General features: G+C 71.1%; 54 protein-coding genes and 1 tRNA gene (2 of these 55 cut by a window edge). 35 read left to right on the top strand and 20 right to left on the bottom strand.

The annotated features are described in order from the left end of the window. Positions 1-106, bottom strand: the start of a protein-coding gene (locus DEJ23_RS01600; protein WP_111238506.1) for an acetamidase/formamidase family protein. Its footprint begins 1,019 nt before the window's first position; 106 of the gene's 1,125 nt are visible here — the first part of the coding sequence; its start codon is at positions 104-106; the stop codon falls past the left edge of the window. 156 nt (positions 107-262) lie between these two features. Here DEJ23_RS01600 and DEJ23_RS01595 point away from each other — a divergent pair, with 156 nt between their 5' ends. Continuing rightward, positions 263-1,510: a D-alanyl-D-alanine carboxypeptidase family protein gene (locus tag DEJ23_RS01595; protein WP_146240166.1), complete on the top strand. Its 1,248-nt coding sequence runs from the start codon at positions 263-265 to the stop codon at positions 1,508-1,510. 10 nt (positions 1,511-1,520) lie between these two features. Then, a complete protein-coding gene (locus tag DEJ23_RS01590) occupies positions 1,521-2,888 on the top strand; it encodes a serine hydrolase (RefSeq protein WP_111238504.1) in 1,368 nt (455 codons plus the stop codon). Between the two features lie 44 nt (positions 2,889-2,932). Here DEJ23_RS01590 and DEJ23_RS01585 read toward each other — a convergent pair whose 3' ends face one another. Then, entirely contained in the window at positions 2,933-3,727 is a 795-nt protein-coding gene (locus tag DEJ23_RS01585) for an SGNH/GDSL hydrolase family protein (protein WP_111238503.1), read from the bottom strand. 23 nt (positions 3,728-3,750) lie between these two features. Here DEJ23_RS01585 and DEJ23_RS01580 point away from each other — a divergent pair, with 23 nt between their 5' ends. The 7 genes from DEJ23_RS01580 (at position 3,751) to DEJ23_RS01550 (ending at position 11,679) form a co-directional block, all read left to right on the top strand. Further along, positions 3,751-4,908 carry an acyl-CoA dehydrogenase family protein gene (locus DEJ23_RS01580; RefSeq protein ID WP_111238502.1) on the top strand — a complete coding sequence of 386 codons (1,158 nt, stop codon included), beginning with the start codon at positions 3,751-3,753 and terminating at the stop codon, positions 4,906-4,908. Between the two features lie 40 nt (positions 4,909-4,948). Then, complete coding sequence (dinB, locus tag DEJ23_RS01575; protein ID WP_111238501.1) at positions 4,949-6,199, top strand: DNA polymerase IV; 1,251 nt, start codon at positions 4,949-4,951, stop codon at positions 6,197-6,199. Between the two features lie 17 nt (positions 6,200-6,216). Then, positions 6,217-8,163 (top strand): DEAD/DEAH box helicase, encoded by a 1,947-nt coding sequence (locus DEJ23_RS01570; RefSeq protein WP_111238500.1) that lies wholly within the window; start codon positions 6,217-6,219, stop codon positions 8,161-8,163. Positions 8,164-8,191: 28 nt separating this feature from the next. Then, the gene (locus tag DEJ23_RS01565; RefSeq protein ID WP_146240165.1) at positions 8,192-8,401 is read left to right on the top strand and encodes a hypothetical protein; all 210 of its coding nucleotides are present in this window, start codon (positions 8,192-8,194) and stop codon (positions 8,399-8,401) included. 76 nt (positions 8,402-8,477) lie between these two features. Beyond that, a complete protein-coding gene (locus DEJ23_RS01560) occupies positions 8,478-9,806 on the top strand; it encodes an NAD(P)/FAD-dependent oxidoreductase (RefSeq protein WP_111238498.1) in 1,329 nt (442 codons plus the stop codon). A 119-nt stretch (positions 9,807-9,925) separates the two neighbouring features. After that, entirely contained in the window at positions 9,926-11,065 is a 1,140-nt protein-coding gene (locus DEJ23_RS01555; RefSeq protein WP_111238497.1) for a zinc-dependent alcohol dehydrogenase, read from the top strand. 11 nt (positions 11,066-11,076) lie between these two features. Next, on the top strand, positions 11,077-11,679 hold the full coding sequence (locus DEJ23_RS01550; RefSeq protein ID WP_258375206.1) for a hypothetical protein: 603 nt from the start codon (positions 11,077-11,079) through the stop codon (positions 11,677-11,679). Positions 11,680-11,823: 144 nt separating this feature from the next. Here DEJ23_RS01550 and DEJ23_RS01545 read toward each other — a convergent pair. Then, a tRNA-Leu gene (locus DEJ23_RS01545) sits at positions 11,824-11,909 on the bottom strand. 189 nt (positions 11,910-12,098) lie between these two features. Between DEJ23_RS01545 and DEJ23_RS01540 the strand changes: the two genes are divergently transcribed. The 3 genes from DEJ23_RS01540 to mshC are packed head-to-tail and all read left to right on the top strand — an operon-like array spanning position 12,099 to position 15,545. Beyond that, positions 12,099-13,415, top strand: coding sequence for a M20/M25/M40 family metallo-hydrolase (locus DEJ23_RS01540; RefSeq protein ID WP_111238496.1), 1,317 nt, complete (start codon positions 12,099-12,101; stop codon positions 13,413-13,415). 58 nt (positions 13,416-13,473) lie between these two features. After that, positions 13,474-14,304, top strand: coding sequence for an undecaprenyl-diphosphate phosphatase (locus DEJ23_RS01535; protein WP_111238495.1), 831 nt, complete (start codon positions 13,474-13,476; stop codon positions 14,302-14,304). After that, positions 14,301-15,545, top strand: coding sequence for a cysteine--1-D-myo-inosityl 2-amino-2-deoxy-alpha-D-glucopyranoside ligase (gene mshC, locus DEJ23_RS01530; protein ID WP_111238494.1), 1,245 nt, complete (start codon positions 14,301-14,303; stop codon positions 15,543-15,545). The genes DEJ23_RS01535 and mshC overlap by 4 nt, the downstream gene beginning before the upstream one ends. A 218-nt stretch (positions 15,546-15,763) precedes the next feature. Here mshC and DEJ23_RS01525 read toward each other — a convergent pair whose 3' ends face one another. Further along, positions 15,764-16,699 (bottom strand): proteasome assembly chaperone family protein, encoded by a 936-nt coding sequence (locus DEJ23_RS01525; protein ID WP_111238493.1) that lies wholly within the window; start codon positions 16,697-16,699, stop codon positions 15,764-15,766. Between the two features lie 148 nt (positions 16,700-16,847). Between DEJ23_RS01525 and DEJ23_RS01520 the strand changes: the two genes are divergently transcribed. The 9 genes from DEJ23_RS01520 (at position 16,848) to DEJ23_RS01480 (ending at position 27,187) form a co-directional block, all read left to right on the top strand. Next, entirely contained in the window at positions 16,848-17,558 is a 711-nt protein-coding gene (locus tag DEJ23_RS01520) for an HAD family phosphatase (protein ID WP_258375205.1), read from the top strand. Continuing rightward, positions 17,555-18,640 carry a tRNA (adenine-N1)-methyltransferase gene (locus DEJ23_RS01515; protein WP_258375204.1) on the top strand — a complete coding sequence of 362 codons (1,086 nt, stop codon included), beginning with the start codon at positions 17,555-17,557 and terminating at the stop codon, positions 18,638-18,640. Before DEJ23_RS01520 ends, DEJ23_RS01515 begins: the two co-directional genes overlap by 4 nt. A gap of 40 nt (positions 18,641-18,680) precedes the next feature. Beyond that, positions 18,681-19,604 (top strand): FKBP-type peptidyl-prolyl cis-trans isomerase, encoded by a 924-nt coding sequence (locus DEJ23_RS01510; RefSeq protein WP_111238492.1) that lies wholly within the window; start codon positions 18,681-18,683, stop codon positions 19,602-19,604. Between the two features lie 71 nt (positions 19,605-19,675). Continuing rightward, complete coding sequence (locus DEJ23_RS01505) at positions 19,676-20,716, top strand: YafY family protein (protein ID WP_111238491.1); 1,041 nt, start codon at positions 19,676-19,678, stop codon at positions 20,714-20,716. Then, entirely contained in the window at positions 20,709-21,680 is a 972-nt protein-coding gene (locus DEJ23_RS01500) for a YafY family protein (protein WP_111238725.1), read from the top strand. The genes DEJ23_RS01505 and DEJ23_RS01500 overlap by 8 nt, the downstream gene beginning before the upstream one ends. Positions 21,681-21,845: 165 nt before the next feature. Then, a complete protein-coding gene (gene tatC, locus DEJ23_RS01495; protein ID WP_111238724.1) occupies positions 21,846-22,598 on the top strand; it encodes a twin-arginine translocase subunit TatC in 753 nt (250 codons plus the stop codon). After that, positions 22,598-25,039, top strand: a complete 2,442-nt coding sequence (locus DEJ23_RS01490; protein ID WP_111238490.1) for an RNA helicase — start codon at positions 22,598-22,600, stop codon at positions 25,037-25,039. The genes tatC and DEJ23_RS01490 overlap by 1 nt, the downstream gene beginning before the upstream one ends. Before the next feature lie 140 nt (positions 25,040-25,179). Then, positions 25,180-26,733, top strand: coding sequence for an apolipoprotein N-acyltransferase (gene lnt, locus DEJ23_RS01485; RefSeq protein ID WP_258375203.1), 1,554 nt, complete (start codon positions 25,180-25,182; stop codon positions 26,731-26,733). 103 nt (positions 26,734-26,836) lie between these two features. Then, a complete protein-coding gene (locus tag DEJ23_RS01480) occupies positions 26,837-27,187 on the top strand; it encodes an RNA polymerase-binding protein RbpA (RefSeq protein WP_111238489.1) in 351 nt (116 codons plus the stop codon). Positions 27,188-27,252: 65 nt separating this feature from the next. Here DEJ23_RS01480 and DEJ23_RS01475 read toward each other — a convergent pair whose 3' ends face one another. Next, positions 27,253-28,407 (bottom strand): SPFH domain-containing protein, encoded by a 1,155-nt coding sequence (locus DEJ23_RS01475; RefSeq protein WP_111238488.1) that lies wholly within the window; start codon positions 28,405-28,407, stop codon positions 27,253-27,255. Beyond that, positions 28,404-28,874: an NfeD family protein gene (locus DEJ23_RS01470; RefSeq protein WP_258375202.1), complete on the bottom strand. Its 471-nt coding sequence runs from the start codon at positions 28,872-28,874 to the stop codon at positions 28,404-28,406. The genes DEJ23_RS01475 and DEJ23_RS01470 overlap by 4 nt, the downstream gene beginning before the upstream one ends. 166 nt (positions 28,875-29,040) lie before the next feature. Between DEJ23_RS01470 and DEJ23_RS01465 the strand changes: the two genes are divergently transcribed. The 4 genes from DEJ23_RS01465 to DEJ23_RS15575 all read left to right on the top strand — a co-directional run bounded on the left by DEJ23_RS01465 (position 29,041) and on the right by DEJ23_RS15575 (position 31,045). Further along, positions 29,041-29,802, top strand: coding sequence for an SDR family oxidoreductase (locus tag DEJ23_RS01465; protein ID WP_111238487.1), 762 nt, complete (start codon positions 29,041-29,043; stop codon positions 29,800-29,802). Between the two features lie 24 nt (positions 29,803-29,826). Then, positions 29,827-30,282, top strand: coding sequence for an NUDIX hydrolase (locus DEJ23_RS01460; RefSeq protein WP_111238486.1), 456 nt, complete (start codon positions 29,827-29,829; stop codon positions 30,280-30,282). Between the two features lie 180 nt (positions 30,283-30,462). Next, positions 30,463-30,762 carry a DUF4190 domain-containing protein gene (locus DEJ23_RS01455; RefSeq protein ID WP_111238485.1) on the top strand — a complete coding sequence of 100 codons (300 nt, stop codon included), beginning with the start codon at positions 30,463-30,465 and terminating at the stop codon, positions 30,760-30,762. Positions 30,763-30,880: 118 nt separating this feature from the next. Further along, on the top strand, positions 30,881-31,045 hold the full coding sequence (locus DEJ23_RS15575; RefSeq protein WP_181429061.1) for a hypothetical protein: 165 nt from the start codon (positions 30,881-30,883) through the stop codon (positions 31,043-31,045). A gap of 345 nt (positions 31,046-31,390) precedes the next feature. Here DEJ23_RS15575 and dhaM read toward each other — a convergent pair whose 3' ends face one another. The 3 genes from dhaM to dhaK are packed head-to-tail and all read right to left on the bottom strand — an operon-like array spanning position 31,391 to position 33,778. Then, complete coding sequence (dhaM, locus tag DEJ23_RS01450; protein ID WP_111238484.1) at positions 31,391-32,122, bottom strand: dihydroxyacetone kinase phosphoryl donor subunit DhaM; 732 nt, start codon at positions 32,120-32,122, stop codon at positions 31,391-31,393. Next, complete coding sequence (gene dhaL, locus DEJ23_RS01445) at positions 32,119-32,745, bottom strand: dihydroxyacetone kinase subunit DhaL (protein ID WP_111238483.1); 627 nt, start codon at positions 32,743-32,745, stop codon at positions 32,119-32,121. Before dhaL ends, dhaM begins: the two co-directional genes overlap by 4 nt. A 31-nt stretch (positions 32,746-32,776) precedes the next feature. After that, a complete protein-coding gene (gene dhaK, locus DEJ23_RS01440; protein ID WP_111238721.1) occupies positions 32,777-33,778 on the bottom strand; it encodes a dihydroxyacetone kinase subunit DhaK in 1,002 nt (333 codons plus the stop codon). A 313-nt stretch (positions 33,779-34,091) separates the two neighbouring features. Here dhaK and DEJ23_RS01435 point away from each other — a divergent pair, with 313 nt between their 5' ends. Continuing rightward, on the top strand, positions 34,092-34,817 hold the full coding sequence (locus DEJ23_RS01435; RefSeq protein WP_111238482.1) for an MIP/aquaporin family protein: 726 nt from the start codon (positions 34,092-34,094) through the stop codon (positions 34,815-34,817). 45 nt (positions 34,818-34,862) lie between these two features. Beyond that, entirely contained in the window at positions 34,863-36,374 is a 1,512-nt protein-coding gene (glpK, locus tag DEJ23_RS01430) for a glycerol kinase GlpK (protein ID WP_111238481.1), read from the top strand. Positions 36,375-36,606: 232 nt separating this feature from the next. Here glpK and trpD read toward each other — a convergent pair whose 3' ends face one another. Then, positions 36,607-37,662: an anthranilate phosphoribosyltransferase gene (gene trpD / locus DEJ23_RS01425; protein WP_111238480.1), complete on the bottom strand. Its 1,056-nt coding sequence runs from the start codon at positions 37,660-37,662 to the stop codon at positions 36,607-36,609. 70 nt (positions 37,663-37,732) lie between these two features. On the opposite strand from trpD, the gene DEJ23_RS01420 reads away from it, so the two are divergent. From DEJ23_RS01420 to DEJ23_RS01400, 5 genes are all read left to right on the top strand, one after another. After that, positions 37,733-38,371 carry a heme-copper oxidase subunit III gene (locus tag DEJ23_RS01420; RefSeq protein WP_058727853.1) on the top strand — a complete coding sequence of 213 codons (639 nt, stop codon included), beginning with the start codon at positions 37,733-37,735 and terminating at the stop codon, positions 38,369-38,371. Positions 38,372-38,392: 21 nt separating this feature from the next. Next, the gene (locus DEJ23_RS01415; protein WP_111238479.1) at positions 38,393-39,199 is read left to right on the top strand and encodes a c-type cytochrome; all 807 of its coding nucleotides are present in this window, start codon (positions 38,393-38,395) and stop codon (positions 39,197-39,199) included. Positions 39,200-39,232: 33 nt separating this feature from the next. Then, on the top strand, positions 39,233-40,300 hold the full coding sequence (locus tag DEJ23_RS01410) for a ubiquinol-cytochrome c reductase iron-sulfur subunit (RefSeq protein ID WP_111238478.1): 1,068 nt from the start codon (positions 39,233-39,235) through the stop codon (positions 40,298-40,300). After that, positions 40,300-41,994 (top strand): ubiquinol-cytochrome c reductase cytochrome b subunit, encoded by a 1,695-nt coding sequence (locus DEJ23_RS01405; RefSeq protein ID WP_111238477.1) that lies wholly within the window; start codon positions 40,300-40,302, stop codon positions 41,992-41,994. The genes DEJ23_RS01410 and DEJ23_RS01405 overlap by 1 nt, the downstream gene beginning before the upstream one ends. A 184-nt stretch (positions 41,995-42,178) precedes the next feature. Beyond that, the gene (locus DEJ23_RS01400) at positions 42,179-43,138 is read left to right on the top strand and encodes a phosphodiesterase (protein ID WP_111238476.1); all 960 of its coding nucleotides are present in this window, start codon (positions 42,179-42,181) and stop codon (positions 43,136-43,138) included. 341 nt (positions 43,139-43,479) lie between these two features. Here DEJ23_RS01400 and DEJ23_RS01395 read toward each other — a convergent pair whose 3' ends face one another. The 4 genes from DEJ23_RS01395 to DEJ23_RS01380 form a co-directional block, all read right to left on the bottom strand. Continuing rightward, on the bottom strand, positions 43,480-45,033 hold the full coding sequence (locus DEJ23_RS01395; protein ID WP_111238475.1) for a stealth conserved region 3 domain-containing protein: 1,554 nt from the start codon (positions 45,031-45,033) through the stop codon (positions 43,480-43,482). 146 nt (positions 45,034-45,179) lie between these two features. Then, complete coding sequence (locus DEJ23_RS01390) at positions 45,180-45,632, bottom strand: DUF6804 family protein (RefSeq protein WP_258375201.1); 453 nt, start codon at positions 45,630-45,632, stop codon at positions 45,180-45,182. Further along, the gene (locus DEJ23_RS01385; protein WP_111238474.1) at positions 45,632-46,216 is read right to left on the bottom strand and encodes a GDSL-type esterase/lipase family protein; all 585 of its coding nucleotides are present in this window, start codon (positions 46,214-46,216) and stop codon (positions 45,632-45,634) included. Before DEJ23_RS01385 ends, DEJ23_RS01390 begins: the two co-directional genes overlap by 1 nt. Next, entirely contained in the window at positions 46,213-47,745 is a 1,533-nt protein-coding gene (locus DEJ23_RS01380) for an SDR family oxidoreductase (protein ID WP_111238473.1), read from the bottom strand. Before DEJ23_RS01380 ends, DEJ23_RS01385 begins: the two co-directional genes overlap by 4 nt. A gap of 42 nt (positions 47,746-47,787) precedes the next feature. On the opposite strand from DEJ23_RS01380, the gene deoC reads away from it, so the two are divergent. From deoC to DEJ23_RS01365, 3 genes are all read left to right on the top strand, one after another. After that, a complete protein-coding gene (deoC, locus tag DEJ23_RS01375; RefSeq protein WP_375342252.1) occupies positions 47,788-48,549 on the top strand; it encodes a deoxyribose-phosphate aldolase in 762 nt (253 codons plus the stop codon). 107 nt (positions 48,550-48,656) lie between these two features. Continuing rightward, complete coding sequence (locus tag DEJ23_RS01370; protein ID WP_111238472.1) at positions 48,657-49,616, top strand: ROK family protein; 960 nt, start codon at positions 48,657-48,659, stop codon at positions 49,614-49,616. A 78-nt stretch (positions 49,617-49,694) separates the two neighbouring features. After that, positions 49,695-50,234, top strand: coding sequence for a type IV toxin-antitoxin system AbiEi family antitoxin (locus DEJ23_RS01365; protein ID WP_181429060.1), 540 nt, complete (start codon positions 49,695-49,697; stop codon positions 50,232-50,234). A gap of 27 nt (positions 50,235-50,261) precedes the next feature. Here DEJ23_RS01365 and DEJ23_RS01360 read toward each other — a convergent pair whose 3' ends face one another. From DEJ23_RS01360 to ruvB, 6 genes are all read right to left on the bottom strand, one after another. Next, complete coding sequence (locus DEJ23_RS01360) at positions 50,262-52,601, bottom strand: bifunctional (p)ppGpp synthetase/guanosine-3',5'-bis(diphosphate) 3'-pyrophosphohydrolase (RefSeq protein WP_258375200.1); 2,340 nt, start codon at positions 52,599-52,601, stop codon at positions 50,262-50,264. A 57-nt stretch (positions 52,602-52,658) separates the two neighbouring features. After that, positions 52,659-53,024: a rhodanese-like domain-containing protein gene (locus DEJ23_RS01355; RefSeq protein ID WP_111238470.1), complete on the bottom strand. Its 366-nt coding sequence runs from the start codon at positions 53,022-53,024 to the stop codon at positions 52,659-52,661. Next, complete coding sequence (gene secF / locus DEJ23_RS01350; protein WP_111238469.1) at positions 53,024-54,028, bottom strand: protein translocase subunit SecF; 1,005 nt, start codon at positions 54,026-54,028, stop codon at positions 53,024-53,026. Before secF ends, DEJ23_RS01355 begins: the two co-directional genes overlap by 1 nt. After that, a complete protein-coding gene (gene secD / locus DEJ23_RS01345) occupies positions 54,028-55,779 on the bottom strand; it encodes a protein translocase subunit SecD (RefSeq protein ID WP_111238468.1) in 1,752 nt (583 codons plus the stop codon). Before secD ends, secF begins: the two co-directional genes overlap by 1 nt. Before the next feature lie 92 nt (positions 55,780-55,871). Then, positions 55,872-56,285, bottom strand: a complete 414-nt coding sequence (gene yajC / locus DEJ23_RS01340) for a preprotein translocase subunit YajC (RefSeq protein WP_111238467.1) — start codon at positions 56,283-56,285, stop codon at positions 55,872-55,874. A 172-nt stretch (positions 56,286-56,457) separates the two neighbouring features. Further along, a protein-coding gene (gene ruvB / locus DEJ23_RS01335) for a Holliday junction branch migration DNA helicase RuvB (RefSeq protein ID WP_111238466.1) crosses the window boundary here: on the bottom strand, positions 56,458-56,761 show its final stretch. It continues 725 nt past the right edge of the window; the window shows 304 of its 1,029 coding nt (coding positions 726-1,029); the start codon falls outside the window, past its right edge — the gene reads right to left on this strand; its stop codon occupies positions 56,458-56,460.

Raw genomic sequence — 56,761 nt, 5'->3', positions numbered from 1 at the left:
CGGCGGGCAGGTACCGCGACGAACGGACGGGGCCGGTGCCCGGCTGGAGCACGGTCGTCGGGACGGTCGGGGGCGCTGCGGTGTCCGGGACGGTTCCGTGGTGCATGTCCAGCACGCTAGGGGGCGGTGGCCGCCCGCCACGGCCCGGAGCGCGATGTTTTACGTGTTCGTCACACGGCAGCGGCGCCGAGCAGCAGGGTCCCGCGCCGGGCCGCACCGCCTCCCGGTGGTCCGTCGGCACCGGCCGGTACGCTCGGGTGCCGTGCCACGTGTCGTCCGCAGCCCCCGCTCCGCAGTCCGGAGGCCGGTCACGATCGGCGTCGTCGGTGTGCTCGTGCTCGCCGTCGGGTACCTCGTCGCCGCCGCCGTCGTCCCGTTCGCCCCGGCGAGCGCCACCACGACCACGTACGCGGCGCCGACCTCGACCGTGCCGGAGCTGCGCTTCCCCGACTACGGCGCGACGGCCGTGCAGGCCACCGGCTTCCCGGAGAGCCTGCGCACGAGCGGGGACGACCAGGCGCGCTCGATCGCCAGCATCACCAAGGTCGTGACGGCCCTCGTCGTGCTCGACGCGAAGCCGCTCGACCGCGGCGAGTCCGGTCCGAGGATCCGGTTCGACGCCGAGATGCGAGCGCTCTACGCGCAGTACCTGGCGCAGAACGGCGAAGTCGCGCCGATGCCCGAGGGTCTTCGATTGTCCGAGCACCAGACCATGCAGGTCATGCTCATGGAGTCCGCGAACAACTACGCGGGCGCCCTGGCGCTCTGGGCCTTCGGGTCGATGCAGGGCTACGAGCGGGCGGCGTCCGCCTGGCTGGACGAGCACGGGCTCGACGACACGACGATCCACGAACCGACCGGGCTCGACCCCGACAACCGGTCGACCGCGACCGACCTCGTGCGGCTCGGGCAGCTCGCGCTCGCCGATCCGGTCGTGCAGGAGATCGTCGGCACCGAGCGGGTCACCGTCCCCGGCGCCGGCGCCATCGAGAACTCGAACAAGCTCCTCGGGCTCGACGGGATCGAGGGCATCAAGACCGGCACCCTGGACGAGGCCGGCGCCTGCCTGCTCTTCGCCGCCACGTACGAGCGGGGCGGCCGGCAGGTCACCGTCGTCGGGGTGATGCTCGGCGGGGTCGACCACCCGTCCCTCGACGTCGACGTCCGGCGGTTGCTGCGGTCGGTGGCCGACAACTTCCAGGTGATCACCCTGGCCCACGCCGGTCAGACGTTCGGCACCTTCTCGACCCCGTGGCGCGACGAGGCGGATGCCGTCGCCGCGGAGGCGTCCGAGGTCCTGGTCTGGGGCGAGACCGAGGTCACGGCGAAGACCCGACTCGATCGGATCACCTTCGGTGACCGCGGCGAGCGCGTCGGCTCCGTCCGCTTCTCGGTCGAGGACCACGATCCGGTGACGGTCCCGCTGGTCCTCGGACACTCCATCGAGGACCCGGGCGTCTGGTGGCGGTGGACGAACCCGTTCCAGGGCGTCGAGGTGGACGCCGCGTAGGCTCGCCAGGGTGACGACGACGTTCCCGCGCAGCACTCCGTCCGCCCTCGGCATCGACGCGCGGGGGATCACCGCGTTCCTCGACGCCCTCGAGTCGACGCCGAACGTCGAGCCGCACAGCATCGTGCTGCTCCGCCACGGCCGGACCGCCGCGGAGGGGTGGTGGGCGCCCTACGCCCGCGACCGGGTGCACCTGCTCTACTCGCTCAGCAAGAGCTTCACCGCGGCCGCCGTCGGCATCGCGGTCCGTGCGGGCCTCGTCGACCTGGACGCGACGGCCCTGTCGTACTTCCCGGAGCTCGACGGCGACGTCACCGACGAGCGCAGCCGTCGCATCCGGGTGCGACACCTCCTCGCGATGGCCTCCGGGCACCGCGAGGAGACCCTCGAGCGCGCACGGGCGGCCGACCCGACGGACACCGTGCGCGGGTTCCTGCTCACCCCGCCGGACGAGGAGCCCGGCACCGTCTTCGCCTACAACCAGCCGTGCACGTACACGCTCGCCGCGATCGTCCGCCGGGTCAGCGGTGGTTCGCTCGTCGACTGGCTCCGCCCGCGGTTGCTCGACCCCCTCGGCATCGACGACCTGGGGTGGACGCGCGACGACACCGGGGCCGAGCTCGGTTTCAGCGGGTGCCACGCCCCGACCTCGGCGGTCGCCGCACTCGGGCAGCTGTACCTGCAGCGGGGCGTCTGGGACGGCGAACGGATCCTCGACGAGGACTGGGTGGACGCCGCGACGAGCACGCAGGTCGAGAACCCGCAGGAGGCGAACCCGGACTGGAGCCAGGGCTACGGCTTCCAGTTCTGGATGGCGCGCCACGGTTTCCGTGGCGACGGGGCCTACGGGCAGTTCTGCGTCGTCCTGCCCGAGCAGGACGTCGTGCTCGCCCTGACGGGGCAGAGCGTCGACATGCAGGCGGTCCTCGACGCCGTGTGGCAGCACCTGCTCCCCGCGCTCGACGCCGAGGGTCGGGAGTCCGCGGACGCCGTCCTGGAGGCGCGGCTCGCCGCACTCGGGCTGCCCCCGGTGGCGGGTGGTCGCCTCATCGACGAGGCCGGCGGGTCCTACTCGTCCGACGGTGTCCTCGAGGGCCTCCGGCTGGAGCGTGACGACGACGGATGGCGCGTGACGGTGGACGTCGACGGCGGACTCCTGTCGGTGCCGGTCGGCGAGGGGGAGTGGGCGGCAGAGGGGCCACTCGCCGCGAGCGGCGCGACGGACCCCGAGGGTTCGGTGCACCTCGTGGTCCGCTTCGTCGAGACACCGCACGCCGCGCGGCTCGAGCTCGACCCGGCGACGGGCACCGCGACCGCCGCGTGGGTCACGCAGCCCCTGCACGACGGCCCGCTGACGCTCCGCCGCCCCGCGGACTGAGCCGGCCGGACCAGGCCGTCGCAGCGGCGGCCGGGCGGTCGGGGCTACGGGGTGTCGGAGCGGCGCTCGACGACCGGCTGCAGGTCCGGGCGCTTCGCGCTGACACCGTCGCCGGAGGACGTGTGGCGGATGCGCCGCACGACCCACGGCACCAGGTACTCGCGCGCCCAGCCGAGGTCCTCGACCCGGGCCTCGCGCCACGGACGGGCCTCGAGCGGTTCGGGCGTGAAGGGTTCGAGCCCGTGGTCGACGCCGAGGGTGTCGAGCACGGCGGCGGCGACGGTGGCGTGCCCGGTCGGGGAGTGGTGGAGGCGGTCCGGTGCCCACATCCGAGGGTCGCGGAGCACGCGGAGCGCCCACATGTCGGCCACGAGGGCGCCGTGCTTCAGCGCGATCGCGTGCAGGTTCTCGTTGTAGATCGCCGTCTTGCCGCGCACCATGCCGAGCACGGGGGTCATGCCGACGTCGGGGCCGGTGAAGAGGACCACGGTGGCCCCGTCGGCCCGGAGCCGCTCGACCATGCGGTCGAACCGCTCGGCGAGCTCGTCGGGATCGGATCCCGGGCGGATGATGTCGTTGCCGCCCGCGGACACCGTGACCAGGTCCGGGCCCAGCGCCAGGGCCGGGTCGACCTGCTCGTCGACGATCTGCCCGAGCAGCCGACCGCGGACCGCGAGGTTCGCGTAGGCGAAGTCGTCGGTCCGGTGCGCGAGGACCTCAGCGACCCGGTCGGCCCACCCGCGGTTGCCGCCGGGGACGGTCGGGTCGGGGTCCCCGATCCCCTCGGTGAACGAGTCGCCGATCGCGACGTACCTGGACCACGGATGACGATCTGACACCCGTCCGACCGTAGTCTCGTGCCATGACGATGGCCAACACGTCGGGGTGGACGCTGCCGGACGACCTGCTCGCACGGATCGCCGAGCGGGCGCCGCGCTACGACGCCGAGAACGCGTTCTGCGCCGAGGACCTCGACGAGCTGCGCGCGGCGGGGTGGCTACGGATGGGTGTGCCCGTCGAGCAGGGCGGCGCCGGGCTCGGGCTCGCCGCCACCAGCGTCCTGCAGCGCCGACTCGCGCAGGCCGCACCGGCGACGGCGCTCGGACTCGGTATGCACCAGGTGTGGGTGCAGGCGGCGCGCGTCGTCGGTGCCCGGGGCGGGTCGTTCCTCCAGTCCGTCACCGACCACGCGGCGGACGACCGCCTGCTCGCCTTCGGCGTGAGCGAGCCGGGCAACGACGCCGTGCTGTTCGACTCGTCGACCACGGCGGAGCCGGACGGCGACGGTGGCTACCGCTTCACCGGCACGAAGGTGTCGACCTCGCTCGCGCCGGCGTGGGACGTGCTGAGCGTGTTCGGGAAGGACACCAGCGGGCCGGAGCCGCGACTCGTGCACGGCTTCGTGCTGCGCTCCGACGGCGACGTCGACCACCTCGACGACTGGGACACCCTCGGGATGCGCGCGACGCAGAGCCGGACGACGCTGCTGCGCGGCGTGCACGTGCCCGCGGAGCGCATCGTGCGCGTCCTGCCGGTCGGTCCGACCCAGGACCCGCTCGTCTTCGGCGTCTTCGCGGCGTTCGAGCTGCTCGTGGCGTCCGTGTACGTCGGCATCGCCTCGCGGGCGGTCGACCTGGCCGTCGCGGCCGTGACGGGGCGGCACGGGCGTGACGGCACCCCGCGATCGCAGGACCCCGACGTGCGCCGCGCCGTCGCGGACGCCCGCGGAGCGGTCGACGCGGTGGCGCTCCAGGTGTCGTCGCTCGCCCGTTCCGTGGACGAGCAGGACGACCTCGGCGCCCGCTGGTTCCCGCTGCTCGTCGGTACGAAGGCGCGCACGGCCGACACCGCGCAGCACGTGGTGGACGAGGCGCTCCGGCTCGTCGGCGGCTCGGCTTACCGGGCGTCGTCCGAACTCGCGCGACTCGCCCGCGACGTCCGCGCAGGGCAGTACCACCCGTCGACGCGGGACTCGGCGGCGCGGACGATCGCCGCGGCGGAGCTCGGCCCGCTCGCCTGACCCGTCCGGCGGTGTCGGTGGGGTGTGGCACCATCGGCGCGTGAGCAAGCAGGACGGACGCAACCGGCTCGTCTCCGACCGGCCGGTCGACGACGTGACGGCGACCGTGCTGCACGTCGACATGGACGCCTTCTTCGCCTCCGTCGAGCTGCTCGACCGTCCCGACCTGCGCGGGCTCCCCGTCATCGTCGGTCACGACTCGGACCGTTCCGTCGTCACCGCCGCCACGTACGAGGCCCGGCAGTACGGCGTCAACTCCGCGATGCCGATGGCCGTCGCCAAGCGGCGCTGTCCGAACGCGATCATCGTCGAGCCACACTTCGAGAAGTACGCGGCGAAGTCCGCGGCGGTGATGCGTGTCTTCGGACAGTTCACCCCGCGCGTCGAGAAGCTCGGCATCGACGAGGCGTTCCTCGACGTCGGCGGTGCGCTCCGCCTCTACGGGACCCCGTGGGAGATCGGCACCGCCATCCGGGCCGCCGTGCACCGCGAGACCGGTCTGCGCTGCTCGGTCGGTGCCGCATCCACGAAGTTCGTCGCGAAGCTCGCATCGAGCCGGGCGAAGCCGGACGGCCTGCTCGTGGTGCCGGCCGAGCACACCGTGGCCTTCCTGCACCCCCAGCCGGTCTCCGCGCTCTGGGGCGTCGGCGGCACGACGCAGGAGAAGCTCGAACGACGCGGCATCCGCACCGTCGGCGACCTCGCGAACACGCCGTTGCCGTCCCTGGTCGCCGCGCTGGGCCCGGCCGGCGGACAGCGGTTGCACGACCTGTCGTGGGGGCGCGACCCCCGGGTGGTCGACACCGCGGTGAGCGAGAAGTCGATCGGGCACGAGGTCACCTTCGGCCGTGACCTGACCGAGCGCGACGACGTCGCCCGCGAGCTCCTCCGACTGGCCGACAAGGTCGCCGTCCGGCTCCGGCGCGCCGACGTGCAGGCCCGCACCGTGGCGCTCAAGGTCCGGTACACCGACTTCACCACCCTCACCCGGTCCCGTACGCTCGCCGAACCGACCGACGTCGCCAAGCGGCTGCACCACGAGGCGGTCGAGCTCTACGACGTGCTGCACCGACCCGGCAACCGCATCCGCCTCATCGGCGTGCGCGGGGAGAACCTCGTCCCCGCCGCGGCGAGCAACGCCCTGTGGGACGACGACGCGCCGTGGCGCGAGACCGAGACGACCGTCGACGCGGTCGCCGCACGCTTCGGAGCCGGGGTGCTGCGACCGGCCTCGCTCGTCCGCGGCGCGCCCGAGCAGCGTCCGCCGCACGCCCGGCAGGACCCGGCGTGACGGTACAATCGGGCGGAGTGAGCGCAGCGGAGTACGACGACCAGCAGCAGCCCGCGACGCTGTGGGGCGACACCCCCGAGAGCGTCCCGGCGTCCTTCGGTCAGCAGTCCGGCGCCGGTTCCGGACCGGTCGCCGACGGCACCGCACGACCCCACGAGGAAGCCGTCGCCCAGGCGGAGAACGCGGGCAACGCTGCAGCCGAGCACCTCTCCCCGGCGTTCCCCGAGCGGGCCGCGTGGGGCACCGCGTCGAAGCTGCGTGCCTGGCAGGTCGAGGCGCTGACGAAGTACTTCGAGACCGAGCCGCGCGACTTCCTCGCGGCCGCGACCCCCGGCGCGGGCAAGACGACGTTCGCGCTCCGGCTCGCGACCGAGCTCCTCGCACGAGGCACCGTCGACCGGATCGTCGTGGTCGCGCCGACCGAGCACCTCAAGCGACAGTGGGCGGACTCGGCGGACCGCGTGGGCATCCGGATCGACCCGATGTTCAAGAACGGCGACGGCATGTTCGGCCGGCACTACCAGGGCGTCGCCATCACGTACGCCCAGGTCGGCATGAACCCCGAGGTGCACCAGCGGATCACCGCGGGCGGCAAGACCCTCGTCATCCTCGACGAGGTCCACCACGGCGGCGACGCGCTCACCTGGGGCGACGGCATCCGCGAGGCGTTCACGAAGGCCACCCGCCGGCTCTCCCTGTCCGGTACCCCCTTCCGCTCCGACACGGCGCCGATCCCGTTCGTGCAGTACGCGCCGGACGAGCAGGGCATCCGCACCTCGATCTCCGACTACAACTACGGCTACGGCCGAGCGCTCAAGGACGGTGTCGTCCGCCCGGTGCTCTTCATGGCGTACGCCGGGCAAATGCGCTGGAAGACCCGGATGGGCGACGAGATGTCGGCGTCCCTCGGGGAGCAGGTCACGAAGGACATCACCGCGCAGGCGTGGCGGACCGCGCTCTCCCCGGAGGGCGAGTGGATGCCCGCGGTGCTCTCGGCGGCGGACAAGCGCCTGACCGAGGTCCGCCGCGGGGTGCCGGACGCCGGCGGCCTGGTGATCGCCACCGACACGACGACCGCCCGCGCCTACGCCAGGATCCTCCAGCAGATCACGGGCGAGCGGCCGACGGTGGTGCTCTCCGACGAAGCGGCGGCGTCCAGCCGCATCCAGGCGTTCTCCGACGACACCTCGCGTTGGATGGTCGCCGTCCGCATGGTGTCCGAGGGCGTCGACGTGCCGCGGCTCTGCGTCGGCGTGTACGCCACGAGCGCGAGCACGCCGCTGTTCTTCGCCCAGGTGATCGGTCGCTTCGTGCGCGCCCGGCGCCGCGGCGAGACGGCCAGCGTGTTCCTGCCGAGCGTGCCGAACCTGATGGCCCTGGCGGCGACGCTCGAGCTCGAGCGGGACCACGCCCTCGACCGGCCGAAGGACGCCGACGACGGGATGTACAACCCCGAGGACGCCATGGTCGCCGAGGCCAACAAGGAGGACCGGGCGTCCGAGAGCCTGCTCGAGGTGCAGCCGTTCGAGGCACTCGACTCGCAGGCGTCGTTCGACCGCGTGCTCTACGACGGCGGCGAGTTCGGCACCGGGGGCGAGGTCGGCTCGCTCGAGGAACTCGACTTCATCGGCATCCCGGGCCTCCTCGAACCGGACCAGGTGCGGGACCTGCTGCGAGCCCGCCAGGCGTCCCAGGCCAAGCGGTCCAGGGGGCGCACCGCCAAGGACGGGATGCCGAGGGCCCAGCAGGACGAGGCCCGTCCGATGTACCAGACGCTCAAGGAGCAGCGGACGGAGCTCGCCCGGCTCGTGTCGATCTGGTCGCGCCACTCGAACGAGCCCCACGGTGCGATCCACGCCGAGCTCCGACGGATCAGCGGCGGCCCAGCCGTGGCGCAGGCCAGCGTCGAGCAGATCCAGAAGCGCATCGACGTGCTGCGGTCACGCATCGGTGGCCGCCGGTGACCGTGCCCACGGCCGACCGGACGTGTCCGTGATCGAGCCCGTCGACGACCGCACGTGGCTCGTCAAGCGCGCACCCGAGTCCTCGCCCGAGGCGATCATCGACCGCTTCGGCGGGGGCTACCGGCTGCGCCGGTTCTCGCTCACCGAGTCGCGGCGCACCCCGCACGGCGTCTACACCGGCCTCGAACTCGCCGAGACCGCCTGGTGGCGCCTGCAGGACCGTCCGCGCTGTCGGTGAGGGATCCGGCCGCGGTCGGCGGACCGCGCGGCGCGGCTTGGTGACGTCACAGGGGTTCTTCCGGTAGACCGGGTGCATGGCAGACTCCATCCCTCACGTCCTCGTCCTCGGCGGCGGCTCCGCTGGCTACACGACCGTCAAGCAGCTGCAGAAGCACGCCGCCACCGTGCCGATGCGGATCACGCTGGTGGACCAGAACACGTACTACACGTACCTGCCGTTCCTGCCCGAGGTCGCCGGCGGGCACATCGCCCCGAAGGACGTGACCTTCGAGCTGCGCCGTGCGCTCAAGAAGACGCGCGTCATCCAGGGCAAGGTGACCGGCATCTCGTCGAAGGACAAGACCGTGTCCATCGCCACGGCCGGCGGTGACGACCGCACGCTCGGCTACGACCAGCTCGTCGTCGCACTCGGTTCGGTGACCCGCACGTTCCCGACCCCGGGCCTCGAGGAGCACGGCGTCGGCTTCAAGACCGTCGAGGAAGCCGCGTACGTCCGCGCGAAGCTGCTCGACAACATCGCGAAGGCCGCCGCGACGCGCGACGAGGACGAGCGTCGCCGGCTGCTCACCAGCATCTTCATCGGCGGGGGCTACACCGGCGTCGAGGCGATCGGCGAACTCTTCGACGTCTCGCAGGCCGCCATCGCGACCTACCCGTCGCTGGCCGGCGAGCAGCCCCGCTGGGTCCTCATCGACGCGCTCGACCGCGTCGCGCCCGAGGTCGGTCCGGAGCTGTCGAAGTGGACCCTCGAGTCGCTCCGTGCCCGCGGGATCGACGTGCGCCTGAAGACCACGATGCCGAGCTGCGAGGGCGGTGTCGTCAAGCTGTCCGACGGCGACGAGTTCGCCGCCGGACTGATCGTCTGGACCGCGGGCGTCAAGCCGAACCCGCTGCTCGACGCGACCGACCTGCCGCGCGGCCCGAAGGGCCACCTCGCCGCGAACGCGAAGCTGCAGGTCGAGGCCGAGGACACCCACGAGGTCGTCCCGGGTGTCTGGGGCCTCGGCGACGTCGCCCAGGTCCCCGACCTGACCGCCGAGAAGCAGCCGGCGTACTACCCGCCGAACGCGCAGAACGCCGTCCGTCAGGCCGTCGTCGCCGCCGACAACGTGGTCGCCACGATCACGGGCAAGCCGCTCGAGGAGTACCGCCACCCGTCGATCGGCACGGTCGCCTCGTACGGCGTCGGCAAGGGCGCGGGCAACATCAAGGGCGTCAAGATGACGAACCTGCTCGCCTGGCTCGCCCACCGCTCGTACCACGTGTACGCGATGCCGACCCTGAACCGGAAGGTCCGGATCGTCATCGGCTGGATCACCGGTGCGGTGTCCGGCCGCGACGCGACGTCCCTCATCAAGGAGACCGATCCGCGACGCAACTTCGTGGAGGCGTCCAAGTCCTAGACAGGACCACCCGCAGGATGGGAGGCGCGGTGCCGGCCGGCACCGCGCCTCCCGTCCTTTGTGTGACGGCACCCACCGCCAGGGGACGATCGTGTCGCGCACGAGCGAGAGGAGCGCCCATGCGCGCCATGACCTACCGCGGGCCGTACCGGGTCCGCGTCGAGGAGAAGCCGGACCCGCGGATCGAACACCCGAACGACGCGGTCGTCCGGGTGGAACGGGCGGCGATCTGCGGATCCGACCTGCACCTGTACCACGGCATGATGCCGGACACCCGCGTCGGCCACACCTTCGGGCACGAGTTCATCGGCGTCGTCGAGCAGGTCGGCCCGTCGGTGCGGAGCCTGGCGGTGGGGGACCGGGTGATGGTGCCCTTCCACATCTCCTGCGGCAGCTGCTGGTTCTGCGCCAGGGGGTTGTTCACGAACTGCCACAACGTGAACCCGAACGCGACCGCGGTCGGCGGCATCTTCGGCTACTCGCACACCACCGGCGGGTACGACGGTGGCCAGGCCGAGCGCGTCCGCGTGCCCTTCGCCGACGTCGGCCCGCAGGTGATCCCGGAGTGGCTCGACCCAGACGACGCCCTGATGATGACCGACGCGCTCGGTACGGGGTACTTCGGGGCGCAGCTCGCCTCGATCCGTGAGGGCGACACCGTGGTGGTGCTCGGCGCCGGGCCGGTGGGCCTGTACGCGGCGAAGTCGGCCTGGTTCATGGGCGCCGGGCGGGTGATCGTCGTCGACCAGCTCGAGTACCGGCTCGAGAAGGCGCGGACGTTCGCGCACGCCGAGACGATCAACTTCGCCGAGGTCGACGACGTCGTCCTCGAGATGAAGAAGCAGACCGACTTCCTCGGCGCGGACAGCGTGATCGACGCGGTCGGGGCCGAGGCCGACGGCAACTTCACGCAGCAGCTGACGAGCGCGAAGCTCAAGCTGCAGGGCGGGTCGCCGACGGCGCTGAACTGGGCGATCGACGGGGTCCGCAAGGGCGGCACCGTGTCGGCGATGGGAGCGTACGGGCCGATCCCGAACGCGGTGAAGTTCGGCGACGCGATGAACAAGGGCGTCACGATCCACATGAACCAGGCGCCGGTGAAGCGTCAGTGGCCGCGGCTGCTGGAGCACATCCAGGCGGGCCACCTGAAGCCGAGCGAGATCATCACCCACCGGATCCCGTTGGAGCACATCGACGAGGCGTACCACCTGTTCTCGGCGAAGCTCGACGACTGCATCAAGACCGTGATCGTGCCGTGAAGGAGACACCCGTGTCGAACAACACCCCAGCCGCACCGGACAACACGCCCTACATCGCCGACCCGCCCCGCCGGGTGCCGTCCTCCGCGGAGCTCCGGGAGCGCATCCCCGGGTGGGGGAGCGACCTCGACGTCGCCGACCGTCCGTCCGTCCCGAAGCTCTCCCGCGAGGTCGGGCTCGCCTCGGGAGCGCACTGGGACCTCCCTGAGCAGCAGCCCGGTGCCGAGGGTCGCGAGCGCTCCATCGAGCACGCCCACGTCACGCCGGTGTTCGGGACGGCGCAGCCGCTGTCCGGGCTGGCCGGTGTCGTGAAGCGGTACGCCTACCGCCGGTTCAGCGAGGGCCGGCTGGCGCACTGGATGCTCCTCGTCGTCGGTGACCGCCTCGACGTCGCGACGCACCGGGTGTCCGATGCGTTCCGCGGCCGCCCGGACCGGGTGGTGCACGAGACCGGCGTCCGCGCCGAACTCCGGAACCGCCCGATCGCATCGCGTACGGGTTCCTCGCGGCGGGACTGGCGGCACGGCCTGCTCGACCCGCTGGTGGCGAACTGGGGCTGGCTCGCGGCGCTCGGCGCCGTCGTCGTGGTGGTGCGCCGCCTGCGCAGGTCCTGACGCGACCGCCACCCGGCCCGACCGGCCAGGTCACGCAACGGGAGGCACGGTGCACACCGCCCCGCGCCTCCCGTCGCGCAGCGCGAGAGCGGAGACGGAACGACAGATGCCCCCTGGCTCGAAGGCCAGGGGGCATCTCTGCTGTGTCCGAGGGGGGACTTGAACCCCCACGCCCTAATACGGGCACTAGCACCTCAAGCTAGCGCGTCTACCAATTCCGCCACCCGGACAGGGTGTGTGTTGACTTGTCCGGCTCTCGCTCCGGGGTGTTTCCCCGGCGTTCCTGCCGAGAGAAGACACTAGCACGGCTCTGAACGCACGATGAACACGGCTGCGCATCCCGGGCGAGTCCCGCGGAACGACGGGGATCGGCGGGAACGGTCGAGGGTGGGGAGCGTGCGCCCGGTAGCGTTGGCGGCATGAGCGACGCCCAGGCGACCGAGCCGGACCTCGAGGCCACCGCCGCCATCGCGCGGGACCTCATCCGCATCGACACGACGAACTGGGGCGAGGGGAAGTCGGCCGGTGAGACCGAGGCCGCGCACTACGTCGACGCGAAGCTGCGCGGCCTGGGCCTCGAGCCGGAGCTCTTCGAGTCCGAACCGGACCGGGTGAGCGTCGTCGCACGGGTACCCGGGCGGAACCCGGACAAGCCAGCGTTGGTCGTGCACGGGCACCTCGACGTCGTCCCCGCCGACCCGGCGAACTGGACGGTGGACCCGTTCGGCGGCGTCGTCCGCGACGGGATGCTCTGGGGCCGCGGTGCCGTGGACATGAAGAACATGGACGCGATGATGCTGACCGCCCTCGCCGACGTCGTCGACCGGCAGGGCGCCCCGGAACGGGACCTCGTCGTCGCCTTCTTCGCGGACGAGGAGGCAGGGGGTGTGCTCGGCGCGCACCACGTCGTCGACACCCGCCCGGAGGTCTTCGCCGGTGCGACCGAGGCGATCAGCGAGGTCGGTGGCTACTCGGTGACCCTCGGCGGGCAGCGGGCCTACCTGCTCCAGACGGGCGAGAAGGCCCTCATGTGGATCAGGCTCGTGGCCCGGGGCACGGCGGCGCACGGCTCGCACGTGATGCGCGACAACGCGGTGACGAAGGTGGCCGCGGCCGTGGCGCGGATCGGCGCAGAGGAGTGGCCGGTGCGGCTCTCCGGCACGACCGAGGCGATGGTCCGCGAGATCGCCCGACTGCTGGGCGTCGACCCGGTGGCGACCGGACCGGACGAGGTCGCCCTCGCCACCGGCTCCGCCTCACGCTTCATCCACGCTGCGCTGCACACGACGACGAACCCGACGGTCCTCCGGGCCGGGTACAAGCACAACGTGATCCCGGACACCGCCGAGGCGCTCGTCGACCTCCGCTGCCTGCCGGGCGACGAGGACGCCGTGCTCGAGCGGGTCCGGGAGCTCGCCGGCGACGACGTCGAGGTCGTCATGACCCACCGGGACGTCGGCCTCGAGCAGGACTTCGGCGGGCCGCTCGTCGACGCCGTCCGCGAGACCCTCGAGCGCCACGACCCGGGGGCACCGGTCCTGCCGTACCTGCTCTCCGGCGGCACCGACAACAAGGCCATGTCGCGGCTCGGGATCGCCGGGTACGGCTTCGTGCCGCTCCGGCTGCCGGCGGACGTGGACTTCCCCGCGATGTTCCACGGCGTCGACGAACGGGTGCCGCTCGACGCGCTGGCGTTCGGACGGCGCGTCCTCGGGGACCTGCTCGCCACGTACTGATACATTGCCGGGTCGCCCGACGGAGGCGACCCGCGACCGGCACGAAAGGCCCCGTTCGATGCACATCCTCGAGGCGATCTTCCTCGGCTTCGTGCAGGGACTCACCGAGTTCCTGCCCGTGTCCTCCAGCGCGCACCTGCGCATCGTCGGGCTGTTCCTGCCCGACGCGAAGGACCCGGGAGCCGCGTTCACCGCCGTCACGCAGCTCGGTACCGAGACCGCCGTGCTCATCTACTTCTGGAAGGACATCACGCGGATCATCGGACGGTGGTTCCGCTCCGTGTTCCGGCGTGACGTCCCGAAGGGCGACCCGGACGTCCGGCTCGGGTGGCTGGTGATCCTCGGCACGATCCCGATCGGGGTAGCGGGGCTGCTGCTCAAGGAATCGATCGAGACCACCTTCCGCTCCCTGTGGATCGTCGCGATCGTCCTCATCGTCTTCGGCGTCGTCCTCGGCGTGCTCGACGTCGTGGGCCGGAAGGTGCGGCCAATCGAGCAGATGACCTTCCGGAGCGGCCTGCTCATCGGCGTGGCCCAGACGCTCGCGCTGGTGCCCGGCGTCTCGCGTTCCGGCGCGACGGTGTCGATGGGCCTGGCCCTCGGCTACACGCGTCCGGCTGCTGCTCGCTTCGCGTTCCTGCTCGCCGTGCCGGCGGTGTTCCTGTCCGGCTTCTACGAGGCCGCGACGAGCCTCGGCGACACCGGGGCGCCCTTCGGTCTGCTCGACACGATCATCGCCACCGTGGTCGCGTTCGTCGTCGGCTTCGTCGTCATCGCCGGGTTCATGAACTACATCTCGAAGCGCAGCTTCATGCCCTTCGTGGTCTACCGGATCGCACTCGGTATCGTGCTCATCGTGTTGCTGTCGCTCGGTGTGGTCCAGCCGTGAGGGCCTGGGAGGCCCCGTCCGTCCCGTCCGTCCCGGGCGACGCGCCCCGTCCCGTGGTGCACGACACCGCCGCCGGGAAGCCGGTGGACCCGACGCGCGGTGAGGAGCGCGCCGCGCTGTACGTCTGCGGCATCACCCCGTACGACGCCACGCACCTCGGCCACGCGGCGACGTACCTGGCGTTCGACACGCTCGGCCGCGCCTGGCGGGACGCCGGCCTCGAGGTCGAGTACGCGCAGAACACCACCGACGTCGACGACCCGCTGCTCGAGCGTGCCGACCGCGACGGTATGGACTGGCGGGAACTCGCCGCGTCGCAGATCGACCTGTTCCGCCGCGACATGGAGGCGCTCCGCGTCCTGCCGCCGGACGACTTCGTGGCGGTGACGGACGAGGTCGAGCGGATCGCCGAGGCGGTCGCGTACCTGCAGGAGACCGGGTACGCCTACGACGTGCCGACCGACGACTCCGAGGGCGACGACGTCTACTTCGACGTGAACCGACCCACCGAGGCGTGGGCGCTCGGCGACGAGAGCCGGCTCGACCGCGAGACGATGACCGCCCTGTCGGCCGAACGCGGGGGCGACCCCGACCGGGCAGGCAAGCGCGACCCGCTCGATCCGCTGCTCTGGCGCGCCGCACGGGCGGGGGAACCGAGCTGGGACACGGCCGTGGGCCCCGGACGTCCGGGTTGGCACATCGAGTGCAGCGTCATCGCCGGCGACCGCCTCGGTCTGCCGATCAGCGTGCAGGGCGGCGGCAGCGACCTCGTCTTCCCGCACCACGAGATGAGCGCCGGGCACGCCGCGGCGCTCGCACACCAGCCGCTCGCGAACGCGTTCGTGCACACCGGGATGATCGCCTACCAGGGGTCGAAGATCTCGAAGTCGCTCGGCAACCTCGTCACCGTGCGGGGGCTGCTCGACGACGGCGCCGACCCGCGGGCGGTCCGGCTCGCGCTGCTGTCGCACAAGTACTCGGACGACTGGGAGTGGTTCGACGGCGAGCTGTCCAGCGCGACGACCCGCCTGGCGACCTGGGACGCCTGGGCCACGGGTGCTCGTGGCGGGCAGGCGGGGGACGCGGCTGATGCGATCACCCGCATCCGTGCCCGCGTCGCCGACGACCTCGACACGCCGGGCGCGGTGGCCGCCGTCGACACGGCGATCGCCGCGGGCACGCGGGCCACACCGGAGCTCGTCGACCTGGTCGACGCGCTGCTCGGCATCCGCCTGGCCTGACCCTCGGCGGTGCTCGCCGCCGGCGCCCGGCCGCGGTCGTTCCCCGTCGCACGACACGCCGCCCGCGGTCCTTCCGGTCGCAGGACCCGCCGGCGGGGCGGGACCTGAGCGGCGGGTCGTGCGACCGGAACGGGGACACCGCTCGGCCGGACCGCGCATCGGACGGGAGGCGCGGTGCCAGCCGGCACCGCGCCTCCCGTCCGATGCGGTGGTGACGTCTACTGCTGCGGGGGCTGCGGGGGCCGCCACGGGCCCTCGCCGCCGGCGGTGCCGCCGTCCTTGCCGTCCTTGCGCTCACGCCGACGGAGGTACTGCTCGAACTCCTGGGCGATGGCGTCACCGGAGGCCTCGGGCGAGTCGACGGTGTCGCGCGCCTGCTCGAGCTGTCCGATGTAGCTCGCCATGTCCTCGTCGTCCGCGGCGAGGGCGTCGATGCCCTCCTCCCACTCGGTGGCCTCGTCGAGCAGACTGCCGCGGGGGACCGTGACGTCGGCGAGCTCCTCGATCTTGTCGAGCAGCGAGAGGGTGGCCTTCGGCGAGGGCGAGTTGTGCACGTAGTGCGGGACCGACGCCCAGAGCGACAGCGTGGTGAGGCCGGCGGTGTCCATCGCGTCGGACAGCACGCCGAGGATGCCGGTGGGCCCCTCGTACGACGAGCGGTCGACGTCGAACGCGGCGCGGACACCGGCGTCCTCGCTCGACACGAACACCGAGATCGGACGGGTGTGCGGGACGTCGGCGAGCATCGCGCCGACGAAGACCACCGCGTCGATCGAGTGGACGTCCGCCAGGTCGATGACCTCGGCGCAGAACCCGCGCCAGGTCCGCGACGGCTCGGGCCCGACGAGCACGAACACGTCGCGGTCGGACTCGGAGCCGGTCGCTCCGACCACCGGACGGCCGCCCGCGCCCGGGCCGTAGAGCACGATGCGAGGCCACTGGATGCCGCGCGAGCCGTCCTCAGCGGTGCCGACGTTCGGCCGGTTGAACTGGTAGTCGACGTACCGCTCGCCGTCGATCTCGCGCAGCTCGTCGAGCTCCAGCGCGTCGACGATGCGGCGGGCGAGGCCGCTGGCCGCCTCACCGGCGTCGTTCCAGCCCTCGAACGCGACGACGAGCAGTCGGCCGTCGCTGAAGGGGGAGTGCTGTGGCACGGAGGGGCCTCCTGGTGGTGGAGCGGGGCGCGCGCGACGGAGCGCGCGCGGCCGGACACGGTCGATCACCCAGGATAGGCCTCGGCGTGGCGTCGGCACCCCTCCGTCCGCCCGGAGCGGAACGCGCGCCCCGGTAGACTCGTCGCCCGTGACCGCCCAGCACCCCGAACGCGTCCTCCCCGCAGCCGTGCTGTGGGACATGGACGGCACGATCATCGACACCGAGCCGATCTGGCAGCAGTCCCAGGTCGAGCTGACCAGCCGCCACGGCGCCGAGTGGACGCACGAGGACGGTCTCGCCCTGGTCGGCAGCGGTCTCGAGCGGTCGGGGGAGATCCTCCGCGACAAGGGCGTCGACATGGAGGTCGAGGAGATCGTCCAGTGGATGACCGACTACGTGATGGAGCGCCTGCAGGCCGGTGAGCTGCCGTGGCGTCCGGGCGCCCGCGAGCTCGTCGAGGAGCTCCACGACCGCGGTGTGCCGACGGCCCTGGTGACGATGTCCCGCCGCAAGATGGCGCTCGTCACGGCCGACGCCCTCGGCGCCCGCGGCTTCCGCGTGGTCGTCGCCGGCGACGACGTCGACCGTCCGAAGCCGTACCCGGACGCGTACCTGGCGGCCGCCGCGCAGCTCGGGGTCGACCCGACGGCGTGCGTCGCCATCGAGGACTCGGCCACCGGTGTCGCCTCCGCCGTCGCATCGGGTGCGGTCACCGTCGCGGTCGAGCACATCGTGCCGCTGTCCGAGATCGCCGGCGGCGACGTGCACCTGACGACGCTCGCCGACGTGGACGTCGACCGACTCGTCGAACTGACCACCCCGGCCCTCGCGGCCCGTACCGAGACGGCGAGCCGATGACCGAGCAGCCCCAGCAGCCCGACCAGACCCAGCAGCCCGACGAGGTCGCGCTGCCGCACACCGCGGGCGGCGCGCCGCACACCCCGCCGCGCGGTCCGTTCCGCGCCGGGGACCGCGTCCAGCTCACCGGGCCGAAGGGCAAGCTCACGACGCTGTCGCTCGAGACCGCCGGCGAGTACCACACCCACCGCGGCGTGCTCCGGCACGACGACGTCATCGGGCAGCCGGACGGCTCCGTCATCCGGGCGAGCACCGGCGACGAGTACCTGGCGCTGCGACCGCTCCTCAACGACTACGTGATGTCGATGCCGCGCGGTGCGGCGATCGTCTACCCGAAGGACGCGGCCCAGATCGTCGCGTTCGCCGACGTCTTCCCCGGTGCGCGCGTGGTCGAGGCCGGCGTGGGCTCCGGCGCCCTCTCGCTCTTCCTGCTCCGGGCGATCGGCCCGACCGGCCAGCTGCAGTCGTTCGAGCGCCGCGAGGAGTTCGCCGCGATCGCCCGCGGCAACGTCGGCACGTTCCTCGGCGCCGTCCCCGACAACTGGTCGGTGACCGTCGGCGACCTCGTCGAGGAGCTCCCCGGCGCCGCCGAGCCGCAGAGCGTCGACCGCGTGGTCCTCGACATGCTCGCGCCGTGGGAGTGCGTCGACGCGGCCGCCGACGCGCTCGTGCCCGGCGGGCTCATCGTCTGCTACGTCGCGACGGTCACACAGCTGTCCCGCACCGCCGAGGCGCTCCGCGACACCGGTCGCTTCACCGACCCGCAGTCGAGCGAGACGCTCGTCCGGACCTGGCACGTCGAGGGCCTCGCCGTGCGCCCTGACCACCGCATGGTCGGGCACACCGGCTTCCTGGTCACGGCCCGGCGCCTGGCCGACGGGGTCGTGCTGCCGAACCTCAAGCGCCGCGCGGGCAAGGTCGAGTTCTCGGACGAGGACATCGAGGCCTGGACGCCCGGCGCCGTGGGGGAGCGTTCGGCCAGCGACAAGAAGCTCCGCAAGGTCGCACGCCAGGCGGCCGCGCAGGCCCGCAAGGTCGCCGCGGCCGAGGCGGCACCCGACCAGGCCGACGGCGACCGCTAGGCTACGCATGCCCGTCCAGCACCGAACGGAAAGAGGGTCCGTGCGCACCATCCCCGCACTCCTGGTCACCATCGGCCTCGCCGCCTCCCTCACGGGCTGCGCCGCGAGCGGAGCCGGTTCCGCACCGTCGGCGTGCCCCGCGCCCGGTGCCGCGTCGGCGGCGGTGACGGCGACGGGTGCGTTCGGCGAGGAGCCGAAGGTGTCGGTGCCGTCCGGACTGACCACGTCGGGCACCCAGGTCTCGGTCCTGCGCTCCGGCGACGGCCGACAGATCGAGGAGGGTACGCCTACCCTCGTCGAGTACACCCTGGTGGACGGCGCGACCGGCAAGGTCGCCCAGACCAGCGGCTACTCGGGCCAGACCGCACCGATCACCGCCGGTGCCGCGAACTACGGCGCGCTCGGCAGCGCGCTCGAGTGCGCGCACGTCGGAGACCGGCTCGCGGTCGCGCTGCCGAAGAGCGAGCTGAGCGGTGCGGCCACCGTTCCTGGGTCGTCCAGCAAGGCCGAGGACGCCGTCATCGCGGTCATGGACGTCAAGCAGGCGTTCGACGCCCGCGCGACCGGCACCCCGCAGCTCGCCGGCGACGGCATGCCCGCCGTGGTCCTGGCCCCCTCCGGCGCCCCGGGCATCACGATCCCGTCGTGGAGCGCGCCGGAGGACGACGCCCTGCACCTGCTCCGCAAGGGCTCGGGCGCGGAGCTCACCGCGGAGGACTCCGCGGTCATCAAGTACACGGCCGTGTCGTGGGCGGGCAGCAACGGCGAATCGTCGGTCATCGGCTCGAGCTGGACCGACGGCTCGGGCGCCCAGGCGATCCCGCTGGCGAAGGGCCAGGTCATCGACGGCGTCCGGAACGCCGTCGTCGGGCACCGTGTGGGCGACCAGGTCCTCGCGATCGTGCACCAGCAGGACGGCACCACCGCGTACGTGATCGACGTGCTCGGCAAGATGCCCGCCTGACCCGACCGACCGTCCACCGACCGCGGCGCGGGTGCACTCCGGCGCACCCGCGCTGCCGTAGGATCGGGCTCGTGCCAGCCACCAGAGCTCCCCGCGTACCCGCCGAGGAGCGGCTCTTCAGCCTCGTGCTCGCGCTGCTCTCGACGGAGTCGGGCCTGACCAAGGCGGAGATCCTGGCCAACGTCCAGGGCTACCGGCAGCGGTACGCACCCGGCGGCGACAACGCCTCGTTGGAGCGGCAGTTCGAGCGCGACAAGGACGACGTCCGCGAGCTCGGCATCCCCCTCGAGACGATCGAGACGCCCGGGTCCGCCGGCAACAACCAGACGCTCCGGTACCGGATCCCGAAGGGCGAGTACGACCTGCCCCTCGACGTCCGGTTCACCCCGGACGAGTCGGCGTTGCTCTCGCTCGCGGCGATGGCGTGGCGCGAGGGGGCACTGTCCACGGACTCGCGGCGAGCCCTGCTCAAGGTGCGCTCGGCCGGTTCCGAGGACGCCGAGGCGACCCCGGGGCAGAACCCCACCGGGATGGCCGCGTACGCCCCGCGCCTCCGAGCACGCGACGCCGCCTTCGAGCCCCTGCGCTCGGCGCTCGACCGCGCGGCGGCGGTGCGCTTCGACTACATCACGCCGGGGGAGCACGAGCCCCGTCGGCGGGAGCTCGCACCGCTCGCGCTCGTCCAGCACGGCGGGCGCTGGATGCTCACCGCGGACGAGTTCTCCACCGGCGGCACGAAGAACTACCTGCTCTCCCGCATCGTCGGACCGGTGTCCGTGTACGAGGTCGGCCAGCACCCCGCGCCGGCCGGCGCCGCCGAGCGCGCGCTGGCCGAGCTCGACCGCGTCTGGTCCGAGCGCACCGCCCGCATCGCCGTGGAGCCGGGATCCGACGCCGAGCGCCGCCTGCAGCGTCGACGCGGCACCGAGGTCGACGCCGACGGCGTGCTCGTCGTGCACCACGTCGATCCGCACATCCTGGCCGAGGACCTCGCGGCCTTCGGTCCCGAGGTCCGGGTGCTCGAGCCCGCGGCGCTGCGCGACCGGGTCGTCGCCCGCCTGCGTGCGCTCGTCGCCGACCACACCGACACCGCCGGAGCTGCCCGTGGCTGACCAGCAACCGCTCCAGGCACAGGACAAGCTCGCGTTCCTGCTCGTCCTCGTGCCGTACCTCATCGACCACGAGCGCGTCTCGGTGGCCGAGGCGGCGCGGCACTTCGGCGTGTCCGAGCAGCGCATCCGCCGGGCGGTCGAGCTCATCGCGGTGTCGGGTGTGCCGGGCGAGACGATGCAGTACCAGCACGGCGACCTGTTCGACATCGCCTGGGACGACTTCGAGCAGAACGACATGATCGTCCTCACGAACCTCGTCGCGATCGACGACTCGCCACGGCTCTCCGCACGGGAGGCCTCGGCCCTCATCGCCGGTCTGCAGTACCTCTCGGCGCTGCCCGAGGCCGCCGACCGCGACGCGATCCGCGCCCTGATGGCGAAGCTCTCCCGCGGTGCCGGGGGAGCGGCGTCGAACGTCGCCGTCGGACAGGACCTGCACGACGCCGCGCTGACCACCATCCGCAGGGCGGTCGCCGACGGCCGCGGCCTCGCGTTCGAGTACGCCGGACCGCGCACGCGGGGCGGCACCCGCCGGGTGGACCCGCTGCGCGTCGAGTCGATCGACACCGACTGGTACCTGCGTGCGTGGGACCTCGACCGTCAGGCGCTCCGGACGTTCCGGCTCGACCGGATGTCGAACGTCCGCGTCGACGACCGTCCCGCCGAGAAGTCCATCGACGACGTCGTCATCCCGGACACGCTGTTCCAGCAGTCGGGCGGGGACGTCATCGTGACGGTCGAGCTCGACTGCTCGTCGCTGCCGCTCGTGGCCGACTACCTGGCCGACACCGCCGACGCCGAGGACGCCGACGGCCGGGTGCGCATCCGCCTCGCCGCGTCGAACGGCTTCGACGGCGTCGTGCGCCTCGTGGCCGGGCTGCCCGGTCGCGCGGTCGTGCTCGACCCGCCGGAGGCGCGCGCCGCCGTGCGGGCCTTCGCCGAGGCGGCCCTCGCCGGCGAGTAGCGGGGCGGGCCCGCACCGCGCCTCCCGGCCAGCACACGCGCTGTGGGTCCGCGGCCTCGGGGCCGACTGTCGGTCCGGGTCCCGTAGGATCGGTCCATGGCTTCGACGACCGCGAGCGGACGGGCGAAGCGGCCCGGGCGTCCGAAGAAGGACACCGAAGGCCGCATGTCGCTCGGGCAGCACCTCATCGAGCTGCGCAACCGCCTCTTCAAGGCGGTCCTCGCGGTCGTGGTCTGCGCGGTCGGCGGCTGGTTCCTCACCCCGTTCGTGCTCGACGCCCTGCGTCAGCCCGTCACGCAGCTGGCCGAGGTCGGTGGGCACACCGCCGAGCTCAACTTCCCGATGATCACCGGGGCCTTCGACCTCAAGCTGCAGATCGCGATCACCATCGGCATCGTCATCTCGAGCCCGGTCTGGCTCTACCAGGTCTGGGCGTTCATCGTTCCCGCGCTCGTGCGGCGTGAGAAGCAGTACGTGTTCGGCTTCCTCGGCACCGCGATCCCGCTGTTCTTCGCCGGGTGCTGGTTCGGTTGGTACATCCTGCCCCACGTCGTCGGGATCCTCGGCAGCTTCGTCTCGACCCAGGACACCTCGATCGTCGACGCGAAGGCGTACTACGACTTCGTCATCAAGCTCATCGTCGCCGTCGGCATCGCGTTCGTGCTGCCGGTGTTCCTCGTGCTGCTCAACTTCGTCGGCGTGCTGTCGGCGAGCTCGATCATCAGGTCGTGGCGCGTGGCGATCCTCTGCATCATGGTCTTCTGCGCCATCGTGACCCCGTCGGCGGACGTCATCTCGATGTTCCTGCTCGCGATCCCGATGGTGGTGCTCTACCTGGCGGCCTGCGCGGTCACGTGGCTGCACGACCGCCGCGTCGCCAAGCGCCAGGCGAAGCTCGACGAGGAGTACGGACTCTGATGGCGACCGTCCCCAGTGCCGCGGAGCGGTTCCAGGCCGCGAAGGTCCGCAACCGCTCGCGCAACCTCGAGCTGTTCCGCTCCGACCTGCGGTTCGACCTCGACCCCTTCCAGATCGCCGCGTGCGACGCGCTCGACCAGGGCCGCAGCGTCCTGGTGGCGGCACCGACCGGCGCCGGCAAGACGATCGTCGCGGAGTTCGCCATCTGGCTCGCCATGCGCCAGCCCACCGCGAAGGTCTTCTACACGACGCCGATGAAGGCGTTGAGCAACCAGAAGTACAACGAGCTGGTGGCCGACTACGGCGAGTCCGAGGTGGGGCTGCTCACCGGCGACACGAACGTCAACCCGCGAGCCCGCGTCGTCGTGATGACCACCGAGGTCCTGCGCAACATGATCTACGCGGACTCGGATCTGCTCGACGACCTGGCGTGGGTCGTGCTGGACGAGGTGCACTACCTGGCCGACCGCTTCCGTGGGGCCGTGTGGGAAGAGGTCATCCTGCACCTGCCGACCGAGGTCCGGCTCGTCTCGCTCAGCGCGACGGTGTCGAACGCCGAGGAGTTCGGCGACTGGCTCCAGACCGTCCGTGGCGACACGGACGTGATCGTGTCCGAGGACCGCCCGGTCCCCCTCGAGCAGCACGTGCTCGTCGGGTCGAAGATGGTCGACCTGTTCGACTCGAGCGGCGCCGCGGCGACGAACCGCGTCAACCCGGAGCTGCTCCGGCTCGTCGGTGGCGCCTCGCGGAGTGAACGGCACGGCGGCGGACACCGCGGGCGCCGCGGCCGCGGTGGCTACCCGGAGCGGCGCGGCCCGCGCACCGAGAAGATGTACCGCGAGCAGATCGCCAAGGTGCTCGACGAGCGGATGCTCCTGCCGGCGATCTTCTTCGTGTTCAGCCGGAACGGGTGCGACCAGGGTGTCCGCCAGGTCCTGCGCTCGGGCATCTCGCTGACGACGGCCGACGAGCGCAACGAGATCCGCGAGACCGCGGAGTACCACTGCCGCACCCTGCTCGACGAGGACCTCGCCGTCCTCGGCTACTGGGAGTGGCTCGAAGGACTCGAGCGCGGCGTCGCCGCCCACCACGCCGGACTCCTGCCGGCCTTCAAGGAGGTCGTCGAGGACCTCTTCCAGCGCAAGCTCCTCAAGGTCGTCTTCGCGACCGAGACGCTGGCGCTGGGCGTGAACATGCCGGCGCGGACGGTCGTGCTCGAGAAGCTCGAGAAGTTCAACGGCGAGGCGCGGGTGCCGATCACGCCGGGGGAGTACACGCAGCTCACCGGCCGCGCCGGCCGTCGCGGCATCGACGTCGAGGGCCACTCCGTCATCCAGTGGTCCGACGGGCTCGACCCGCAGGCGGTCGCGTCGCTGGCGAGCCGTCGCACGTACCCGCTCAACTCCTCGTTCAAGCCGACCTACAACATGGCCGTGAACCTCATCGAGCAGTTCGGCCGGCAGCGCACGCGCGAGGTTTTGGAGACGTCGTTCGCGCAGTTCCAGGCGGACCGCTCGGTCGTCGACCTGGCCCGCAAGGTGCGGTCGCAGCAGGAGTCGCTCGACGGCTACCAGCGCGCGATGGAGTGCCACCTCGGCGACTTCACCGAGTACGCGGCCCTCCGTCGTCGGCTCTCGGACCTGGAGCGGACGAACGTGCCCGGCGGCCGCGAGGCGTCCCACGGAGCGCGTCAGGAGCGACAGGCCGCGATCACCGAGGTCCGTCGGCAGATGCAGCGGCACCCCTGCCACGCCTGCCCCGACCGCGAGGCGCACGCGCGCTGGGCGGAGCGCTGGTACAAGCTCAAGCGGGCCAACGACAAGCTCGTGCAGCAGATCCGGTCCCGCACGGGCGCCGTCGCGACGACGTTCGACCGTGTCACGGACGTGCTGCTGCAACTCGGCTACCTCGTCGCGACGGGTGACGACGAGGCGACGGTGGCCGCTGGCGGTCGCCGCCTGCAGCGCATCTACGGGGAGCGCGACCTGCTCGTCGCCGAGTGCCTCGAGGCCGGGGTCTGGAAGGACCTCACGCCCGCGCAGCTCGCCGCGATGGCCGCCACGATCGTCTACCAGCCCCGACGCGAGGACGCGCCCGGCACCGAGCACGCCCTGCCGCGGGGCGCGTTCCGCCCGGCGCTCGACGAGACGCTGACGATCTGGGCCCGGCTCGACGACATCGAGCGGGACGCCCGCCTCGCCGGCTCGCAGCCGCCGACCCCGGCGATGTCCGTCGGCATGTTCCGGTGGGCGTCCGGGACGGCGCTCGACGACGTGCTCCGCACGCTCGACATGCCCGCCGGCGACTTCGTGCGGTGGTCGAAGCAGGTGATCGACCTGCTCGACCAGATCCGGAACGCCGGTGACGACGAGCTCGCCCAGACCGCCCGTCGGGCGACGGACGCGGTACGCCGCGGCATCGTCGCCTACGCGACGGTCTGACGGGAGGCACGGTGTCGGTCCCCGGTGCAGCGGTGCGTTCGTCGCGCGGTCGCGACGTCGCGTCCGCGCAGCGTCCTGCGACCGGTCGTGACGGGCGATCGGACCGCGGCGGTCGACGCCTGACGTCTGCACAGGGGCCGGTGACGGGCGCGTCCGAGTTCGCCGCGTTGCCGCTCCGCACCGCCCTCCCGCTCGCCGTCGTCGGCGGGTTGCTCTTCGCCCTGTCGTTCCCGTCGCCGGGCTGGTGGTTCCTCGCCTACCCGGCGATGGCGTGCATGCTGCTCGCCGCGATGGGGCAGCGTGCACGCCGTGCCGCATGGCTCGGGTACGTCGCCGGGGCAGCGTTCTGGCTGCCCGCGATCTCGTGGGCCGGTCGTTACCTGGGGCCGGTCCCGTGGCTGGCGCTCGCGCTCTTCGAAGCCGTGTACTTCGCCCTCGGCAGCGTGGCGATCGCCCTGGCCTACCGCTGGGTCGCGCGCGTGCTGCCCACGACCGCGTGTCGGGTGTGGGGCCTCCCGGCCGTGGTCGCCGGGCTGTGGACCGGGCGCGAGTGGTTCTCGGGGAGCTGGCCGTACGAGGGGTTCGCGTGGGGACGGGTCGGTCTGTCGCAGTCGCAGGGGCCGTTCACGCACCTGGCGGCGTACGTCGGCGTCCTCGGCGTCAGCTTCGTCGTGGTCTACTGCGTCGCGGTGGTGGTGTCCCTCGCCCTCGTGGTCCCGCGGGCACCCGGCGCCGTCCTCCAGATGCCGGTGCGCGTCGCGACCGCGGGGATCCTCGTCGCCGCGGTGCTCGCGGTCCCCGCCTGGCCGACGCGGATCGACGGCACGATCCGTGTCGAGGCCGTGCAGGGCAACGGTCCCGCCGGGTACTTCGACGGCGCGCAGCCGGGCGAGGTGCTGAACGCCCAGGTCGCCGCCACCGACGTCGAGGCCCGCGGCGTCGACCTCGTGGTCTGGCCGGAGGGTTCCGCCGAGTACGACCCGCGTCGGCAGCCGGTGATCGCGGACGCGCTCGACTCGGTCGTCGACTCCGTCGGGGCGCCGCTCATCGGCGGGGCGATCACGCAGACGTCGTCCGGCGTCCTGCACAACACCTCGTTCGTCTGGACGGCCGACGGGTGGCAGTCGTCGTACGACAAGAAGCGGCCGGTGCCGTTCGGCGAGTACGTCCCCGACCGCTGGTTCTTCTCGAAGCTCGCGCCGTCCCTGATCGGGCTGCTCCAGCGCGACTACACGCCCGGGACCAAGCCGAACGTGCTCGACGTCGCCGGGGTCCGGGCCGGCATCGCCGTGTGCTTCGACATCGTGGACGACGGGCTCACGGCGGACATGGCCCGGGGCGGCGCCCAGGTGATCCTGGCGCAGACGAACAACGCCGACTTCTCCGGGACCGACGAGAACCTGCAGCAGCTCGAGATCGCCCGGTTGCGCGCGGTCGAGACCGGTCGCTCGCTGGTCAACATCTCGACCGTCGGCGCCTCGCAGGTGATCGACCCGACCGGTCGGACGATCGACCGCATCCCCGCGTACACGGCGACGTCGATGGTCACGGACGTCCCGCTCGGCACCGGCACGACCCCGGCGACGATCCTCTCGGGGTCGGTGACGCTGCTGGTCTCGCTCGGCGGGCTCCTCGTGTTGCTCGCCTGCGCCCCCTGGGGGCGCCCTGTGCGCCCGCTCCCTCGCGCTTCCTGAACACCGCCACCGCCCACTGGGAACGGTCTGTGAATGCGCCCCATCGGGATGGATGGGCAGTGGGACAGTGTTGAGGAGGCAGACGAGCGAGAGGAGCACACACATGGCTGATCGGAGTCTCCGCGGCATGCGGCTCGGGAGCCAGAGTCTCCAGAGCGAGGAGGGCGTCGAGCTCTCCGACCGGAAGCGCGCGGTCTACCAGACCGAGTCGGGGGAGACGTTCGACGTCGTCTTCTCCGCCGAGGCGGACGTCCCACAGACGTGGTCCCAGCCCCGGACCGGACGCGAAGGACGACTGCTCGGCGACGACGGTGTCCCCGTCGAGGTCGCTGCCGAGGACGTCAAGGCGCCGAGGACCCACTGGGACATGCTGCTCGAGCGGCGGTCCCGCGAGGAGCTGGAGGAGTTGCTGCAGGAACGGCTGCAGTTCCTCCGCGCACGACGCGGCGCCTAGGCACCACACACAGACGACGACGCCCGCCCCGGGAGACCGGGACGGGCGTCGTCGCGTTCGTGCAGCTACTGCTGGCGCTCGTCGCCCAGTGCGGACTGCGACGCCTCGTCCGCAGCGGCGAGGTGGGCATCGACGCTGCGGTTCGACTCGGCGAGCCGTTCGTCGAGGGCGGCGTCCGGCACGATGTCCGCCGCGGTGGCCTCGGGGCGGGGGTTCGCCGCGGCGGCGCCGTCAGCCGTCGCGGTGTTCGCGAGGCTCTCGTTCGCGAGCTTCGAGATCCGCGACAGGAAGTCGGAGCCGCCGCCCGCCCCCGCGACCGGACCGCTACCCGAGCGGCCGCCGGTGAAGCCCTTCGCGATGCCGGAGAGTGCCTCCGTGAACTCGCTCGGGATCATCCAGAGCTTGTTCGCGGTGCCCTCGGCGATCTTCGGCAGGGTCTGCAGGTACTGGTACGAGAGTAGCTTGTCGTCCGGGTCGCCCGTGTGGATCGCGTCGAAGACCGTCGCGATGGCCTGGGCCTCGCCCTCGGCGCGGAGGACCTGCGCCTTGGCGTCGCCCTCCGCCGCCAGGATGGCTGCCTGCCGCTGGCCCTCGGCCTCGAGGATCTGCGACTGCTTGGTGCCCTCGGCCTGCAGGATCGCGGCTCGGCGGTTGCGCTCCGCGCGGAGCTGCTGCTCCATCGCGTCCTGGATGGACACGGGCGGCTCGATGGCCTTGAGCTCGACACGGCCGACACGGATGCCCCACTTGCCGGTCGCCTCGTCGAGGACGACGCGGAGCTGCCCGTTGATGTTGTCCCGGCTGGTGAGGGCCTCCTCGAGGTTCAGGCCACCGACCACGTTGCGGAGCGTGGTCGTGGTCAGTTGCTCGACGGCCCCGAGGTAGTTCGCGATCTCGTACGTCGCGGCGCGGGCGTCGGTCACCTGGAAGTAGACGACCGTGTCGATCGAGACGACGAGGTTGTCCTCGGTGATCACCGGCTGCGGCGGGAACGAGACGACCTGCTCGCGCATGTCGATGAGCGGCCGGAGACGGTCGATGAACGGCACCAGGAGGTTCAGGCCCGGGTTGAGCGTCTTGTGGTACTTGCCCAGTCGTTCGACTATGCCGGCCGAGGCCTGCGGCACGATGCGGATCGCACGGGACAGGACGACGATCACGAAGATCACGACGACGAGGACGAGGACGATCAGTGCGATCGTCCCTGCTGAGATGGTCACGAGGTGGCCCTTTCTCCGAGGCGGACGACGGCGGTCGACCCCTCGATCGACTCGACGACCACGGGGGTGCCGAGCGGCGGTGTGCGGTCGGGGGAGTCCGCGGCGAGCCGGGCGCTCCAGGTCTCACCGTTCGCGAGGCGGACCTGGCCGGGCGACGACGGGGTGAAGGCGACGGCGACGGTGCCGCGCAGTCCGATCAGCCCCTCGACGTTCGTGCGGTGCGGGTCGGCACCGCGCCCGAGCGCCACGAGCAGGCGGGGTCGGACCACCGAGAGCAGCAACAGCGCCAGGAGTGCGGCGACGATGGCGGAGAGCCACCAGGGGGCGCCGACCAGGGCGGCGACCAGGCCACCGGCGGCACCAGCCGCGAGCATCAGGAAGATGAAGTCGAGGGTGAAGACCTCGACCACACCCAGCAGCAGTGTGAGTCCGACCCAGACGACGGTCTGGATCCAGTCGATGTTCACGCGATCTCCCTCCCTCGGTCGCGCGCTCCGGCGTGCAGCGTCGCGACGGCCGGTCCAACTCCGTTCAACATATCGGATCGGGCCCGGGTCCGCCCGGACCAGCGCCGGCGGTTGGTAGGCTCGTGCGCGGCCGACCGGCCGAAGCAGCGACCTGGAGAACACGACTGTGAGCAACCCCATCGCCCCCGGATCCCTCGCCGACAAGCGCGCCCTCGTGACGGGCTCCTCGCGCGGCATCGGCGCCGACACCGTCGGCTACCTGGCGGAGGCCGGCGCGAAGGTCGTCGTGAACTACCGCAACAAGGCCAAGCGCGCGGAGCAGATCGCCGAGAAGGTCGTCGCGGCCGGCGGCTCCGCCCTCGCCGTGGGTGCCGACCTCACCGACCACGACTCCGTGCAGGCCATGGTCGACACCGTCGTCGCCGAGTGGGGCGGCATCGACCTGCTCGTCCTCAACGCGTCGGGCGGCATGGAGTCCGGCGTCGGCGAGGACTACGCCCTCCGCCTGAACCGCGACGCCCAGGTCGACATGCTCCAGACCGCCGTGCCGCACATGCCGGCCGGCTCCCGTGTGGTCTTCGTGACGAGCCACCAGGCCCACTTCGTCGAGACCGCCGAGACGATGGACGAGTACGTGCCGGTCGCGAAGAGCAAGCGAGCCGGTGAGCTCGCCCTGCGCGAGCTGATCCCGCAGCTCGACGCCGCCGGCATCGAGTTCGTCGTCGTCTCGGGCGACATGATCGAGGGCACGATCACCGCCACGCTGCTCAACCGACTCAACCCGGGTGCGATCGAGGGCCGTCGGCAGGAGGTCGGCAAGCTCTACAGCGTGTCCGAGTTCGCGGCGGAGATCGCCCTCGCCGCGGTCGAGCCGATCCCCGCCGACCACACGAAGCTCGTCGGCGACGTCAGCGGCTTCACCAGCTGACCGTCACCGGGTAGCGTCGACCGGGTGACCGCCAAGCCCGGCCTGCGCCGTTCCTCCCGGATCATCCTGCTCGACCCCGCCGACCGCGTGTTCCTCATGGACACGCGGTCGCCGTCGTCCGACGGGTCCCACCGATGGATCACGCCCGGCGGGGGCGTCGACCCGGGGGAGTCCCACCGCGACGCGGCGGTGCGCGAGCTGCGCGAGGAGACCGGCATCGTGATCGACGACCCGGGCGAGCCGGTCTGGACCTGGGACTTCACCGTCGAGTGGGACCTCGCCGACCACGACCGCGGTCACAGCGAGTTCTACGTCGTCCGCACGCCCGGGTTCGAGCTGTCCGACGCGGGCTGGACCGAGGACGAGCACGTAGACATCCTGGCGTCGCGGTGGTGGACGGCCGACGAACTCGACGCCACGAACGAGGACTTCGAGCCCGCGGAGCTGCCTGCGCTGGTCCGTCGCCACAGCCGCCGCTGAAGCCGTCGGTCGAGGCCCGATGGCCGCCACGCTCGTCGTGTGGGGCGAACGCAGACGACGCCCGCAAGCGCCGGGGTCGTCGGCCCACACCGAACCTGAACAGAACTCGCAGGATTCGCATAGCGTGTGTGGGGACGGCCGCACGCAACCGTGCCAGCGGCCCCTGACACGAGGAGACCCATGTCCACGAACGGTTACCCGCCGGCCCCGAACAACAACGGCGCTGTCCCCGCGACGCGCGGTGGGAACGGACTCGCCGTCGGCTCGCTGGTACTCGGCATCATCGGTACCGCTCTCGGCCTCTTCATCGCGATCATCGGCATCATCGCGGGCGTGGTGGGACTGGTGCTCGGCATCCTCGCCCGTCGTCGTGGCATGAGCCGCGGCATGGTGCTCGCGGGCATCATCCTGTCCGTGATCGGCATCGTCCTCGGCATCATCGGCTACATCGCCACGGCGGTCCTGCTGACGCAGTCCTGACCGACCGACGGACGGGAGGCGCGTGGCGGCATCGCCACGCGCCTCCCGTCCGTTCGTGCCGGCGGTGCCGGTCAGCGCCCCCGGACGGTCCCAGCCCGGCGGGAGTAGCGTCCCCGGCATGACGTACAGCCAGCCGGACCCCGCAGAAGAGACCACCCAGGCCGATGCTCCCGAGCAGCCGGACACGGACCGCTCCGGCGTCGAGGAGGACGGCCGCGAACAGGCCGCGCTGGAGGTCGACACCGACGACGTCCCGACGGGCGACGAGGACCCGCAGGCCTGATCCTGAGTGGCCTGAGCGCACCGTCGCGGGACGCGTGCGCCGAGGAGTCGTACGGCGGGGGCGTCCGACCGCAGCGCCCGTGACTGCTCGATGGAGCCGGGGTCGTGTTCGCGCTGGCGAACACGACCCCGGCTTCCGTCGTGGAGCAGGCGGAGCGCGCGACCCGCGCAGCCGAGTGCCGCGATGCGTCCCGTCGTCGTGTGCTCCAGGCTGACGTGTCACTCGCAGCGGAGCCGCACGTCACGGTGGCCATGTCGTGGTCCACTGCAGCACCACAAGTGAGCGCCGATAATGCATATTATGTCAACTCAGCCAGAACCAGACGTCCGCCGGTTCGGACCTCGCTCACTCACCGAAGCCAGAACGGACCAGCTCGACGAGGGTGTCGACGGCGTCCTGTGCGTCGGAACCGGTCGCCTCGATCGTGACGTGCGCGCCCTTCGGCAGCGCAAGCGCCATGATCGCGAGCAGACTCTTCGCGTCGACGCCGTTGACGCGAACCCGCGCCTCGTGCTTCGCGGCCGCCTTCACGAACTCGGCTGCCGGCCGAGCGTGCAGCCCGCTCTCGTTGACGAGCTCGACGGTCGCCGAGGCGGTGGCGTCGTCAGCGGAGTCGGCGTTGCCGCCGGCCGCCGCGCCTCCCGTCGGTTCGTCGGCCGGACGGGAGGCGTCGTCCGCGTCGTCCGCGTCGTCTGCGGTCACTGCGGCGCTGGCTGCGGCGACGAGGACGGCGTCGACGTCACCGCCTGTCTGGGCGGCGACCGCCGCGGCGACCGCTCCCTCGACGAGCGGCGCCTGCGAGACGTGCACGCGGGCCCGCGCCTCGTCGTCGAGGAAGTCCAGCGCAGTGTCGGTGGTCAGGTAGGCGGACCCGAGGTCGCAGAGCACGACGACGGCGTCCGCCGACGAGAGCTCCTCGATCCCGTCCGTGACGGCCTCGAACGAGGTGCCGATCCCGCCGTCGTCGGTGCCGCCCGCGGCGACGAGCGGCACGTCCGCCGCCATCTGGCGGGCGAGCTCGACGGTGCCGGTGGCGATCGCCGCGCTGTGCGACACGACGAGGATGCCGACGGTCATGCGGCGTCCACCGCGGCCCGCAGGATGTACGCGGTCGACTGCGCACCGGGGTCGCGGTGCCCCACGGCCCGCTCCCCCAGGTAGCTCGCGCGTCCCTTGCGGGCGACGAGCGGTTCCGTGGACTCGGCGCCGGTGACGGCGGCGTCGGCGGCGGCCTCGAGCACCCGCTCGGGCGACTCGCCGGCGGCCGCGGCGGTCTGCGCGGCGTCGACGGCCGCGGACCAGGCGTCCACCATGGTCTTGTCGCCGACCTCGGCCTTGCCCCGGGAGATCACGCCGTCGCGCGCGGCGGTCAGCACCGCGACCAGCGTCCCGGCGTCGAGCTCGTCCGCGTCCCCGGCGGCCTGTGCGGCCTTGAGGTACGCCGTCCCGAACAGCGGGCCGGCCGCGCCGCCGACGGTGGAGATGAGCTTCGTCGCCACGGTCTTGAAGACCGCACCCGGTGTGTCGAAGGAGCCGGCCTCGACGGCCTCGACGACGGCACGGAAGCCACGGTCGAGGTTCTCGCCGTGGTCGCCGTCACCGATCTCGCGGTCGAGGGTGACGAGCTCGGCGCGGTGGTCGTCGATCGTCGCGGCGGTGCGGCGCACCCAGTCGATGGCCCATGCGGTGTCGAGCGCCAATTCGTGTTCCTTCCTGGATGGTGGTCGGTGGTCAACGGCCCCAGCGCAGTGCCGGGGTCTCCACCGGTGCGTCCCAGAGTGCGGTGAGCTCCTCGTCGAGCACCGTGACGGTGATCGAGAAGCCCGGCATCTCCAGGGACGTCACGTAGTCCCCGACCAGGCTACGCGCGACGTGGTGACCGCGGTCGGTGAGCACCTCGGCGGCGCGCCGGTAGACGATGTACAGCTCGGACAGCGGGGTGCCGCCCATGCCGTTCACGAGCAGCAGCAGCTCCGAACCCGCCGGCGCGTCGAGGTCGTCGAGCACCGGCTCGAGCACGCGGTCGACGAGCCGGTCGGCGGCTGCCATCGGGATGCGCTCCCGCCCGGGTTCGCCGTGGATGCCGATGCCCAGCTCGACCTCGTCGTCGGCGAGCGTGAACGACGCCTCCCCCGCGTGGGGCACCGTGCCGGACCCGAGGGCGAGCCCCATCGAACGGGTGACCTGGTTGACCCGACGGGCGACGGCGGCGACGGCGTCGAGGTCGTCGCCGCGCTCGGCTGCGGCGCCCGCGCACTTCTCGACGACGACCGTACCGGCGACCCCGCGGCGCCCCGCCGTGTACAGCGAGTCCTGCACCGCGACGTCGTCGTCGACCACGACGGCCTCGACGCGCACGTCGTCGATCGCGGCGAGTTCAGCGGCGGTCTCGAAGTTCAGGACGTCACCCGTGTAGTTCTTGACGATGTGAAGCACACCGGCTCCCCCGTCGACCGCCTTCGTGGCCGCGACGATCGGGTCGGGTGTGGGGCTCGTGAAGACCGGACCGGGAACGGCTGCGTCGAGCATGCCGTGCCCGACGAAGCCGGCGTGCAGGGGTTCGTGCCCGCTGCCGCCGCCGCTGACGATGCCGACCTTGCCCTGCACCGGTGCGTCCGCGCGCTGGAGGTGGATCGGGTCCTCGACAAGGACGACGTGGCCCTCGTGCGCCATGGCGAACCCGCGCACGGTCTCGGAGACGACGTCGTGCGGATCGTTGATGAGCTTCTTCATGCTGACCTCCACGGGTGCGGGGCCGAACGCGAGCGGAGCGACACCGCCGTCGTCGACCGGAGTGCGTTCACCCTACAGCGACCGGCCGTTCGCTTGAGGTGCACGTTCGTGCACGACCATGCCGTGGTGGCGGCACCGCTCGATGTCCGATCGCACACTGCTCCTGCACGTTCGTGCACTTTCGTGGTCTTCACTCATCGGCGCATCGCGCGCCGGTGATCGGCGTCACTAAGCTCGGCCCCAATCACTCAACGGGGAGTGCCGGACGCAGCAGCACCACCGGACCCCCACCCACTCGCACTGGAGGTCACCGATGGACGGCATCGGCGTCAATTTCATGTCAGAGCTCGTCGGCACGGCGATGCTCATCATCCTCGGTGGCGGTGTCGTCGCCGCCGTGTCCCTCACGAAGTCGAAGGGCTTCGGCGCCGGGTTCCTCATGGTCACCATCGGCTGGGGCTTCGCGGTCTTCGCCGGCGTCAGCGTCTCGTACAGCTCCGGCGGCCAGCTCAACCCCGCCGTGACGATCGCGCAGGCCCTGCTGGGCAACATCACGATCGGCGAGATGTTCCTCTACTGGCTCGCGCAGCTCATCGGCGCGGTCATCGGTGCCGTCATCGTCTGGCTCGCCTACAAGCAGCACTTCGACGAGGAGCCCGACGCTGCCGCGAAGCTCGGCGTGTTCTCGACCGGCCCGGCGATCCGCAGCTACGGCTGGAACGTCGTCACCGAGGTCATCGGCACCTTCGTCCTCGTCTTCGTCGTCCTCGCCTTCACGAACGGTCAGACCCCGGCCGCGCTCGGTGCCGTCCCCGTCGCCTTCCTCGTGATCGCGATCGGCGTCTCGCTCGGTGGCCCCACCGGCTACGCCATCAACCCGGCCCGTGACCTCGGCCCGCGCATCGCGCACGCCATCCTGCCGATCAAGGGCAAGGGCTCGAGCGACTGGTCCTACGCCTGGGTCCCGGTCGTCGGCCCGCTGATCGGCGGTGCCCTCGCAGCCGGCGCCTCGACCTTCCTGCTCCCCGTCGTCTCCTGACGACCGCATCCCGAACACACCGAACGCAACCCCAAGGAGGACCCATTGGCCGACTACATCGTCGCCATCGACCAGGGCACGACCTCGACGCGCGCCATCGTCTTCGACCACTCCGGATCGATCGTGTCCGTCGGTCAGAAGGAGCACGAGCAGATCTTCCCGCGTGCCGGATGGGTCGAGCACGACCCGGCCGAGATCTGGGACAACACCCGTGAGGTCATCGGCCAGGCCCTGTCCCGCGCCGACATCACGCGCCACGACGTCGCGGCGGTCGGCATCACCAACCAGCGCGAGACCGCGGTGGTCTGGGACAAGAACACCGGCAAGGCCGTCTACAACGCGATCGTCTGGCAGGACACCCGCACCCAGGCGATCGTCGACCGGCTCGCCGACGGCGACACCGACCGGTACAAGTCGGTCGTCGGCCTCCCCCTCGCCACCTACTTCGCCGGTACGAAGATCGTCTGGATCCTCGACAACGTCGAGGGTGCACGCGAGAAGGCCGAGGCGGGCGACCTGCTGTTCGGGACCACCGACACCTGGGTGCTCTGGAACCTGACGGGCGGTGTCGACGGCGGCGTCCACAAGACCGACGTCACGAACGCGTCCCGCACGCTGTTCATGGACCTCGAGACGCTCGAGTGGCGCGACGACATCCTCGCCGACTTCGGGGTGCCGAAGTCGATGCTCCCGGAGATCGTCAGCTCCTCCGAGGTCTACGGCCAGGTCGAGTCGTCGAGCCTGCTCCGCGAGGTGCCGATCGCCGGCATCCTCGGCGACCAGCAGGCCGCGACCTTCGGCCAGGCGGCGTTCGACCAGGGCGAGTCGAAGAACACCTACGGCACCGGTAACTTCCTCATCTTCAACACCGGCACCGAGATCGTCCGGTCGGAGAACGGGCTGCTCACCACCGTCGGGTACAAGCTCGGCGACCAGGAGACGCACTACGCCCTCGAGGGTTCCATCGCCGTCACGGGTTCGCTCATCCAGTGGCTCCGCGACAACCTCGGCCTGATCGGCAGCGCGCCCGAGGTCGAGGCGCTGGCGAAGACCGTCGAGGACAACGGCGGCGTGTACTTCGTGCCGGCGTTCTCGGGTCTGTTCGCGCCGTACTGGCGCCCGGACGCCCGCGGTGCGATCGTCGGCCTCACCCGCTACGTCAACAAGGGCCACATCGCCCGCGCCGCCCTCGAGGCGACCGCACTCCAGACCCGCGAGGTCCTGGACGCGGTCAACGCCGACTCGGGCGTGGACCTGACGGAGCTCAAGGTCGACGGCGGCATGACCGCGAACAGCGAGCTCATGCAGTTCCAGGCCGACATCCTCAACGTGCCGGTGGTCCGCCCGGTGGTCGCCGAGACCACCGCGCTCGGCGCCGCCTACGCCGCGGGTCTCGCCGTCGGGTTCTGGGCGAACCTCGACGAGCTCCGCGCGAACTGGCAGGAGGACCAGCGCTGGGAGCCGCAGCTCGACGACGAGGAGCGCGAGCGCCAGCTGCGCCTCTGGAAGAAGGCCGTCACGAAGACCTTCGACTGGGTCGACGAGGACGTGCGCTGACACCCACGACGAGGTGACCGCCTGGAGGCGCGGTGCCGGTCCCACGGACCGGCACCGCGCCTCCAGGCCGTTGCGGTGGGCGCGGGGCACCCGCGCGGGAGGCACCACGCGCACGTCGAGAGGCCGGCTGCGCGCCGAGACTCCCCCGGGACGACGAGACGCCCCCGGATCCGGAGGCGTCCCGAGCGGCGGAGGGTGTCTGGTGGCGACGCCGGCGTCCGGCGCACGTGCCTCAGGCCGCGGGGGCGACGCCCACCCAGTCGGCGAGCTTCTGCGCCGCGGCGCCGGAGTCGATCGCGTCCGCAGCGACCACGAGCTGCTCACGGAAGCGCTGCAGGATCGGCCGGTCGGCCTGCTCCGGGTCCTCGGCGAGACGGAACGAGACCAGGCCCGCGGCGGCGTTCAGCAGCACGATGTCCCGCACGGGGCCGGTCTCCCCCGCCAGCACACGGTGCACGATGCCGGCGTTGTGCTCCGGGTCGCCGCCGAGCAGGTCCTCGGTCCGGGCGCGGGCGATGCCCAGGTCGCGCGGGTCGAGGTCGTGCTCGATCACGCGGCCACCGGTGACCTCCCAGATGTGGGAGTGCCCGGTCGTGGTGAGCTCGTCGAGCCCGTCGTCACCGCGGAAGACCAGGGCCGTCGCACCGCGCGTCTGGAACACGCCCGTGATGATCGGGACGAGTTCGAGCTGCGCCACGCCGACGGCGTTGGCCTCGCACCGCGCGGGGTTCACGAGCGGGCCGAGGAAGTTGAAGACCGTCGGGACGCCGATCTCACGACGGACCGGACCCGCGTGCGCGAAGCCCGGGTGGAACGCACTCGCGAACGCGAAGGTGAGGCCGACACGCCGGAAGGTGTCGGCGACACGCGCGGCGTCCATCGTGAGGTCGAGGCCGAGGGCGGCGAGCACGTCGCTCGACCCCGACTTCGAGGAGCTCGCGCGGTTCCCGTGCTTGACGACCGGCACACCCGCGGCGGCGATGACGATGGCGGCCATGGTCGAGACGTTCACCGTGCCGACGACGTCCCCGCCGGTGCCGACGATGTCGAGCGCCATCGGGTCCACGTCCAGCGGGACGGCCGCGTCGAGGATGGCGTCACGGAAACCGACGACCTCGTCCACCGTCTCACCCTTCGCCCGCAGCGCCACGGCGAAGGCGGCGATCTGCGCGGCGGAGGCGCGGCCCTGGACGATCTCCTCCATGGCCCAGGTGGACTGTCTGATCGAGAGGTCCTCGCGCGCCATGAGCGCGCTGATCACTGCAGGCCAGGAGAGTGGGAGCGACATGGCTCGATCGTAGTGAATTCGAGAGACCCGCCAGTCTCCTGCGAAAACACTGTCACCGGTTTCGGCCATAATGGAGGACGTGACTAGCACCCCTCTCTCCAGATCCGCCAGCGGTCCGGTCCTGAACAGGCCGAACGCCGTTGCCGTGGGGACGATCGTGTGGCTGGGCAGCGAGGTCATGTTCTTCGCCGGCCTGTTCGCGATCTACTTCACCCTGCGCAGCACCTCGCCCGAGCTCTGGGCGACCGAGACCGCCAAGCTCGAGGTGCCGTTCGCCTCGGTGAACACGATCATCCTGGTGCTGTCCAGCTTCGCCTGCCAGTTCGCGGTGTTCGCCGCGGAGCGCTTCCAGGTGCACCGCACGAGCTGGAACCCGAAGGACTGGGGCATGACGGAGTGGTTCTTCGTCACGTACTGCATGGGCGCGATCTTCGTCTGCGGTCAGATCTTCGAGTACGCCAACCTCTGGCACGAGGGCGTGACGCTCTCGTCGAGCGCGTACGGCTCCGCGTTCTACATGACCACCGGCTTCCACGGCCTGCACGTCACGGGTGGTCTCATCGCCTTCCTCCTGACCCTCGGCCGCGGCTTCGCCGCGAAGAACTTCGGTCACAAGGAAGCGACCACCGCGATCGTCGTGTCGTACTACTGGCACTTCGTCGACGTCGTCTGGATCGGCCTCTTCGCCGTCATCTACCTTCTCAAGTAGGAACTGGATAGCCCCCACCGCATGTTCACCACAAGCAAGTCCAAGAAGGGCCGCCGTTCCCCGATGGCGACCGTGTCGCTCATCGTCGTGGGTCTCATGACCACCGGCGGTGCGTACGCGCTGTTCAGCTCGACGGCCAACGCCGACGACAGCACCACCTCCGCCGCGTCCAGCCAGTCGCAGGTCAACGAGGGCGAGAAGCTCTTCGCCTCGAACTGCGCCACGTGCCACGGTCTCGACGCCCAGGGCACCGGCGAGGGTCCGTCCCTCATCGGCGTCGGAGCCGCCTCGGTCGACTTCCAGGTCGGCACCGGGCGCATGCCGATGGCCGCCCAGGGTCCCCAGGCCGAGGAGAAGCCGGCGCAGTTCACGGACGAACAGGTCGACGCGATGGGCGCCTACGTCGCATCGCTCGGCCCTGGCCCGTCCGTGCCCTCCGCCGAGCTGACGAACGGCGAGAACGGTGACGCCGCCGAGGGTGCGGAGCTCTTCCGCATCAACTGCGCCATGTGCCACAACGTGGCCGGCGCGGGCGGTGCGTTGACCGAGGGCAAGTACGCCCCGAACCTGCAGACGGTGTCCGGCAAGCACATCTACGAGGCCATGGTCACTGGCCCGCAGAACATGCCGGTGTTCAACGACCTGAACCTGACGCCGGAGCAGAAGGCCGACATCATCACGTACCTGAAGTACGTGCAGGACAACAAGTCGCCGGGCGGGTTCGCCCTCGGCTCCCTCGGGCCGGTGGCAGAGGGTCTGTTCATCTGGATCTTCGGACTCGGCGCGGTCGTCGCGATGACCGTCTGGCTGACCGCGAAGTCCAACTGATCGTCCGTGTCGAACGACACTGAAGGGAACACCATGGCAGAGCACGACGACGAGGCACTGAACTCGTCCTCGGCTGTCGAGAAGCACGGCACGACCAGCACGTCGGCCGGTACCGCGGTCGTCCCCGCGGACCCGTTCGAGAACCCCGGTGAGCCGCCGCACCGCGCGCGACGCACCGATGTCGACCCGAAGAAGCAGCGCCTCGCAGAACGTCAGGTCGCGACGTTCTTCTACCTGTCCATCGTGGGCAGCGTCCTGGCGATCGCGGCGTACATCGCCTTCCCGATCGACCCGGAGGACTTCGGTACCGTCCGGTCCGGCAACCTGTGGCTCGGTCTGGCGATCGCCCTGGCACTGACCGCGCTCGGCCTCGGTGCCGTGTACTGGTCGAAGTCGCTCGTGGTCGACCGCGAGATCACGGAGATGCGTCACAGCACCCGCGGCACCGACGCGACCCGCGCCAAGGCGGTCGAGGCCTTCCAGCTCGCGGACAAGGAGTCCGGCTTCAGCCGTCGCAAGCTGATCCGCAACTCGATGATCGGCGCACTGGCAGCCTTCCCGCTGCCCGGGATCGTCCTCGTCCGTGACCTCGCTCCGGCAGAGGACCCGAACGAGCTGCTCCGCCACACCTTCTGGAAGTCCGGGCTGCGCCTGACGAAGGACCCGACGGGCCTGCCGATCAAGGCGTCGGACGTCACCATCGGCTCCGTCTTCCACGTCATCCCGGAGGGCATGCTCGAGTCCGAGCACATGCTCGAGGAGAAGGCCAAGGCCTCCGTCCTCCTCATGCGCCTCGACCCGAAGGACCTCAACCCCGCCAAGGGGCAGGAGGACTGGGGCTACGACGGCATCGTCGCCTACTCCAAGATCTGCACCCACGTCGGGTGCCCGGTCGCGCTCTACGAGCAGCAGACGCACCACCTGCTGTGCCCGTGCCACCAGTCGACGTTCGACGTCTCGAACAACTGCGAGGTCATCTTCGGCCCGGCTGCACGTCCCCTCCCCCAACTTCCGATCGCGATCGACGACGACGGCTACCTAATCGCCCAGAGCGACTTCCACGAGCCGGTCGGACCGTCCTTCTGGGAGCGTGAACGCTGATGACCAGCACCACCACCACGAGCGCACCCGCGTCGGCCACCAAGCCGGCGCCGGCGCGCGGGTCCCGCCTCATCGGGGCCACTGCCAACTACATCGACGAGCGCACCAGCATCTCGGGTCTCGTGAAGGAGGTCGGGCGCAAGATCTTCCCCGACCACTGGAGCTTCATGCTCGGCGAGGTGGCGCTGTACAGCTTCGTCGTCGTGCTGCTCTCGGGGACGTTCCTGACGTTCTTCTTCCAGGCGTCGATGACCGAGGTCGTCTACAACGGCTCCTACGTGCCGCTCAAGGGCGTCGAGATGTCGACGGCGCTGCAGTCCACGCTGAACATCTCGTTCGACATCCGCGGTGGTCTGTTCGTCCGTCAGATCCACCACTGGGCGGCCCTGCTGTTCGTCGCCTCGGTGATGCTGCACATGGCACGCGTCTTCTTCACCGGCGCGTTCCGCAAGCCGCGTGAGCTCAACTGGGTCTTCGGCTTCCTGCTCTGGGTCCTCGCCATGGCGGAGGGCTTCACCGGCTACTCGCTCCCCGACGACCTGCTCTCCGGCAACGGTCTCCGCATCATCGTCGGCATGATCGAGGGCGTCCCGGTGATCGGCGTCTGGATCGCCTACCTGCTGTTCGGCGGCGAGTTCCCGGGCACCGACATCGTCGGCCGCCTCTACACGCTGCACATCCTGCTGCTGCCGGCGATCCTCGTCGCGGTGCTCGGCGTCCACCTCGTGCTCGTCGTCATCAACAAGCACACGCAGTTCGCGGGCCCGGGCAAGACGAACGAGAACGTCGTCGGTGTCCCGATCCTCCCGGCGTTCGCCGCGAAGGCCGGTGGCTTCTTCTTCATCGTCGCGGGCATCCTGGCCCTCATCGCGTCGCTGTTCACGATCAACCCGATCTGGAACTACGGCCCGTACGACCCGTCCCCGGTGTCCGCCGGTACCCAGCCCGACTGGTACATCGGCTTCGCCGACGGCGCGCTCCGTCTGGTGCCGCCGCACTGGGAGGTCGTGTGGTTCGGCTACACGGTGTCGTTCAACATCCTCGTGCCGATCGCGGTCCTGGTGGGCCTCATCGTCGCGATCCTCATGTACCCGTTCCTCGAAGCGTGGGTGACCGGGGACAAGCGTGAGCACCACCTGGCCGACCGCCCGCGCAACGCCCCGACCCGGACGGCCATCGGCGCAGCCGGCATCGTGCTCTACCTGAGCCTGATGTTCGCCGCCTCGTCGGACATCATCGCCACGCACTTCATGGTGTCGATCGAGCACGTGATCCACGTGATCCAGGCAACGACGGTCCTCGGACCCTTCGTCGCCTTCTGGATCACGAAGCGCGTCTGCCTCGCACTGCAGAAGAAGGACCGCGAGATCGTGCTGCACGGCTACGAGTCGGGTCGCATCGTCCGCCTCCCCCACGGCGAGTACATCGAGGTGCACGAGCAGCTCGACGAGTACGAGCGCTGGAAGCTCCTGCAGTTCAACGAGTACAAGCCGCTCATGATCCGTCCGGACGCCAAGGGCCGGATCACCGGGGTGCAGAAGGTCCGTGCGAACCTCTCCCGCTTCTTCTTCGAGGACCGCATCGCGCCGGTCACGAAGGCCGAGCTCGAGGCTGCGCACGCCGCGCACCACGGTCCGGAGCTGGAGGGTGACCACCAGGCCCAGGCCCCCGCGCTCGGAGCCGGCAACCACTAGCGAGCCGCGCAGCGCTGGGAACGAACGCCCCCGACCACATCGTGGTCGGGGGCGTTCTCGTCGTGCACGGTTCGCTCGGAGACCTCTTCCGGTTCACACGACGTTCAGGGTCGCGTGCTGGACTCGTCCAGGACGGTGTGGCAACGTGTTGCACCACGCATCCGCCAACGGAACGAGAGACCCGATGGACAGCCGGACGGCCGAACACCCTAGGCCGAACCACTTCCTCCTCCACCTCAGCGACACCCACCTCGTGGCGGGGGACGGCGCGCTCTACGGTGACGTCGACTCAGCGGCCCGCCTCTCGGCGATCATCGCCGACATCGAGGCTTCCGCCTCCCGCCCGGAGGCCATCGTCGTGACCGGCGACGTGGCCGACAAGGGTGAGGCCGGTGCCTACGTCCGTGTCCGCGACATCGTCGAGCCCGCTGCACGCCGCATCGGCGCGCAGGTCATCTGGGCAATGGGCAACCACGATGAGCGCGGCGCGTTCCGCCAGGAGCTCTTCGGCCTGCAACCCACGGACCGGCCCGTCGACTTCGTGTACGACGTCAACGGTCTGCGCGTCATCACCCTCGACACGAGCGTCCCCGGTGCACACCACGGCGAGGTCTCCCCCGCGCAGCTCGACTGGCTCGCCGAGGTCCTCTCGGAAGCCGCACCGCACGGGACCATCCTCGCGATGCACCACCCGCCCGTGCCGAGCGTCCAGGACCTGGCGGTGCTCGTCGAACTCCGTGACCAGGCCGCCCTGGCCGAGGTCGTCGAGGGCTCCGACGTCATCTCGATCATCGCCGGTCACCTGCACTACTCGACGAGCGCGGTCTTCGCCGGGGTCCCGGTGTCCGTCGCCAGTGCGACGTGCTACACACAGGACTTGACCGAGTACCAGGGCGGGACCCGCGGGCAGGACGGAGCGCAGTCGTTCAACCTCGTGCACGTGTACGGCAACAACGTCGTGCACTCGGTCGTGCCGGCCGGTCACTACTCCACGGTCGGCGAGCCGGTGTCGTCCGAGCAGACCGAGGCTCGTCTCAGTGCGGCCGGCGTCACGATCGCACCGGCGGTGGAGCCGGCCCCGGTGACCGCGAGCATCCCGGTGTTCACCCTCGACACCGTGCCCACGTCGCCCGTCCGTCGCTGACGCCGGATCCCTGACGCCGGAGGCGCGGCGCGCACCGCTCCGCCCGGCGGTCCCGGCGTGGCTCCATGCGCCTCCTGCGGTCGTTCCGGTCGCACGACTCGCCGGGTGCGGTCGTTCCGGTCGCACGACCCGCCGCCAGTGACGAAGGTGAGCAGCGTGTTCTGCGACCAGGACGTCGTGCAACGGTGTCCTGCGACCAGGGCGTCGTGCGACGGCGTGTCCTGCGACCAGGGCGTCGTGCAACGGCGTGTCCTGCGACCAGGGCCGACCGGCGGCGGCGGCGGCGAGGCAGGTCCCGAGGCCGATCGCGCCGGGAAGCCCCGGCCCGACGGCACCGCCCCTCAGTCGGTCGGCTTCTCCCACGGCGCCGGGAACGGGAAGTACTTCTCGAGGAAGTCCGTCACGCGCTGGGTGCGCTCCTCGTCGGACACCTCGGGGAAGCTGCCGTCGTTGAGGCAGAAGAAGTCGACGTTCCGCTTCTTGAGCAGCTCGTCGAGCGCCTTCAACCCGGACTGCATCGTCGTGTCGATGTACCTGACGGGAGCGTTCTCCTGCACGATCGCCCGGCCAGTGAGGAGCGCGTAGTAGTGGTACAGCGAGTTCGTCACCGAGATGTTGTCCGCCGCACGGAAGCGCGACGCCGCCGTGGCCTGGAACTCGGGGGCGAACTCGTGCTCCATCTCGGTCATGATCGACGCGCGCAGCGGCGTCGGCGCGTGCTCGAGGTGGCGAGTGGTGACGGCGCCGAACCGCTGCTGCAGCAGCCGCCGGTTGACGCGTGCGGAGTTCTCGAAACCGCTGCGCGCCGGGTTGTTCGAGCCGAGTCCGATGCGGGTCGTCGCGAGGATGAACTTGGTCACCGAGCCGGGGCTGAAGAAGACCGACGGCTCGACCATGCGGCCGAAGAACATGTCGTCGTTCGAGTAGATGAAGTGCTCACTGATGCCCGGGATGTGGTGCAGCTGCGACTCGACGGCCTGGGAGTTGTGGGTCGGCAGGACCGAGGGGTCCGCGAAGAATTCCTCGCTCCGGACGATCCGCACCTTCGGGTGGTCGGCGAGCCACGCCGGCGCCGGGGAGTCGGTGGCGATGTAGATCCGGCGGATCCACGGCGCGAAGGTGTGCACGGAGCGGAGGGCGTACTTGAGCTCGTCGATCTGCCGGAAGCGCGCGGGGGCGTCGTCGCCCTCCCCCAGCACGGCGTTCGCCTGCGCCGCCTGCCGGGCACGCTGGTACTCGATCGCGTTGCCGTCGACCCACGAGAACACGATGTCGATCGGGAAGCGGATGTCGGAGACGTGGTCGTCGAACATGTGCTCGACCGTGCGCCAGGTGCGGCCGTACCGCTCGATGTCGACGAGGACGAACTCGTCGATCGGCAAGCTGCGTCGCATCAGGGCGTTCTCGACGGGAGCCAGCACCTCGGTGTCGGTGACACGCCAGAACTCGAGCTGCACGCTCGTCTCCGCGCCGTAGCGGAGCCGCCCGAGGGGTTCGAGCCGAGGACGGAACACACGGAGCACCGGCTCGTCCACCGATCCGAGCCCGTCGTCGATGACGAGCACGGCTGGCTCGCCCGGCGGCTTCGCGTAGAACGGTTCGTTGGCCGCGGCAGCCATGATCGCACTCTCGGCTCGCTGTCGGTCGCGCTCGTCGACGGCGATGACCGGTCGACGGTCGTTGCCGCGGATGAGCAGGTGGTCGACGTCACCGGCGGTGAGGGCGTCGTCGAGGAACAACAGGTCCTCGATCATCGACTGCTGGGGCGTGAGGTGCCCGTTGACCAGGGTCAGACGTCCCTTGCGGACGACGACGTCAGGACGGTCGAGACCGCCGGAGGACGGTCGAGGGTTCAGCAGAGGACTCTCGGTCGCCGGCTCGGTCTCGTGGCTCATCCATGCCCTTCGGGTGTGTGGTCGGGCCGCGTGCCCGACGGTCCGATCCTACCGTCCGCGGGGAAGCTCGGTCCGCGCGCCCGCGCTCCTCCCGGTGCGGCTGCCGTCGCCGGCTGAGCGGCTGCTGCCTTCGGGCGGCGCTGCCGCTAGGGACGGGAGGCGCGGCCTGCGTCGGTCTCGCGCGGCACCTTCACGACGAGGCCGACGACGACGAACAGCGCGGCCGCCAGGACCTGCAGCGCCGCCCACACCTCGCCGGGGATCGGCACGACGACGACCGGGTTCCAGCAGACCGCGATCGCCGCGGTGAGGACCGCCGCCCACCAGGTCCGCCCGCGCACCGCGAAGACCAGGACGATGAGTGCGAGGACGGTGACGCCCCAGCGGGCGAAGACGAACGCCGGGGCGTCGACGATGGCCGTGCACGCGAGCAGCACCACGGCCGCCAGGAGCGACGGCGCGAGTGCGGGCCGGGTGAAGGGCGGGGTCGATCCCGGTGGCGGGCCCGGGCGGACCTGCCCCGCCGACTGCGGGTCGGCCGTGCGCGACGGGACGCCGTGCAGCGACGACCCCGCCGGGGGCCGGCCCTTCCGCGCCATCAGGCGCCGGCCTCCTCGAGGTCGATCGCCTGGATGGGACGGGACATCGGCGGGAGCCCGCGCACCCGCTCGAGTGCCGGGATCAGCTCGTCCACGACGGCGCGGTAGCCCTCGTCGTTGAGGTGCAGCCCGTCCTCGGTGAACCGCTCGGCCAGGTGGTCGTCCTCTGCGAGTGCCGGCCAGAGGTCGAGGTACTGGGCGTGACAGGTCGCGACGAACTGGCGGAGGTGCCGGTTCGCCTCCTCGATCTTGGCGCACCAGTCGGACTGGCGCGGGAGGATCGACACCAGCAGGAGCCGCACGCCCGGGAGCTCACGGCGCAGTGTGACGAGGATCGACTCCACGCCGCGGACCACGTGCTCGACGCTCGAGCGGTGGTTGCCGAAGTCGTTCGTGCCGATGAGCAGCACGATCACCTCGGGCTGTGCGGCGATGACGGCGTCGAGCCGCGCGAGCACTCCGTCGGTGGTGTCGCCGCCGACGCCCTGGTTGCTCGTGCGCTCCCCCGGGAGCCACTGGTCCCAGGAACCCTGCTCGGTGATGCTGTCGCCCAGGAACAGGACGCTGGGGTGTTCCGTGCTCATGCTGCCTCCTCGTGTGCCGGTTCCGTCTTGCCATTCTGCTGGGTCCAGTTCCGACCCGTCGACTCGGTGTGCTGCGACTCGCGCTCGGCAGCGGCGGTGATCCGCTCCACCATGCCGGGGAAGATGACCCCGTGGAAGGGCAGGATGCCGTACCAGTACAGGCGCCCGGACAGCCCCTGCGGGAAGTAGATCGCGCGCTGGTGGTAGTCGCTGCCGCCGTCCTCGCTCGGGGTCACGCGCATCTCGAGCCAGGCGCGTCCAGGGGACTTGAACTCGGCGCGGAGCCGGAGGTAGCGCCCGCGCTCCAGCTGTTCCACACGCCACCAGTCCAGCGCGTCGCCCTGTTCGAGCCGGTGCGGGTCCCGTCGTCCACGGTTGAGCCCCACGCCGCCGGCGAGCTTGTCCAGCCAGCCGCGCGCCACCCATGCCAGGGGGAACGAGTACCAGCCGTTCTCGCCGCCGATCGACTCGACGACGCGCCAGACGTCGTCCGCGCTGGCGGACGAGTGCCGCTTGCGGTCGTCGACGTAGACGGTGTGGCCCGCCCACTCCGGGTCGCTCGGCAAGGGGTCTGCTGGCGTCGACGAGATCGTGGCGCTCCGCCAGCTCGTCTCGACCTCGCCCTTGCGCATCTTCGTCAGGGCGAGCCGGACCGCGCGACGGTACGGGGTGAGTCCGCCCTCGGGGCGAGGCACGTACTCGTCGATGTCGTGCTCGCGCTGCACGCACTCGAACTGGAGCGACTCGATGATCGGCGTCGCGAGCTTGCGCGGGATCGGCGTCACCAGGTTGAACCAGTGCGCGGAGAGCCCGGGGGTCAACACGGGGAGCACGGTGAAGCGCCGCTGCGGCAGCTTCGCCTCGACGGCGTAGCCGTTGAGCATCTGCCCGTACTTGAGGACGTCCGGTCCGCCGATGTCGAACGTCCGGTTCACGTCCGCGGGGATCTCGAGCGCCTCGACCAGGTAGTAGAGGACGTCGCGGACGGCGATCGGCTGGATGCGGTTGCGGACCCACCGCGGAGCGGGCATCCACGGCAGGACGTCCGTCACGTGCCGGATCATCTCGAACGACGTGCTCCCGGACCCGATGACGACGCCCGCCTGGTAGGCGATGGTCGGGACGCCGGACGCCAGCAGCACGTCGCCGACCTCCTTGCGACTGCGGAGGTGCCGCGACAGTTCCCCGTCCGGGTGCAGCCCGCCCAGGTAGACGAAGCGGCGCACGCCCGCGTCGCGGGCTGCACGTGCCACGGTCTCGACGGCGTCGCGCTCGGCTCGCTCGAAGTCGCCGTCGGCTCCCATGGCGTGCGCGAGGTAGTAGACGGCCTCGACGCCCTGGACGGCGGACCGTACGGCACCGGCGTCCTGCAGGTCGCCCTCGGCCACCTCGACGTCGTCGTGCCACGGGACGTCCTGCAGCTTGCGGGGCGTACGGACGAAGACCCGGACGTCGTGTCCGGCCTCGAGGAGGCGGGGGACGAGACGTCCGCCGATGTACCCGGTGGCACCGGTGACGAGGACCTGCATGCAGGGCACGGTACGCGCGTCGCCTCCGGGTAGGCTTGCGGGGTGGACAACGCAGCGATCCCCGCCGACCAGAACGACCTCCGTCAGCCCCTGCTGGGTGCCGACGCCGTGCGGGCCCTCATCGACCACGCGATCCTCAAGCCCGAGCTGACGCGCGCCGACGTCGACGCCCAGCTGAACGAGGCCGCCGCGTACCGCGTCTTCAGCGTCTGCGTCCGTCCGAGCGACGTCCAGCACGCCGTCGAGCGCCTGCAGGGCACCGGGGTCGGCGTCGGCACCGTCATCGGGTTCCCGCACGGCACCACCACGACGGCCGCCAAGGTCGCCGAGTCGCTGCAGGCCCTGGCCGACGGCGCCTTCGAGCTCGACATGGTTCAGAACGTCGGGGCCGCGAAGTCGGGCGACTGGGAGCGCGTCGAGCAGGACGTCCGCGCGGTCGTCGACGCAGCGGGCGACACGGTGGTCAAGGTCATCCTCGAGACCGCCTTCCTCACCGACGACGAGGTCGTCGCCGCCTCCCGTGCCGCCCAGCGCGCCGGAGCCGCGTTCGTGAAGACCTCCACCGGGTTCGCCGGCGGCGGCGCGACCGTCGAGCACATCCGACTCATGCGTGAGACGGTCGGACCGGACACCGGGGTGAAGGCGTCCGGTGGCGTCCGTGGGCTCGACACGCTGCTCGAGATGGTCGAGGCCGGCGCCGACCGCATCGGCACGAGCGCCTCGGCACGCATCCTCGACGAGCTCGAGCACCGCGCAGCGACGGGCGCCGCGTCCGCCCTCGGCGACGACACCACCTCGTACTGACCCACCCCGAACCGACACCTCCCCACAACGCCGGGGCCGGCACGCACCGTCGCGAGGACGCGTCGGTGGGTCGTGACGGGCCTCCAGACCGCCGCATCGGAGCGCGCATGTCCAGCACCGCAGCCCTGTCCACCTCCCCCGCGCTCGCACTGGCCGTCGACCTCGGCGGGACCAAGGTCGAAGCGGCCCTCGTCACCGACCAGGGCGTCGTCGTGCCGGGCAGTCGGCACCGCAGCCCCACCGGACCGCAGCGTTCCTCGGACGAGCTGCAGGCAGCCGTCGACGAGGTCGTCACCGCGACGCTCGCGGCCCTGCCCGCCGACGCGACCCTGGTCGGCGTCGGCGTGGGTGCCGCCGGGCCGGTGGACGAGGAGCACGGACTCGTCTCCCCGCTGAACATGCCCGTCTGGCGCGGGTACCCGCTCCGCGACCGGGTCGCCGCCCTCGTACCGGACGGGGTGCCGGTGACCCTCCGCATGGACGGTCTCGCGATCACCCTCGCCGAGCACTGGGTCGGCGCGGCCCAGGGCTCCGACCACGTGATGGGCATGATCGTCTCCACCGGCGTCGGTGGCGGACTCATCCTGCACGGGCGGACGGTGAGTGGACCGACCGGCAACGCCGGACACATCGGTCACGTCGAGTGTGGTGGCTTCGACGACCCCTGTGCCTGCGGAGGGACCGGCTGCCTCGAGGCGATCGCGAGCGGACCGAAGACCGTCGCGTGGGCACAGCGTCAGGGCTTCGCCGGCACGACGGGCGAGGAGCTCTCGGCCGCCTACGCCGCGGGCGACGACGTCGCCGTGGCCGCCGTGCGCCGCAGCGGCCGGGCGCTCGGCCAGGCCATCGCGGCAGCCACGAGCCTGGTCGACCTCGAGGTCGTGGCCATCGGCGGTGGGTTCTCGCACGTCACGCCGGACCTGTTCGAGTTCGCCCGCGAGGCTGTCGCCGAGCGCGTCGAGTTCGGCTTCGTGACGAAGGTGCGGATCGTGCCGACCGGGTTGTCGCAGGACGGCCCGCTCATCGGCGCCGCGGCGCTCGTGCACCGCGCCGAGGTCCTGCGCTGACCCGCGGCGACCAGGCGCCACCGACCTGCTGTCCACAGGGCCGACGTGGGCGCCGCCCTCGTCGGGCAGGATGAGCGGGTGCCGACGCCCCGCCTGCTGACGAGCGACGACTGGCCGGAAGCGGAACTGCGTGCCGCGGTGCTGGCCGGGGAGCTCGTTCCCGTCGGGCGCTGCTGGGCGTCCCCGGCCGAGCCGCAGGTCCCCGCGCTCCGAGCCGCCGCGCACGCCTGGCGGCTCTCCGACCCGCGGCTGGTCGCCAGCGGACGGTCTGCGGCGTGGATCTGGGGCGCGACCTCGCGTCCGCCCGCCGCCGACGAGGTGAGCATCCCGCCCAACGTCCGTGTCCGTGTCGACGCGGACGTCCGGCTGCGCGAGGTGCGACTCGACCCGCACGACGTCGTGCTGCTCCACGGGATCAGGGTCACGACACCGCTGCGCACCGCGGTCGACCTGCTGCGGGCTCCCGGTGCGTTCGACACGGGCGCCCTGGACGCCCTCCGCGGTCTGCTCGCGATCGGTGCCGTCGCCGAGCAGGACCTCCGGCGACGTGTCGACGCCCTCGGGACGATACCCATGGCACGTCAGGCGGCGCGACGACTCCAGCGGGCGACGGCCTGACCAAGCGCCACCCGCGGATCCGCCCGTTCAGCCGGCGCTGACGCGGTAGACGTCGTACACGGCGTCGATCCGACGCACCGCGTTGAGGACGCGGTCGAGGTGGGTCGTGTCGCCCATCTCGAACACGAAGCGGCTCAGTGCCAGGCGGTCCGACGACGTCGACACCGTCGCCGACAGGATGTTCACGTGGTGGTCGGTGAGCACCCGGGTCACGTCGCTCAGCAGGCCGGAGCGGTCGAGCGCCTCGATCTGGATCTGCACCAGGAACACCGACTTCGACGACGGGGCCCACTCGACCTCGATCATCCGGTCGGGCTCGTTCATCAGCGACTTCACGTTTGTGCACGACGCCTGGTGCACCGACACGCCCTGACCGCGGGTGATGAAGCCCACGATCTGGTCGCCGGGCACCGGGGTGCAGCACTTCGCGAGCTTCACCAGGATGTCGGGCGCTCCGCGGACGAGCACGCCGCTGTCGCTGTTGCGCAGCTGGCGGCTCGTCACCTGGCGGGGGAAGGCGAGCTCCGGCTCGTCCGTCTCGGTCTCGGCCTGGACGTTGCCGAGGACCTTCTCGATCACGGACTGGGTGGACACGTGGCCCTCGCCGACCGCCGCGTACAGGGCGGAGACGTCGTCGTAGCGCATCGAGGAGGCGACCTCGGCGATCGAGTCCTGGCTCATGATCCGCTGCAGCGGCAGGTTCTGCTTGCGCATCGCCCGGGCGATCGCGTCACGGCCCTGCTCGATCGCCTCTTCGCGGCGCTCCTTGGTGAACCACTGCTTGATCTTGTTGCGGGCACGGGGGCTCCGCACGAACGTCAGCCAGTCCTGGCTCGGGCCGGAGTCGGGGTTCTTCGAGGTGAAGATCTCGACGACGTCGCCGCTGGACAGGGCGCTCTCGAGCGGCACGAGCCGACCGTTCACCTTCGCACCCATCGTCCGGTGCCCGATCTCGGTGTGCACCGCGTACGCGAAGTCCACCGGGGTGGCGCCGGCGGGCAGGCCGATGACCTTGCCCTGCGGGGTGAAGACGTAGGTCTCCTTCGCACCGATCTCGTAGCGGAGCGAGTCGAGGAACTCCCCCGGATCGCTGGTCTCGGCCTGCCAGTCGGTGATGTGGGCGAGCCACGCCATGTCCTGGTCGCTCGTCGACGAGCTGTCGACGTCACGGCCCTGCGCGCGCTGCTTGTACTTCCAGTGGGCCGCGACACCGAACTCGGCGCGCTGGTGCATCTCGTGCGTGCGGATCTGGATCTCGACGGCACGGCCCTGGGGCCCGAGCACGGTGGTGTGCAGCGACTGGTACAGGTTGAACTTCGGCGTCGCGATGTAGTCCTTGAAGCGCCCGGGCAGCGGTGTCCACCGCGCGTGGACGGACCCGAGCATGGCGTAGCAGTCACGCACGGTGGGCACGAGCACCCGGATGCCGACCAGGTCGTAGATCTCGTCGAACTCACGCCCTCGAACGATCATCTTCTGGTAGATCGAGTAGTACTGCTTCGGCCGACCCATGACCTCGCCACGGATCTTGGACGACTTCAGGTCCTTCTTGAGCGTCCCGATGACGTTCTGCACGAACTGCTCGCGCTTCGGCTGACGCTCCTTGACCAGGCTGTCGATCTCGACGTAGAGCTTCGGGTGCAGGACCGCGAACGACAGGTCCTCGAGCTCGAGCTTGATCATCTGGATGCCGAGCCGGTGCGCCAGCGGCGCGTAGATCTCGAGGGTCTCCTTGGCCTTGCGCGTGGCGGAGGCAGACTCGACGAAGCCCCAGGTGCGGGCGTTGTGCAGGCGGTCGGCCAGCTTGATGACGAGGACGCGGATGTCCTTCGACATCGCGATGACCATCTTGCGGACGGTCTCGGCCTGCGCGCTGTCGCCGTACTTGACCTTGTCGAGCTTCGTGACGCCGTCGACGAGCATCGCGATCTCGTCGCCGAAGTCGGCGCGGAGCTCGTCGAGCTGGTAGTCGGTGTCCTCGACGGTGTCGTGCAGCAGGGCCGCGGCGATCGTGATGGTGCCGATGCCGAGGTCGGCCAGGATCTGCGCGACCGCGACGGGGTGCGTGATGTACGGTTCGCCGGACTTCCGCTTCTGCCCGTCGTGCGCGCGCTCGGCCACCGAGTACGCGCGCTCGATCAGCGTGACGTCCGCCTTCGGGTGGTGCGAGCGCACCGTACGGATGAGCGTGTCGACGGCTCCGGCTGGCTGCGCACGCGAGAAGAGACGCGGGAGCAGTGAGCGCAGGGATCCCAGATTGCCGGTGGTCGTCGCGTTCAGCGGGCTGGAGGGCCGTGGTGCGGAACCGGGACGGGTCGCGCCGGGCGCCGGGGCGCCCTGGGGCGAGGACTCACGGGTGTCCGTCATGATGCGCCTCCTGCGACCGGTGTCCGGGTACGGTCTGGCAAGCCTACGCGTGTCCGGTCAGTGCTCGTGACGCGGTTCGCCCTGGGCGTCGCCGCCCTGCTCCCCGGCACGCACGACGGGCTGACCGGCCTGCTCCCAGGCGACCATCCCGCCGGTGAGGTTCACCGCGGGGACGCCGGACTGCTCGAGGGCAGCGACCACCCGGGCCGACCGCGCACCGGAGTGGCAGACGACGATCGCGGGCTGGTCGCCGCCGTCGATCTCCTGCCACCGGGCGACGAGTTCGGACATCGGCACGAGGGTCGCCTCGGGCGCGTGCACCTCGTCCCACTCCCCCTGCTCCCGCACGTCGAACAGGCGGGCGCCGCCGTCGAGGCGACGACGGGCCTCGGCCACGTCGACGTCGTGCACCTCGACCGCCATCAGGCGACCTCGGCCGCGGCGTCGACCTCGCGCTGGCGCTTCTCGGCGGCGCGGGTCTTCTTGGCGTCGGACTCCTTGACCTTCGGTTCGTTCTCCCGCAGGTGCGCGTACATCGGCGAGGCGATGAAGATCGTGGAGTACGTGCCGACGATGATGCCGATGAACAGCGCCAGCGAGATGTCCCGCAGGGTGCCGGCACCGAGCACGTACGACCCGATGAACAGGATCGCCGCGACCGGCAGCAGCGCCACCACCGAGGTGTTGATCGAACGGACGAGGGTCTGGTTCACGGCGAGGTTGACCGATTGCACGAAGGTACGGTGCGACTCCTGCGAGGTGTTCTCGCGCACCTTGTCGAAGACCACCACGGTGTCGTAGAGCGAGTAGCCGAGGATCGTCAGGAAGCCGATGACCGCGGCGGGCGTGACCTCGAGACCGACAATGCCGTAGACACCCGCGGTGATGAGCAGGTCGTGCAGCAGCGCCACCATGGCGGACACCGACATCTTCCAGGTGCGGAAGTACACGGCCATGACGACCGCGGCGAGGGCGAGGAAGATGATCAGGCCACGGATCGCCTGCGCGAGGACGTCGGCACCCCACGTGGCACCGATGTACGTCGAGGCGACCTGGTCCTCGGACACGCCGTAGGCCTCGGCCAGCGCGTCCTGCACCTCGGTGGTCTCGCGGTCGGTGAGCTGCTCGGTCTGGACGCGGATGCCGTCCTGCCCGACCTGCGAGACGCGCGGGATGCCCTCGGGGACGATCGACTCGACGGTGCGGGTCGCGATCGACTGGTCGAGGTCCTTCGCGTCCGAGATGGTGAACTCGGAGCCGCCGGTGAACTCGATGCCGAGGTGGTAGCCGCCGCGGAGCCACGGCACCGCGAGCGACACGACGATCGCGATCAGCGCGATGAGGTACCAGGTCTTGCGGCGCCCGACGATGTCGTACGAACGCTTCCCCGTGTAGAGGTCACTCCCGAACTGGCTGAAGCTGGCCATCAGTCGTCCTTCCCGTCCGGCGTGGAGCCGTTCTCGCCGGAGACCTGCTGGGCCTTCCGCTCTGCGATCGTCTGGCGGCGCTGGGCCTCGCCCGCACTGCGCTGGCGCTTGCCGTCCACCACCGGAGCGCGGAACTGCGCGCGGCCGCGGTAGACCGCGCCGAGCGCGGATGGGTCGAGTCCACTGAACCGGTGCCCCTCACCGAAGAAGCGGCTGCGGGCGATGAGCTGCATCATCGGGTGCGTGAAGAGCACGACCACGACGACGTCGATCAGGGTCGTGAGGAGCAGCGTGAACGCGAACCCCTTCACGTCGCTGACGGCGAGGATGTACAGGACCACCGCGGCGAGGAAGTTGATCGAGTCGGACGCCAGGATCGTGCGGAGCGCGCGCTTCCAGCCGGACTCCACCGCACTCTCGAGCCCGCGTCCGTCACGGAGCTCGTCGCGGATGCGCTCGAAGTACACGATGAAGGAGTCCGCCGTGATCCCGATCGCGACGATGAGGCCGGCCACACCCGCGAGCGACAGGCGGTAGTCGACGCGCCACGACATGATCGCGATGACGAGGTAGGTGAGCGCCGCTGCGACGCCGAGCGAGAGCACGGTGACGAATGCCAGCGCCCGGTACTGGATCACCGAGTAGACGACCACCAGGATGAGGCCGATCAGGCCGGCGACCAGGCCGCCCACGAGTTGCGCGGTGCCCAGCGTCGCGGAGATGTTCTCGTTCGACTGCACCTGGAAGTTGATCGGCAGCGCACCGTACTTCAGCTGGTCCGCGAGGGTCTTCGACGACTCGGCGGTGAAGTTGCCGGTGATCTGCGCCTTGCCGTTCGTGATCGCGGCGTTCGACGCGGGTGCCGTGATGACCGTGCCGTCGAGGACGATCGCGAACTGGTTCTGCGGCGGCTGGAGCTTGACCAGGCGGCTCGTGACGTCGCGGAAGTCGTCCGCGCTCGCGCCCCTGAAGGTGAGGTTGACGGCCCACTGGCCGGTCGTCGCACCCTGCGAGTCGGTGGCGAGACCGGACGTCGCGTTGCTGATGCCGTCACCGGAGACCTCGACCGGACCGAGGATGTACTTCGCGGCGCCGTCCTGGTCACAGGTGACGAGCGGCTCGTCGTCCGGAGCGGCGGTCACGTCGCCGGGGGCCGCGCAGTCGTAGTTGTCGTACAGGTCCTGCAGCGCGGGGGTCACCTGCGCGAGGTCGCTGCCGTTCGTCGGCTCCGAACTGGGCGTGGCCTCGAGGGATGCCGGCGGCGAGTACGGCGTCGGCGACGCGGAGGCCGAACCGGAGCCGCCGACCGCGGAGTTCGTCGCGGCCTCGGTGTAGAGCACCGGGCGGAAGGTCAGCTTCGCCGCTGCCTCGATCCGGTCGATCGTCGCCTGGTCCGGCTTGCCCGGGATGGACACGACGATGTTGTTCGTGCCCTGGGTGTTGATCTGCGATTCGGAGACGCCCGTGGCGTTGATGCGCTGGCGGATGATGTTCACCGCCTGGTCGAGCTGCTGCGAGGTGACGGAGCCGCCCTCGGTGTTCTGCGCCGCCAGGGTCAGCTGCGTACCGCCCTGCAGGTCGAGCGCCAGCTCGGGTACCCAGCTCGCGCCGGCGAACCACGCGTCGCCGTCGTCCTTGCTGTTGGCCGCGAGCACCGACGCAGCGGTGTTCAGGCCGGCCAGGGCCGCCATGATGATCACCAACCAGGTGAGCGAGCGCAGCGCCTTCTTGACGGGTGTCGATCGTGCCACCGGTCGTCTCGTCTTTCTGTTCGGCACCGACGGCTACGCGGCCGGCGGCGGAGGTGTGGCCGCCGGGTCCCCTGACCCGGCGGCCGGGGGCGTCAGTCTTCGGTCTTGCGCTTCGCGGCGTCGGACTCGGTGGGCTCGATGCGCTCACCGAACTCCGGGTCCGTGCGACGGTCGTCCGCTCCGAGGTCGAGGACGGGCTTCTCCGCGGCGGCGTCGTCGGCCACGACGGTGGTCTCGACGTCGGACGCGTTGTCGTCGACCACGCGCGAGAGCGTCTGGCGGTGCACGGTGACTACGGTGCCCGGGGCGATCTCGACGTCGGCGGTGACCTTCTCGTCGTCGACGGAGAGCAGGGTGCCGTACAGCCCGAACGAGAGCATGACGCGGGCGCCCGGGACCATCTTCGTCTGCAGCTGCTCCTGCTGCTTCTTGCGCTTGCGGCTGCTGTAGAACATGAAGGCGGCGAACGCGACGATGATGACGATGAGGAAGAGTGATTGGTCCATGGGGCGTTGCCTTCTCTGGTTGCTCGGATCCAGCCGGAGCGGTCGTTGCTCGGCTTCGGGCCGTAGCAGTCTAGGGCACGGGTGTGTCCGGGTCCGGGCAGCTGCCTGAGTGTGCCCGAGCGACGCGTCAGTGGCTCCGCAGCCCTGGCGGGTCAGAATACTGCATACGAGTTCAATCGTCGAACAGACCGGGTTGAGCGCCGGTGCCCTCCCCCGGCGTCAGCCCGAAGTGTCGCCAGGCCTGCGGGGTCGTGATCCGGCCGCGGGGCGTGCGGGTGACGAGTCCGACGCGCACGAGGAACGGCTCGACGACCGACTCGATGGTCTCGGACTCCTCGCCGACGGACACCGCGAGGGTGTTCAGACCGACCGGCCCGCCGTCGAACCGCGTCAGCATCGTCTCGACGACGGCGCGGTCGAGCCGGTCGAGTCCGAGCTCGTCGACGTCGTACAGGTCGAGAGCGCCCTGCACCGCG

Source organism: Curtobacterium sp. MCSS17_008 (assembly GCF_003234185.1).
GTDB lineage: Bacteria > Actinomycetota > Actinomycetes > Actinomycetales > Microbacteriaceae > Curtobacterium.
The sequence above is the reverse complement of the archived record's forward strand: the minus strand, read 5'-3'. Positions and strand labels throughout refer to the sequence as shown.

Excerpts from the sequence above, each read along its gene's own strand:
- DEJ23_RS01580 (WP_111238502.1), top strand. The coding sequence starts at position 3,751 with ATGACGATGGCCAACACGTCGGGGTGGACGCTGCCGGACGACCTGCTC.
- DEJ23_RS01560 (WP_111238498.1), top strand. The coding sequence starts at position 8,478 with ATGGCAGACTCCATCCCTCACGTCCTCGTCCTCGGCGGCGGCTCCGCT.
- DEJ23_RS01555 (WP_111238497.1), top strand. The coding sequence starts at position 9,926 with ATGCGCGCCATGACCTACCGCGGGCCGTACCGGGTCCGCGTCGAGGAG.
- DEJ23_RS01540 (WP_111238496.1), top strand. The coding sequence starts at position 12,099 with ATGAGCGACGCCCAGGCGACCGAGCCGGACCTCGAGGCCACCGCCGCC.
- DEJ23_RS01535 (WP_111238495.1), top strand. The coding sequence starts at position 13,474 with ATGCACATCCTCGAGGCGATCTTCCTCGGCTTCGTGCAGGGACTCACC.
- DEJ23_RS01515 (WP_258375204.1), top strand. The coding sequence starts at position 17,555 with ATGACCGAGCAGCCCCAGCAGCCCGACCAGACCCAGCAGCCCGACGAG.
- tatC (WP_111238724.1), top strand. The coding sequence starts at position 21,846 with ATGTCGCTCGGGCAGCACCTCATCGAGCTGCGCAACCGCCTCTTCAAG.
- DEJ23_RS01490 (WP_111238490.1), top strand. The coding sequence starts at position 22,598 with ATGGCGACCGTCCCCAGTGCCGCGGAGCGGTTCCAGGCCGCGAAGGTC.
- DEJ23_RS01480 (WP_111238489.1), top strand. The coding sequence starts at position 26,837 with ATGGCTGATCGGAGTCTCCGCGGCATGCGGCTCGGGAGCCAGAGTCTC.
- DEJ23_RS01455 (WP_111238485.1), top strand. The coding sequence starts at position 30,463 with ATGTCCACGAACGGTTACCCGCCGGCCCCGAACAACAACGGCGCTGTC.
- DEJ23_RS15575 (WP_181429061.1), top strand. The coding sequence starts at position 30,881 with ATGACGTACAGCCAGCCGGACCCCGCAGAAGAGACCACCCAGGCCGAT.
- dhaM (WP_111238484.1), bottom strand. The coding sequence starts at position 32,122 with ATGACCGTCGGCATCCTCGTCGTGTCGCACAGCGCGGCGATCGCCACC.
- dhaK (WP_111238721.1), bottom strand. The coding sequence starts at position 33,778 with ATGAAGAAGCTCATCAACGATCCGCACGACGTCGTCTCCGAGACCGTG.
- DEJ23_RS01435 (WP_111238482.1), top strand. The coding sequence starts at position 34,092 with ATGGACGGCATCGGCGTCAATTTCATGTCAGAGCTCGTCGGCACGGCG.
- trpD (WP_111238480.1), bottom strand. The coding sequence starts at position 37,662 with ATGTCGCTCCCACTCTCCTGGCCTGCAGTGATCAGCGCGCTCATGGCG.
- DEJ23_RS01420 (WP_058727853.1), top strand. The coding sequence starts at position 37,733 with ATGGAGGACGTGACTAGCACCCCTCTCTCCAGATCCGCCAGCGGTCCG.
- DEJ23_RS01415 (WP_111238479.1), top strand. The coding sequence starts at position 38,393 with ATGTTCACCACAAGCAAGTCCAAGAAGGGCCGCCGTTCCCCGATGGCG.
- DEJ23_RS01410 (WP_111238478.1), top strand. The coding sequence starts at position 39,233 with ATGGCAGAGCACGACGACGAGGCACTGAACTCGTCCTCGGCTGTCGAG.
- DEJ23_RS01405 (WP_111238477.1), top strand. The coding sequence starts at position 40,300 with ATGACCAGCACCACCACCACGAGCGCACCCGCGTCGGCCACCAAGCCG.
- DEJ23_RS01400 (WP_111238476.1), top strand. The coding sequence starts at position 42,179 with ATGGACAGCCGGACGGCCGAACACCCTAGGCCGAACCACTTCCTCCTC.
- DEJ23_RS01395 (WP_111238475.1), bottom strand. The coding sequence starts at position 45,033 with ATGAGCCACGAGACCGAGCCGGCGACCGAGAGTCCTCTGCTGAACCCT.
- DEJ23_RS01390 (WP_258375201.1), bottom strand. The coding sequence starts at position 45,632 with ATGGCGCGGAAGGGCCGGCCCCCGGCGGGGTCGTCGCTGCACGGCGTC.
- DEJ23_RS01385 (WP_111238474.1), bottom strand. The coding sequence starts at position 46,216 with ATGAGCACGGAACACCCCAGCGTCCTGTTCCTGGGCGACAGCATCACC.
- DEJ23_RS01380 (WP_111238473.1), bottom strand. The coding sequence starts at position 47,745 with ATGCAGGTCCTCGTCACCGGTGCCACCGGGTACATCGGCGGACGTCTC.
- DEJ23_RS01370 (WP_111238472.1), top strand. The coding sequence starts at position 48,657 with ATGTCCAGCACCGCAGCCCTGTCCACCTCCCCCGCGCTCGCACTGGCC.
- DEJ23_RS01360 (WP_258375200.1), bottom strand. The coding sequence starts at position 52,601 with ATGACGGACACCCGTGAGTCCTCGCCCCAGGGCGCCCCGGCGCCCGGC.
- DEJ23_RS01355 (WP_111238470.1), bottom strand. The coding sequence starts at position 53,024 with ATGGCGGTCGAGGTGCACGACGTCGACGTGGCCGAGGCCCGTCGTCGC.
- secF (WP_111238469.1), bottom strand. The coding sequence starts at position 54,028 with ATGGCCAGCTTCAGCCAGTTCGGGAGTGACCTCTACACGGGGAAGCGT.
- yajC (WP_111238467.1), bottom strand. The coding sequence starts at position 56,285 with ATGGACCAATCACTCTTCCTCATCGTCATCATCGTCGCGTTCGCCGCC.